Below are 47154 nucleotides of genomic sequence, written 5' to 3'. Positions count from 1 at the left end.
ATGCGGCCAACCCGCACCAACCCCCGAACCCCACCACCGGACCTAACAAAGCCCTACTAGAGGCCCACGTCCCGGCTGCGGATGTCGTCCAGCGACTCCCGGCGGACCAGGAGCCTGGCGATGCCCGCGTTCACGGCGGCCACCGGCGGGCGGCCGACCAGGTTGTATCCGGAGGCCATGGACAGCTGGTATGCGCCGGCCACCGGTACGGCCAGCAGGTCTCCGGGGCGTACGTCGTCGGGGAGTTCGACGTCGGAGGCGAGCACGTCGCCCGCCTCGCAGTGCCGGCCGACGACGGTCACCAGGGTGTTGGGGGCGGCGCTGGACCGGCCGATCAGGCGGGGCGCGTACCGCACGCCGTACAGCGCGGGCCGCGGGTTGTCGCTCATGCCGCCGTCGACGGCGACGAAGGTGTGGTCGCCGGTGCGCTTGACGGCGAGCACGTGATAGAGAGCAACGCCCGCCGGGCCCACGATGGCCCGGCCCGGCTCGATGATCAGCCGGGGCACGGCGAGTCCGGCCGCCGCGCACGACTCGGCCAGCTCGGTGCGCACCTTGCGGGCCAGCGTCGTCAGGTCGAGGGCCTCCTCGCCCGGTCGGTAGGCGATGCCGTGGCCGCCGCCCAGGTCGAGTTCGGGCAGCACCAGGCCATGCTGCCGGTGCAGGCTCGCCATCAGCCCGACGATCCGGCGGACGGCGGCGAGATACGGCTTGATGCTGGTGATCTGCGATCCCAAGTGGCAGTGCAGACCGGTGAGTTCGAGCTGCGGTTGGTCCAGGATGCGGGCGATGGCGTGCTGGGCGTAGCCGTCGCGGATGGACAGGCCGAACTTCTGGTCCTCGGTGCCGGTGCGGATCTTCTCGTGGCCGCCCGCAGTGATGCCGGGCACCACACGGACCATGACCTTCTGGTGGCCGTCGGGGCCGACGGCGGCGGCCAGCCGGGCGATCTCCGACGGGCTGTCGATCACGATCCGGCCCACGCCCAGCCGCAGCGCGCTCTCCAGGTCGCGCGGCGACTTCGCGTTGCCGTGCAGCACGATCTTCTCGGGCGGGAACCCGGTGGTCACCGCCAGCTCCAGCTCACCGGCCGAGCAGACGTCCAGGCCCAGGCCCTCCTCGTCCATCCAGTGGACCATGGCCCGGCACAGGAACGCCTTGGCCGCGTAGAGGACTTCGGCGTCGGGAAAGGCGTGCCGGTAGGTGCGGCAGCGCTCGCGGACCTCGCTCTCGTCGAGGACGTAGACCGGGGTGCCGAAGCGGTGCGCCACCTCGGCGAGGGACACGCCGCCCACGGCCAGGTCGCCCGGCCGGGGTTCGGTGGTGGAGGCGGGCCACACCGTCAGGTCGGCGGGTGTGGTGACGGTGGGTTCGTGCAGTGTCGTCATCGGGAACTCCCCCTCTCACGCGGCCCGCAGGGCCACGGCGGGCGCGACGCGCAGGACTGCTGCGACGGGCGACGGGGCCGGTGCCGAGAACTGGGGGTCGATCGTCAGGTTGGTGATGCCGAGCGGAGCGGTCAGCGCGCGCAGCGCGGGCTCGGCGAGACGGATCCAGGCCTGGTCGGGGCCGAGGGTCGCGGCCAGGTTGTGTGCGGAGGTGAAACCGACCGCCGTGCGGTCACCGAGGGGGGTGCGGAACAGCCGCGCCGCGTACCCCGCTGGTCCCGGCCGGACCGGTACGTACAGGGGCCCGGCCGGGGAGCGATGAGAAGGCTCCGGGTCTTCACCGCACAAGAGTTCTGTCATGGGATGCCTCCTGGAGGATCCGGGTGTGCGTCGACGGATCGACCGCACGAGTGGCTGATGTGCCCCGGCCGCGGGAAGGCGGGACCGGGGCTCGTCCTCGACGCTATGCCCGGCCCAACTGGTCACCCAGGCCTCATGACGGGATGCTGACGGCGTTCCGGGCAACGCTGACGTGCTGCTGACAGACCGGTCCCTTGACGCAGTCGGAGGCCATCAGAAGGACGCCAAGAAGTGCTCCGCGGACTGGTCGAGGCGCCCGTCCGGGAGTGTGATGGAAGAGGTCCTGTCTGCCAGGAGCCGCCCCGGGGGATGCCCGCGGGCACTAGCGAAGATCGGTGAAGTCATGTCCGATGACGACGGTCCCCAGGTCCCTCGTGTCGTGGTCGGCGTGAGCGGCTCGCTCGGGAGCGTGACGGCGCTGTACCGGGGCACCGCAGAGGCCCGGAGGCGCGGTGCCGAGCTCTGGCCCGTGCTGGCGTGGGAACCGCCCGGCGGGGAGCTTGCGGCGCGCCGCTCACCTGCCTCGGACCTGATGGTGGACGAGTGGCTGCGCCTGGCCCGGCGGCAACTGGCCGCGGTGCTCAATGACGTCTTCGGCGGCGGCGAGCCCGGCGTACCGCTGCACGCCCTCATCGTTCGTGGCACGCCCGGGCGCGCTCTCGTGGAGACCGCGTGCCGCGAGGACGACCTCCTGGTCGTCGGCGCGGGGCGACGCGGCTGGCACCGCGCCTTCTCCGGCTGGGTCACCCGCTACTGCCTCGCTCACGCCACCTGCCCGGTCCTCGCGGTGCCGCCCTCCCCACTGGAGTCCGAACTGGCGTCCGTGCACCGGCGCAACACCTGGCGGCTGCGGATGGATCCGCGGCATGTGCTGTAGCAGCACCGGCTTACGAGGTCATCGCCGCCGACAGGTCTGGTCGCTCCGGTCGGCGCCCTGGTGCCAGGGGCAGACTCAGTACCATCGTCAGTCCGCCGCCGGGAGTGTCCTCGGCGTTCAGCGTGCCGCCCATGGCCTCGGTGAAACCACGGGCCACCGCGAGACCCAGGCCCACGCCGGCGCCGCCCGGAGAGTCGCCGTGGCGCTGGAAGGGCTCGAAGATGCGGTCCTTGGCCTCGTCGGGGACGCCCGGCCCGCGGTCCACGACCCGCACCTCCACCCGGTCGGCGATGGAGCTCGCCTTGACCACGACGGGCGCGCCCCCGGGGCTGTACTTGACCGCGTTCTCGACGACGTTGGCCACGACGCGCTCCAGCAGCCCCTTGTCCACGTGGACCATGGGCAGCGTCTCGGGGACGTCCAGCTCCACGGTGCCGTCCGGCACACCACCCAGCGCCATCGGCACCACCTCGTCCAGGTCGGCCTCCCGGACGATGGGCGTGACCGTGCCCGTCTGGAGCCGGGACATGTCGAGCAGGTTGCCCACCAGATGGTCGAGCCGGTCGGCGCCCGCCTCGATCGCCTCCAGGAGTTCCGCCCGGTCCTCCTCCGACCAGACCACGTCGTGCGAACGCAGGGAGGAGACCGACGCCTTGATCCCGGCCAGGGGCGTACGGAGATCGTGGCTGACGGCGGCCAGCAGCGCGGTGCGGATGCGGTTGCCCTCGGCCAGTTCCTTGGCCTGGTCCGCCTCCTCCTGCAGTCGCCGGCGCTCCAGCACGACGGCCGCCTGGGCGGCGAACGCCGCGAGCACCCGCCGGTCGGAGGCCGGCAGCATCCGCCCCGACAGCGCGAGCGCCATGTGGTCCCCAACCGGTACGTCGACGTCCGCATCCTCGGGCGACTGGCAGGGCTGCAGCCCCACGCTGCCCGCGCACGTCCAGGGTGCCGTGTCCCCCTCGCGCTCCAGCAGGGCCACGGACTCCAGGCCGAAGGTCTCCCTGACCCGCTCGAGCAGCTCCTCCAGGCCGGTCTCCCCGCGCAGCACGTTGCCGGCGAGGAAGGAGAGGATCTCCGACTCGGCGCGCAGCCGGGCCGCCTGGTGGGTGCGCCGGGCCGCGAGGTCCACCACCGAGGCCACCGACACGGCGACCCCGACGAAGACCGCGATCGCGACGACGTTCTTCGGATCGGCGACGGTGAACGTGTGGATCGGCGGTGTGAAGAACCAGTTGAGCAGCAGAGAGCCCACCACGGCCGAGGCGAGCGCCGGCAGGAGTCCGCCGAGCAGGGCCGCTGCCACCGTCAGCGCCAGGAACAGCAGCATGTCGTTGGCCAGGCCGATCGCCGGGCTCATACCGGCCAGCACAAGGGTCAGCAGGGCGGGGCCGAGCACACCGACCAGCCAGCCCGCGACGATCCGCGACCGGCCGAGCCGCGCGCCCCGGGCCACCGGCAGTCCGCGCCCCTTCCCCACCTCGGCGTGCGTGATCAGGTGGACGTCGAGGTCGGGACCCGATTCCCGGGCGACCGTGGCGCCGACGCCGGGCCCGAAGACGTACTGCCAGGCCTTGCGCCGGGACACACCCAGCACGATCTGTGTCGCGTTCACCCCGCGCGCGAAGTCCAGCAGCGCGGCCGGGACGTCGTCACCGACGACGTGGTGGAAAGTGCCGCCGAGGTCCTCGACCAGGGCGCGCTGGACGGCCAGTTCCTTCGGCGAGGCGGCCGACAGTCCGTCGCTGCGGGCGATGTAGACCGCCAGCACCTCACCGCCGGCGCCCTTCTCCGCGAGCCGTACGGCCCGGCGGATCAGTGTCCGCCCCTCCGGACCGCCGGTCAGGCCCACCACGATCCGCTCGCGCGAGCCCCAGATCTTCGAGACCTGGTGTTCAGTGCGGTATTCGTTGAGGTACTCGTCGACCCGGTCGGCCACCCACAGCAGCGCCAGTTCACGCAGGGCGGTCAGATTGCCGGGGCGGAAGTAGTTGGACAGGGCCGCGTCGACCTTGTCCGACTGGTAGATGTTGCCGTGCGCCATACGGCGGCGCAGCGCCTGCGGCGACATGTCGACCAGCTCGATCTGGTCCGCCCGCCGCACCACCTCGTCGGGAACCGTCTCCTGCTGCCGTATGCCGGTGATCGACTCGACGACGTCGCCGAGTGACTCCAGATGCTGGATGTTGACGGTCGACACCACGTCGATCCCGGCCGCCAGCAGCTCCTCCACGTCCTGCCAGCGCTTGGCGTTGCGCGAGCCCGGGATGTTGGTGTGCGGCAGTTCGTCGACCAGGGCGACCTGCGGGTGGCGCGCGAGGACGGCGTCGACGTCCATCTCCGTGAACACGGAGCCGCGGTACTCGATTTCCTTGCGCGGCACCTGCTCCAGGCCGTGGAGCATCACTTCGGTGCGCGGCCGGTCGTGGTGCTCCACCAAGGCCACCACGCAGTCGGTGCCCCGCTCGATCCGGCGGTGGGCCTCGGACAGCATCGCGTAGGTCTTGCCCACGCCCGGTGCCGCGCCGAGGTAGATCCGAAGCCTGCCGCGTGCCATGTCATCCTTCGAAGCGGTAGCCCATGCCGGGCTCGGTGATCAGATACCTGGGGTGCGAGGGGTCCGACTCGAGTTTGCGGCGGAGCTGGGCCATGTAGACCCTCAGGTAATTGGTCTTGTTGCTCTGCGGTCCGCCCCAAACCTCACTGAGGAGGTGTTTCTGGGTGATGAGACGGCCCGGGTTGGTGACCAGGATCTCGAGCAGGTGCCACTCGGTTGGGGTGAGACGCACGTCGCGGCCGGAACGCACCACCTTCTTCGCGAGCAGGTCGATGGTGAAGTCGTCCGTCTCCACCAGGGTCGTCTCAGCGGACGGCGGCCCGTCCTCGGTACGGCGTACGGCGGCCCTGAGGCGGGCCATCAACTCGTCCATGCTGAACGGCTTGGTGATGTAGTCGTCGGCACCCGCGTCCAGCGCGGCGACCTTCTCGTCGGACGCCCGGCGCGCCGACAGCACCAGGATCGGTACCCGGGTCCAGCCACGCAGTGCCCTGATGACGTCGACCCCGTCCATGTCGGGCAGTCCGAGGTCGAGCATCACCACGTCCGGCTGACGCGCGGCCGCCAGCCGGAGGGCCGAGGCGCCGTCGGGCGCCGCGTCCACTCCGTACCGGCGTGCCTGCATGTTGATCACGAGTGCCCGTACGAGCTGTGGGTCGTCTTCCACGACCAGCACTCGGGTCATCAGTTGCCCTTGATCAGTTCCTTGAGCGCGATGTTGAGTTCGAGGACGTTCACACGAGGCTCGCCCATGAAGCCGAGCATGCGGCCCTGGGTGTGGTCCTTCACGAGCTTCTCCACCTGCCCGACGGGCAGCCCGTTCTTCTCGGCGACCCGGTGGACCTGGATCTCCGCGTACTGCGGGGAGATGCTCGGGTCCAGGCCGGAACCGGAGGAGGTCACCGCGTCGGCGGGCACCTGCGACACCTTGACGGTGTAGCCGGGCACCGAGTTGTCCTTGACGACGGCGGCCTGAGCGTCCTTCACCTGCTGGACGAGCACCTTGTTGTCGGCGGCGAGGTTGGTGGCGCCGGACAGCAGCAGCTTGTACTGGGTGTTCACGCTGTTGCTGCCGAGACCGTTGGCCGGGCGGCCCTGAAACCACTTCAGGTCGGGGTCCGGCGTCTCCTGCCCCTTCTTCAGTGGCAGGTTGTACGACTGGCCGATCAGGGACGACCCGACGACTCGGCCGTCCGACTTGATCTCGGAGCCGTTCGCCTTGTTGTTGAACAGCCCCTGGGCGATGCCGGTGACGACCAGCGGGTAGATGACGCCGGTCACCACGGTCAGCACGAGGAGGGCTCGCAGGCCCGCCCCGAGCAACCGGGCGGTGTTCGTGATGGAGTTGTTCATGGCGATCAGCCGATTCCGGGGATGAGGGAGATGATCATGTCGATGATCTTGATGCCGATGAAGGGGGCTATCAGGCCGCCGAGGCCGTAGATACCCAGGTTGCGACGGAGCATCTTGTCGGCGCTCACCGGCCTGTATTGCACGCCCCGCAGGGCGAGCGGCACCAGCACGATGATGATCAGCGCGTTGAAGACGACCGCGGACAGAATCGCGGAGTCCGGCGAGGACAGTGCCATGATGTTCAGCTTGTCCAGGCCCGGGTAGACCACGGCGAACATCGCCGGGATGATCGCGAAGTACTTCGCCACGTCGTTGGCGATGGAGAACGTCGTCAGCGCGCCACGGGTGATCAGCAACTGCTTGCCGATCTCCACGATCTCGATCAGCTTGGTCGGGTTGGAGTCGAGGTCGACCATGTTGCCGGCCTCCTTGGCGGCCGACGTGCCCGTGTTCATCGCCACGCCGACGTCAGCCTGTGCCAGCGCCGGGGCGTCGTTCGTGCCGTCACCGGTCATCGCGACGAGCTTGCCGCCGGCCTGCTCCCGCTTGATGAGGGCCATCTTGTCCTCGGGAGTGGCCTCGGCGAGGAAGTCGTCGACGCCCGCCTCCTCGGCGATCGCCTTGGCCGTCAGCGGGTTGTCGCCCGTGATCATGACGGTCTTGATGCCCATGCGGCGCAGCTCGTCGAACCGCTCCCGCATGCCGTCCTTGACGATGTCCTTGAGGTGGATGACACCGAGCACCCGGGCCCCGTGGGCGTCGTCGACGGCGACGAGCAGCGGGGTGCCGCCCGCGCCGGCGATCTGGTCGGTCAACTCCTGAGCGTCTTCGGCGACTTCGCCGCCACGGTCACGCACCCAGGCGATGACGGAAGCGGTCGCGCCCTTGCGGATGCTGCGCCCGTCCACGTCCACGCCCGACATCCGGGTCTGAGCGGTGAACCCGATCCACTCGGCCTGCGTCAGCTCGCCCTGGTGCCGCTCGCGCAGCCCGTACCTCTCCTTCGCCAGCACCACTACGGAACGGCCCTCGGGCGTCTCGTCGGACAGCGACGACAGCTGGGCGGCGTCCGCCACCTCGGCGCCGGTCACCCCCTGCACCGGCACGAATTCGGACGCACGGCGGTTGCCGAGCGTGATGGTGCCGGTCTTGTCGAGCAGCAGGGTGGAGACGTCACCGGCGGCCTCGACCGCACGGCCGGACATCGCCAGGACGTTGCGCTGGACCAGGCGGTCCATGCCCGCGATACCGATGGCGGACAGCAGCGCGCCGATCGTGGTCGGGATCAGGCAGACCAGCAGGGCCACCAGCACGACCATCGTCAGGTGCGTGCCCGCGTAGTCGGCGAACGGCGGGAGCGTAGCGCACGCCAGCAGGAAGACGATCGTCAGCGACGCCAGCAGGATGTTGAGCGCGATCTCGTTCGGTGTCTTCTGCCGTGCCGCGCCCTCGACGAGGTTGATCATCCGGTCGATGAAGGTCTCGCCCGGCTTTGTCGTGACCTTGATGACGATGCGGTCGGACAGGACCTTCGTACCGCCGGTGACCGCGGACCGGTCACCGCCGGACTCGCGGATCACCGGAGCCGACTCACCGGTGATCGCCGACTCGTCGACCGACGCGACGCCCTCGACGACGTCGCCGTCGCCGGGGATCACGTCGCCCGCCTCACAGACGACCAGGTCGCCGACGCGCAGCTCGGTGCCCGGCACCCGCTCCTCGCTTCTGCCGTCTTTGAGGAGCCGGCGCGCCACGGTGTCCGTCTTGGCCTTGCGCAGGGTGTCCGCCTGTGCCTTGCCGCGGCCCTCGGCGACCGCCTCCGCCAGGTTGGCGAAGATGACGGTCAGCCAGAGCCAGGCGCTGATCGCCCAGCCGAACCAGTCGCTGGGATCCGTGAAGGAGAACACCGTGGTCAGCACGGAGCCGATCCACACCACGAACATCACGGGGGACTTGATCATCACCCGCGGGTCGAGCTTGCGGAAGGCGTCCGGCAGCGACTTGACCAGCTGCTTGGGATCGAAGATTCCCGCGCCGACACGGCCCTCGGGGGACTTGTGACCGGTGGGTACGTCGCTGTGCGGCGCCCGGGTCGGAGTGGCTGTGGACATGGAGTCCTCTTGCTTCTGTATGCGAGTGGTCATCACGCCAGCCCCTCGGCCAGCGGCCCGAGCGCGAGCGCCGGGAAGTAGGTCAGACCGACGATGATCAGAATGGCGCCCACCAGCAGTCCGGTGAACATCGGCTTCTCCGTGCGCAGGGTGCCTGCGGTGACGGGCACCGGCTTCTGTTCGGCCAGCGAGCCGGCCAGCGCCAGGACGAACACCATCGGCAGGAAGCGCCCGAGCAGCATCGCGAGTCCGGTCATGGTGTTGAACCAGTCGGTGTTCGCGTTCAGGCCCGCGAAGGCCGAACCGTTGTTGTTCGCGGCGGACGTGAAGGCATAAAGGACTTCGGAGAAGCCGTGCGCCCCCGGGTTGAGCATCGAATTCGGTGGTGTGGGCAGCGCCATGGAGAGCGCGGAGAACACGAGCACCAGCGCCGGGGTGATCAGGATGTAGACGGCCGCCAGTTTGATCTCGCGGGAGCCGATCTTCTTGCCCAGGTACTCGGGCGTGCGGCCGACCATCAGACCGGCGATGAACACGGCGATGATCGCGATGATCAGCATGCCGTAGAGGCCGGAGCCGACGCCGCCGGGCGCGATCTCGCCGAGCATCATGCCGAGCATGGTGATGCCGCCGCCGAAGCCGGTGAACGACGAGTGGAAGGAGTCGACCGCGCCGGTCGAGGTGAGCGTCGTCGCCACCGCGAAGATCGACGAGCCGCCGACGCCGAAGCGGACCTCCTTGCCCTCCAGCGCACCGCCGGCGATCTGCAGGGCGCCTTCGTGGTGGGCGAACTCGGTCCACATCATCAGGGCGGTGAAGCCCAGCCAGATGGTGCCCATGGCCGCGAGGATCGCGTAGCCCTGCTTGACCGAGCCGACCATGATGCCGAAGGTGCGGGTCAGCGAGAACGGGATGACCAGGATCAGGAAGATCTCGACGAGGTTCGTGAACGGGGTGGGGTTCTCGAAGGGATGGGCACTGTTGGCGTTGAAGTAGCCGCCGCCGTTCGTGCCCAGCTCCTTGATGACCTCCTGCGAGGCGACCGCACCGCCGTTCCACTGCTGCGAGCCGCCCATGAACTGGCCGACCTCGTGGATGCCGGAGAAGTTCTGGATGGCGCCGCACGCGACCAGGACGATCGCCGCGACGAAGGCGATCGGAACCAGGATGCGGACCGTGCCGCGCACCAGGTCGGCCCAGAAGTTGCCCAGCTCGCCGGTGCGCGAGCGGGCGAAGCCGCGCACGAGAGCTATCGCGACCGCGATACCGACGGCGGCCGAGACGAAGTTCTGCACGGCCAGACCGGCGGTCTGCACGACGTGGCCCATGGCCTGCTCGCCGTAGTACGACTGCCAGTTGGTGTTGGCGACGAACGACGTGGCGGTGTTGAACGCCTGCGCCGGCTCGATCGCGGAGAATCCCAGCGAACCGGGCAGGACGCCCTGGAGCCGCTGCAGCAGGTAGAGGAAGAGGACGCCCACGACGGAGAAGCTGAGGACGCCGCGCAGGTAGGCGGGCCAGCGCATCTCCGTGTCGGGGTTGGCACCGATGCCCTTGTAGATCCACTTCTCGACACGCAAGTGCTTGTCGGAGGAGTAGACCTTGGCCATGTAGTTGCCGAGGGGGACGTAGACGATCGCCAGCGCCCCTACGAGGGCGAGCAGCTGGAGGATGCCTGCGAGTACGGGACCCATGGTCAGTCTCAGAACCTCTCCGGGAAGATCAGGGCGAGGACGAGATAGCCCAGCAGGGCGACGGCCACAACCAGGCCGACGATGTTCTCGGCGGTCACAGCTTCGTCACCCCCTTGGCGACGAGAGCCACCAGCGCGAAGACCGCGATCGTGGTGACGACGAAGGCCAGATCGGCCATCGTGAACTCCTGGGATGAGGTTCGAATCGGACGTGGACTGTTAGAGGAAACCCTGCTTCTGGCCGGATCCGACTCCCGTTGACGGCTCCCTTACGGCCGCGTTTACGCCTTTGACGGGACTCTTACGTCCGCCTGGCCGACCTGCAAGCAGGGGCCGCCATCCGGGGCCGGAATGCGTCAGGACAGCCGGAATCGCAGTCGGCAGATCACGGCGTCCGTCTCCCGCCGTACGGCGTGCGCGACGACGGCACCCCGCTGGTTCTGCAGCAGCCGCTGCCACAGCCGCTCGGGCTCCGTCTCCGGGATCAGGACGGTGACCCGGGTGGCCGGTTCCGCCGCGGCGACCTCACGGACGTACGCGGCGATGGGGCGGCCCAGGGTGCGACGGGCGCAGTTCAGCCGGATCAGCGGCACCCCGGGGTCCCATTCGGCCCAGGCGCGCTCCAGGGCGTGCAGGTGAGCCCGGTCCTCGGGGTCGGGGTGGCACACGGTGACCGCGCGGACCTCGTCGCCGAGCGAGGCGGCCGCGCTGAGGGCCTCGGAGGTGAGCCGGGAGATCGAGGACACGGGCACGATCACGACCGAGCGCTCCCGGTGCGGGGTCCCGGGCACACGGCCCAGGCCCAGGCGCTCGCCGATCCGTGCGTAGGCGCGGTGCACGGCGCGGAAGGCCGCCACGAGCAGCGGCAGGGCGACCACGATCAGCCAGGCGCCGTCCGCGAACTTGCTCGCCGTGACCACGACCGCCGAGACGCCGGTGAGGACGGCACCGAAGCCGTTGAGCAGCGCCTTGCCGCGCCATCCGGGGCCGCGCTGGAGGCGCCAGTGCCGGACCATGCCGACCTGGGCGATGGTGAACCCGATGAACACCCCGATGGCGAACAGCGGCACGAGGGTGTTGGTGTCGCCGCCGGAGAACACCAGCAGTGCTGCGGAGACGAGGGCCAGGGCGAGCACGCCGTGGCGGTGGACCTGGCGGTCGGCCTTCAGGGCGAAGACGTGCGGCAGGTAGTTGTCCCTGGCGAGCAGCTTCAGCAGCACGGGCAGGCCGCCGAAGGAGGTGTTCGCGGACAGCGCCAGCAGGATCATCGTGGCGAACTGGATGACGTAGAACGCGGCGTTGTGACCGAGCGAGGCGTCAGCGAGCTGGGCGAGGACGGTGACGCCCTCGACCGGCTGGAGATGGAAGCGGGAGATCAGTACCGACAGGCCGATCAGCATCACGCCGAGCACCGCACCGAGGGCGACCTCCGCGCGCTGGGCGCGTTTGACGCGCGGGACGCGGAAGGAAGGGACGGCGTTGGCGATGGCCTCGACACCGGTCAGTGCCGAGCACCCGGAGGCGAAAGCTTTCAGCAGGAGCAGAGCGCCCACGGTCGTGGCGTTGTCCGCGAGGACGGAGGAGTGCCCGGCCGCGGTCGCGGTACTCACCGGCGAGGACCGGAACAGGCCCACGACGATCAGCACGAAGACCGAGCCGACGAACACCGCGGTCGGCACGATGAAGACCTTCGCCGACTCCACGATGCCGCGCAGGTTGACCGCCGTGATCAGCGCGAGCACGGCCAGGCACAGCCACAGCCGCTCGTCGTACAGGGCCGGGAACGCGGAGGTCAGGGCGGCCACGCCGGCTGTGACGGCGACGGCGACGTTCAGGACGTAGTCCAGGACCAGGGAGGCGGCCGCCACCAGGCTGGTGCGGGCACCCAGGTGCGTCCTGGCGACGGCGTACGAACCGCCGCCGTCCGGGAAGGCCGCGATCACCTGCCGGTACGAGGCGACGAGCACCGCGAGCAGCGCGGCGATGGCCAGCGTGACGGGCAGCGTGAAGCCCAGGCCGTGCGCACCGGCGGCGGCCAGGACGAGGACGATCGCCTCGGGGCCGTAGGCCACCGACGCCATGGCGTCCAGCGACAGTGCGGCGAGACCGGTGACGGCGGTGAGGCGATGCCGTTCGCCGGTATCGGGCGGCTCGTCGCCGGCGGGGACGGCGCCCGGTTCGGCGGTCAGTACGGCCATGAGCGGGTGCTCCTTCATAACCACGGGGATGTACGTCCGCGCGCGGACGGGCCGCGCGCGGTGCACCAAGGTTGTGTCCCGCCGCGGACGGCTCCCGCCGCCCCTTGCGCGTTCTTCGCGCGAAGCCCGCCGACCCTGACGTGCCCTTGACGCCGTTGTGACGCGGATTACGCACCCGCACGCTGCCCAGGCGTCAAGAAAGGCCGCCCGCTCGTCAGAGTCGTGTCAAGGCACGCTGCCCCACACACGCCCGGCCTCTACCGTCTGCGCCATGGAGCACCCCGAGGACGCGCGACGCGACGTGCTGGACGCACAGCCATCGGAGAACACGGCTGTGGCCCACGACCGCCGCTGGGCCGGAAACCTGCACAGCGCGGTCCGCTGTGCGGCTGCGCTGCTCCTGACGCTGTTCCTCATCGACTGGGGTGCCGGCAGCCTCTCCTGGTGGCGCAGTGCCCTGTGGGTCACGCTCGCGTGGCTGCTGTTCGTGGTGCTCTTCCCGGCGCGGGTCCGCGCGGGTGAGGGCTGGCTGAGCTCCCGCCGCCTGCTGCGCACCCGCCGGGTCCGCACCGACCTGCTGGTGTCGGTGCGCTGCCTGGACGGCGTCGCCCAGCGGCTCGTCCTGCGCGACTCCTTCGGCGAGCGGGTCGAGATCGACCCCCAGGTCCTGGTGGACAACCCCGACCTCTGGTACCGCCTCGACGAGGACGCCCGGAAGTCGGAGTCGGCCGGGATCCTGCTGTGCGGGACGACGGCGCTGCACCGCGTGTCGGAACGCATCGACCGGGTGACCGCGCAGAACGTGTTCAGGGCGTCCGGGCTGGAGTAGCCGCGCGCCGGGACCGCTCAGCGGCGGAGCGCCGGTCCCGACGTGTCCAGGGCCGCCCCCGCGTGGTCGGCCAGCGTCACCGCGACCAGCCGGGCCTGGAGCGGGGGCACCGGTCCCGGGCCCGAGGTGAGCATGAAGCGGCCGAGGTAGTGCTCGTTGCCGTACGCCCTCAGTTCGATCTCGCCCTCGGGCCAGCCGGCAGTGTCCACGTCCCAGTTGCGGCGGCCGGTCGTGACACCGCCGTCCTGCTCCAGGCGCGGCGGTTGCCCGAGGAGCGTGCCGTACTCGAAGCGGCAGCCGCGCAGGCCGAGGAGTTCGGTCAGTTCGCGGCGGACGTGGTCGACCACGGTGTCGCCGGACCGGGCGGACTGGACGAGGTCGGCGGTGGCGTGGATGCGCGCGAGATAGCCCGCGTCCGTCACCGTGATCACCTCCAGCCGCCGGGCACGCATGGCGAGCTGGGACACGATCAGGCCGACCGCCAGCAGCAGGACGGCCGTCTCGACGTCGGCGGAGGCGGTGATGTCGAAGGTGTTGTACGGGCGGGTGAAGAAGAAGTCGAACCAGGCGGCCGCGGACAGGGCGGCGACGGCGCCCGCCGTACGGCTGCCCAGCGCGGCGACCGCGACGACCACCACGACGAGGACGAGGGCGGCGTTGGTGTGTGACAGGTGCGTGCGGAAGGGCACGAGGACGAGCGCGACCAGGAACGGGGCGAGGAGGCTCGCGACCAGGGCGACGCGTTCGCGCGGCGGCCGGACCGCCGGCCGCTGACGGCCCGCGGAACGGTAGGGGCTGCGGATGCCGGTCACGGTGCTCACGGGGCACCTCCTACGCTCTGCGCACCCTGCGGATGCGGCTGTGGTTCGGGTTCGGCCGCCTCGGCCAGGGGCAGCGAGACGACCATGGTCAGCCCGCCGCCGGGGGTGTCCTCGGGGGTGAGCGTGCCGGACATGGCCTCGGTCAGCCCGCGGGCGAGCGCGAGCCCCAGGCCGAGTCCGGTGGTGTTGTCGGTGTCGCCGAGCCGCTGGAAGGGCTCGAAGAGGCGGTCCCGGCCCGTCGCCGGCAGCCCGGGCCCCCGGTCCACGACACGGAGTTCCGCCCGCTCCGCCAGCACGCTCGCGGTGATCAGCACCTTGGTGCCGGGCGGGGTGTGGCGGTCCGCGTTGCCTGCCAGGTTGGCGATGACGCGCTCCAGCAGGGGCGGGTCCGCCAGCACGGCAGGCAGGTGCTCGAGGTCGCCGTGGACCTCGACCCCGGGAATGTCCGCGAGCGCCGCCGGGAGGACCTCCTCGAGTCCGGTGGGCCGCAGGTTCAGCGTCAGCGCGCCCGCCTCGAGGCGGCTGAGGTCGAGGAGGTTCTCCACCAGCCGGCTCAGTTTGGCCATGGACTCTTCGGCGGTGGTGAGCAGTTCCTCACGGTCCTCGGCCGAGAACTGGACCTCGCTGCTGCGCAGGGAGGTGACTGCGGCCCAGCCCGCGGCGAGCGGAGTGCGCAGGTCGTGTCCGACGGCTCGCAGCAGCGCGGTACGCATCCGGTCGGCGGCCCTGACCGGCTCCACCTCGGCGGCGGCCTCGGCGAGCCGGGCCCGCTCGACGGCGGAGCCCACGTGCGCGGCGAATGCGGCCAGCACCCGCCGCTCGGACGAGGACGGCGTACGGCCGCGCAGGACAAGGTGGTTGCCGGGCCCGGCGGGCACGACGGTCGTCCCCTGGCTGTCGCCGGCCCCTTCGCCGGCCCCATGGGCATCGGGCGGTTCGTGGACGAGTTCCGCGGAATCCATGCCGAAGGTCTCGCGGGTGCGCTCCAGCAGGGCCGGGATCGTCTGCCCACCGCGCACGATGCTGCCCGCCAGCGAGGACATGGTCTCCGCCTCGGCGGTGGCCCGGGCCGCGCGCCGCGACAGGCGCAGTGAGCGGTCGACCACGGCGGCGACCGTAGCAGCCACCACCGCGAACACCCCGAGCGCCAGCAGGGCGTTGGGATCGTTCAGCGTGAACTGCCCGATGGGCGGTATGAACCAGTAGTTGAGCAGCAGTGAGGCCGTGACCGACGCGATCACCGCGGACGTGACCCCGCCGATGCAGGCCACTCCGACCACGGTGAGCAGGAACAGCAGGGCCTCGCTGGTCAGATTCAGGGTGCCGCGCACCTGGGCCAGCACGAAGGTGAGCAGCACCGGCAGCACGAGCCCCGCGACCGGGCCCGCTATCAGGCGCCGGGTGGACAGGGTGCGCCGCCGGGACGGCAGCAGGGTGCCGCGCCCCGCCCGCTCGTGGGTGACCCGGTGGACGTCGATGTCCCCGGACAGCTCGGTGACGGTCTCTCCCGTGCCCGGCCCGGTGAGGAACCGCTCCAGACGGCCGCGGCGGCTCGTGCCGAGGACGAGCTGGGTGGCGTTCTCGGCCTGCGCGAAGTCCACGAGGGCGGTGGCCACGTCGTCGCCGACGACCGAGTGGTAGCTGCCGCCGAGGTCCTCCACGAGCCTGCGCTGCCGGGCCAGGGAGGCGTGCGAGACACCGGCGGCGAGCCCGTCGCTGCGCGCCACATGCACGGCGAGGAGATCGCCGCCCGCGGACCGGTCGGCGATGCGGGCGGCCCGCCGTACGAGCGTGTCGCCCTCCGGGCCGCCGGTCAGGGCGACCACCACCCGCTCCCGGGTCTCCCAGACGCCGCCGATGGCGTGCTCGGCCCGGTAGGTCTGGAGCGCCTCGTCGACGCGATCGGCCACCCACAGCAGCGCCAGCTGTCGCAGCGCGGTCAGATTGCCGGGGCGGAAGTAGTTGGCCAGGGCCGCGTCGACCTTCTCGGGGGCGTAGATGTTGCCGTGGGCCATGCGGCGGCGCAGGCCCTCGGGCGGGATGTCGACGAGTTCGATCTGCCGGGCCCGGCGGACGACCTCGTCCGGCACCGTTTCGTGCTGCGGCACCCCGGTGATCTTCTCGACGACGTCCCTGAGGGATTCCAGGTGCTGGATGTTGACCGCGGTGATGACGTCGATGCCGACGGCGAGGAGTTCCTCGATGTCCTGCCAGCGCTTGGGCCGGCGGCCGCCGCCGGGCACGTTGGTGTGCGCGAACTCGTCCACGATCGCGACCTGGGGGCGGCGGGCGAGGACGGCGTCGATGTCCATCTCCTCGAACTCCCCGCCGCGGTAGCCGCACCGCAGCCGGGGCACGACCTCCAGACCGTCGCACATTGCCTGGGTCCGCGGCCGGCCGTGGCACTCCACGAACCCGACCACCACATCGGCGCCGCGGGACGCACGCCGCCGTGCCTCGTCGAGCATGCGGTAGGTCTTGCCGACCCCTGGTGCCGCTCCGAGGTAGACCTTCAGTCGTCCGCGCGGTACGTCGTTCATCACCTCACAGACAAGCGCGCCCCGGGGGCCCCGGCAGCGGTCTTGACGCGTCCCTGGCGCCGCTGACGTGGAAGTTGACACCGCTTTGACGGGCCGCGGCCGGACAAGGTGAAGGCGGTGTGCCGGGAGGTCTGTTCGGCCGGGGAGCCATGGTGGCTCCCGATCGGGCCCCAGGGAGGCGGCATGCGCAGCGTCGGGACGGTTCTCGCACTCGTGGTGCCGGCCACGGTCGTGGCGATCTTCGCCCGCCGATGGCGGACGCCCGCGCCGTCCCTGCTGGTGGTCGCGGGCCGCGCCGTGGCGCTGCTGCCGGGTGCCCCGGAGATCGGGAGCTGTCGGAGCTGGAGGCCGCACCGGGCGTGGTCCTCGACCGGCTCCGCCGCGGTCTCGACGCGCGCCGGACGTTGCCCGCGACCGCCTGGCCGAGGGCAACGGCAACGACGCGCCCGTCCAGCCCGCCGACCTGGTCCACCGCCGACTGCGCGCGACCTGATGCCAGTGGAGACGGCCAGACTGCAACGGCTCTACGCCGAGCACGCGATCAGCGGCACCACCCGCAGATGCCTCCAGCGGTCCCTGGACCTGGAGGAGGCGAGACTCGCGGACGCGTGAGGCCGCGGGCTCAGCGGAACTCGGCCAACCGGGGGCGCAGACCGAGTCCGGTGAGCCCGGCGGCGAGCAGCAGCAGACCGCAGGTCCAGGGCAGTTGGCCGGTGAGGTCGGAGCGGCCGGCCGCGACCGACGACACGTAGTGGGCCCGGTTGATGCCGGTGACCTCGTCCAGAGCGGCCATCCACGCCCCGAAGTGCGCGTTGGAGGTCCCCGGCTCCCAGCCCATGCAGAACTCCGCGGCCTCCCGCTCCCTGCCCTCCGCGAGCAGAGCCCGGATCTTCCGGTCGTCCCGCTGGTACACGGCGTAGGCCTCCACCGTCCTCTCGGCGGCGGCCCGCTCGCCGTCGAAGGTGATGTTGTCGAGCTCGCGCCGGAACTCGCCGGTGAAGCGCAGGTCCCGGTGATCGGTGCGATAGGCGTCCCAGGTGGTGGCGAGTTCGGCGTCGTACGTCGAGAGCGTGGCCCCCTCGATGCCGTACAGCCGCTGGGACTTGGCGAGGAACGACGCCTCGTACCGGTCGCGGCGACCGGGGTCGAGGAGGTAGCGGCTCTCGTCGGCGTTGGCGTCGTAGGCGATGGCCCGCGCGCGCGAGAGCGCGACGACGGAGTCGAAGGCGTCGTGCCGGGCCACGCGCAGGTGCTCCGCGGAGGCGGACAGCACCTGCCCGCCCAGGATGACGGCGGTCAGCACGCAGACGGTGGCGGCCAGGACGCCGGGGTTGACGATCCGCCGGAAGCGCCAGGTCAGATACCACTGCAGAGCGCCGAGGACGACGAGGAGCAGCAGCCCAAGGACGAGGACGACGGTGAGCTGGGTGGCGAGGGTGGAGCGGGCGGAGGCGTACTCAGTGTCGAAGGCCGCGTTGTTGGAGGACACCAACTCCCGGGATGCGGGCAGGAGTCCGCTGTCCAGCAGGTCGGTGGCGGTGCGGTAGTCGGCGAGCGCGGCCTGCTTGCCGCCGCGGCGGCCGTCGTTCTCCAGGGCGCGGCCGATGAGTTCCTGGTATGCGGCGAAGTCGTCGTTGAGGGACTCCACGGTCTTCTCGTCGGCCCTGTCGCCCTGGGCGGCGACCGCGAGGGCACGCAGGTCGTGGCCGATCTCGCGGCGGGCGTCGGCGTAGAAGCCGACGGCCTTGCGGTACGGCGTCCACAGCCGTCCCTCGCCCGCGTCACCGCTGGACAGCAGGATGTTGGCCGCTTGCGCGTCCATGTCGTCCAGGGCCAACTCGAGGCCGGCGGCGCTGGTGGTGCGGGGTGCGTCGCGCTGGGACACGGCGTCCCAGGTGCTGTTGGTGGCGAGCCCGGCCGCGAGCAGCAGCACGGCCAGAGCGGCGGCGAGCAGGACCGTGGCCGCGCGCAGGAGGCGCAGTCGCGCGGGCACTGTGGCCCAGTAGCGGCGGCGCAGAGCGGCCCGCGCGGCCACGGTCTGTCGGCGGCGGGGCGACCCCGGCCCGTCCGTCCGCGGCTCCCCTCCCGGCCGCGGTGCGGGCCGGCCACCGGACGGGGCGGCCACTGGCCGTGGCCGCGCGCCGGCCTCCGTCCGAGGCTCGTGCGATGTACCGGCCGTGATGGTCACGGTCCCTCCCACTCACGCCACGGACGGTCGCCCGCCCCCCATGCCGACGAGTCTGCGACCGGATCCGGCCACACCCGTTCGGCCTTGACGCGCTTCTGACGGCTTCTCATGTGGGTTTGACACGACCTTGATGGCACCGGCGAACGGGCCGTACGAGAACCGCAAAGGTCCGTGCTGAGCAGGGAGGCCGGACCCCCGTCCGGGGATAGGTTCACGGTCGGCCGCCCGAAGAGGCCGCGGGCGTCAGCGGCCTCACGGCTGTGGAATCCCCTGTCCGACACGGATCGGGGGCGGCCGGGCGCACGGCGTCCGCGTCGTCGTCCCTCACCGGGCGAGCGTGCGCAGCCGTGCGGTGCCGGGCTCCGGCACCGCACGGTCCCCGCGGCCACCGTCACCCCTGTCACCCGAAGGTCTCCATGTTGCGCGCCGCTCCAGAGCAGGCCCAGCCGTCCCGTCCGCAGCGTCCCTCCCGGCCCGTGCCGGACAAGGGACCGAGACGCCGCACACCGAGCGGCCTCTTCGAACCCGCCCAGCTCGTCCTCTCGTTCCCCGACGCTCTGCGCAAGCTGCACCCGCGGACCCTGGTCAAGAACCCGGTCCTGTTCGTGGTGTCCGTCGGTGCGGCCCTGACCACCGTGTCCGCGCTGCTGCACCCCGCGGTCTTCACCTGGGTCATCAGCGTCTGGCTGTGGCTGACCGTGGTCTTCGCCAACCTGGCCGAGTCGGTCGCCGAGGGTCGCGGCAAGGCGCAGGCCGATTCCCTGCGCAGAGCCCGTACCGGCACGGTGGCGCTACGGCTCCTCGACTGGCGCTACGGCACGAACGTGCACACCGCCCGCACCGAGGCGGTCGCCGCCACCGAACTCAAGCCGCTGGACGTCGTGCTCGTGGAGGCGGGCGAGACGATCCCGGCGGACGGCGACGTCGTCGACGGCGTCGCGGCCGTGGACGAGTCGGCGGTCACCGGCGAGTCGGCGCCCGTGATCCGCGAGTCGGGCGGCGACCGCAGCGGCGTCACGGGCGGCACCAGGGTCCTGTCGGACCGGATCGTCGTCCGCGTCGGCGCACGTCCGGGGCACAGCTTCCTGGACCGGATGATCGCCCTCGTGGAGGGCGCGTCGCGGCAGAAGACGCCGAACGAGATCGCCCTGAACATCCTGCTCGCCTCGCTGACGATCATCTTCCTGCTGGTCGTCGTGACGCTCCAGCCGATGGCCGGGTACGCCGACGCGGCCCAGTCGACGACCGTGCTCGTCGCGCTGCTGGTCACGCTCATCCCGACGACGATCGGCGCCCTGCTGTCCGCGATCGGCATCGCGGGCATGGACCGGCTGGTGCAGCGCAACGTCCTCGCCATGTCGGGCCGGGCCGTCGAGGCCGCGGGCGACGTCAACACCCTGCTGCTCGACAAGACCGGCACCATCACCCTCGGCAACCGCGCCGCCGCCGCGTTCGTGCCGCTGCCCGGTGTCGACGAACCCCGGCTCGCGCAGGCGGCCCAGCTGTCCTCACTGGCCGACGCGACGCCCGAGGGCCGCTCCATCGTCGTGCTGGCCAAGCAGCGGTTCGGGCTGCGGGCGCCTGTGGAGGGCGAGCTGCCGAACGCCCGCTGGGTGCGGTTCAGCGCGCAGACCCGGATGAGCGGCGTCGACCTGCGCTGGGACGACGGCGCGGTGTGCGCGATCCGCAAGGGGGCCGCCCAGCAGGTGATCGAGTGGGTACAGATGTACGGCGGCCATGTCCCGCCCCAGGCGCGCATGTTCGCGGACACCGTGGCCGCGTCCGGCGGTACGCCGCTGCTGGTGGCTGTGCACGACGGGGACGGGCCGCGCGTGCTCGGCCTGGTCCATCTGAAGGACGTCGTCAAGGACGGCATCCGGGAACGCTTCGCGCAACTGCGCCGGATGGGCATCCGCACGGTCATGGTCATCGGCGACAACCCCGTCACCGCCCGGGCGATCGCCGAGGAGGCGGGCGTCGACGACTTCCTCGCCGAGGCCACTCCCGAGGACAAGCTCGCGCTCATCAAGCGCGAGCAGGCCGGCGGCAAGCTCGTCGCGATGACCGGTGACGGCACCAACGACGCTCCCGCGCTGGCACAGGCGGACGTCGGCGTGGCGATGAACACGGGCACATCGGCCGCCAAGGAGGCCGGCAACATGGTCGACCTCGAATCCAACCCGACCAAGCTCATCGAGATCATCGAGATAGGCAAGCAACTCCTCATCACCCGGGGGGCGTTGACCACCTTCTCCATCACGAACGATGTCGCCAAGTACTTCGCGATCCTCCCGGCGATGTTCGCCGGCGCCTACCCGGGACTCGACGTGATGCGCCTGCACAGTCCGACCTCCGCGATCGCCTCCGCGATCATCTTCAACGCGCTGATCATCGTGGCGCTGATCCCGCTCGCGCTGCGCGGCGTGCGCTACACCCCCTCCTCGGCGCACGACCTGCTGCGGCGCAATCTGCTCGTGTACGGAGTCGGCGGTCTGGTGCTGCCGTTCGTGGGCATCAAACTGATCGACCTGCTGATCTCCGGGGTGCCGGGTCTCGGCTGAACCTCGACAGCGGCCTGCCGTCCGTCAAGAGCGCGTATGCACACGTCAGAAGGCCGTCAGAGTACGGCACGTCCGCTTGTCCGGGGTGTGCGCAACGGCTTCCATGGGACCTGTGAACAGCGCCTGGCTCCTCTTCGACCGGCCGCCGAGTCCCGCTCGGCCGCTGCGTCGTCCGCCGCGCTGCCCGGAAGCGCCCGCGTCCCGCTGACGCGCCTTCGCCTTCCGTGACCCGCGAGGCGCCGTGACTCCGTCCGGCGTCCCTCTTCCTTCCCCTTCACCCGGCACGTCCGCCGCCCCCGCACGGGGCCGCGGCGCATGCCCGCAACCCCGGATGGGATCATGTCCGACTCCAGCCTTTCGTCCTGCACCGTCCTGGTCACCGGAGCAACCACCGGCATCGGCCACGAGACGGCGCGGCAACTCGCCGAACGCGGTGCCACCGTGCTGCTGCACGGCCGTACCGCCGAGGAGGCGCTGGCCGCCGCCGACCGGCTCGTCGCCACCGCCGGCATCGACGGCGGCCGACTGTGCACGTACGCCGCCGCCGACCGGCTCGTCGCCACCGCCGGCATCGACGGCGGCCGACTGTGCACGTACGCCGCCGACTTCACGCACCTCGACGAGGTCGAGAGCCTCGCGCACAAGGTGGTCGCCGAGCACCCGCACCTGGACGTGCTCGTGAACAACGCCGGCATGGCCGCGCCGGAGCGGCACACCGTCACGGCGGACGGCAACGAGATCGCCTTCCAGGTCAACTTCCTCGCCCACTACCTGCTCACCTGCCTGCTCGAGCCGGCGCTGACCAGCGATCCGGGCGGCCGGGTGGTCAACGTGTCCTCCTCGCTGCACCGCACCGCGTCCATCCAGTGGTCCGACCCGAACCGGGCCCGCCGCTACTCCCGGCTCGCCGCGTACGCCCAGGCACAACTGGCCCTCACGGTGTTCGCGGCCGACCCGCGTGTCACGGCCGTCTCGGTGCACCCGGGTGTCTGCGACACGGCGCTGCTCTCGCTCTACGCGCACGAGGGCGTCTCGCCCGCCGAGGGCGCCACCCACGTGGTCCGGCTGTGCGACCCGGCCGTCGAGATCGTCAACGGCGCCTACTACGACCGCGCCGAGCGCGTCGGCCCGGCCCCGGCGGCGACCGAGGACCGCACGGTCAAGCGCCTCAACAAGGTGTCGTAGGTCATGACGCTCGGTGTCCGGTTCCGAGACATCCGACCGACGCCACCCCTACAGCCCAAGCCCCTGCTTTCGCCTCATCACGCCCGCTTCTTGATGCGCTGCCATCGCCTGTCCGGCCATTCTTAACGGAAGCTTGACGTCTATGGACCCTCGATCCGTGGGCCTATACGTCACGCTCTGTTTAACCTGGTGCGGCCGTCCGCGTGATGGCCGGGAACATACTGAGCCGCACAAGGAGCAGGCCGATGGCCACGACCGAACACCACCCGCCTCCCAGTCGCCTGCGCGCGTGGATGCTGGAAGGTCTGTCCGACATGGGCAAGGCCGGCGGTCGTCAGGGGCCACACGCCGAGCCGCAGCCGGCGCACGAGGGCCAGCGCTGGTGGCGGGTGATGTGCCTGACCGGCGTGGACTACTTCTCGACCCTCGGCTACCAGCCCGGCATCGCCGCCCTGGCGGCCGGTCTGCTGTCGCCGATCGCGACCATCGTGCTGGTCATAGTCACCCTGGCGGGCGCCCTGCCCGTCTATCGTCGGGTGGCCGAGGAGAGCCCGCACGGCCAGGGCTCCATCGCCATGCTGGAGCGGCTGCTGTCCTTCTGGCAGGGCAAGCTGTTCGTGCTGACGCTCCTCGGCTTCGCCGCCACCGACTTCCTGATCACGATCACCCTGTCGGCCGCCGACGCCTCCACCCACCTGGTGGAGAACCCGCATCTGACCGGCGTCCTGCACGGCCACCAGATGGAGATCACCCTGTTCCTGATCGCCCTGCTCGGCGCGGTGTTCCTCAAGGGCTTCCTGGAGGCCATCGGCGTCGCAGCCACCCTGGTCGGCATCTACCTCGGACTGAACGTCGTCGTGGTCGTGAGCGGCCTGTGGCACGTGCTCACCGCCGAGCACGTGGTCACGGACTGGACCTCCGCCCTGACCACGGAACACGGCAACATCTTCGTCATGATCGGCTTGGCCCTGATCGTCTTCCCCAAGCTCGCGCTCGGCCTCTCCGGCTTCGAGACCGGCGTAGCCGTCATGCCGCACGTCGAGGGCGATCCGGGTGACACCGAGGAGAAGCCGACCGGCCGGATCCGCGACGCCAAGAAGCTGCTGACCACTGCGGCCCTCATCATGAGCGGCTTCCTGATCACCACCAGCTTCATCACCACGCTGCTCATCCCGGAGAACGAGTTCAAGTCCGGCGGCCAGGCCAACGGCCGCGCGCTCGCATACCTCGCGCACGAGTACCTGGGCAACGCCTTCGGCACCGTCTACGACGTCTCGACCATCGCGATCCTGTGGTTCGCCGGCGCGTCCGCGATGGCGGGGCTGCTCAGCCTGATGCCGCGCTATCTGCCCCGCTACGGCATGGCCCCGCACTGGGCCCGCGCGGTGCGCCCCATGGTCATCGTTTTCACCCTGATCGCCTTCCTGGTCACCTGGATCTTCGACGCCAACGTCGACGCCCAGGGCGGTGCGTACGCAACCGGTGTCCTGGTCCTGATCAGCTCGGCGGCGATCGCAGTGACCATCGCCGCGCGCAAGGCCGGACAGCGCCACTGGTCCATCGCGTTCGCGGTGATCTCGGCGGTGTTCCTGTACACGACCGTCGTGAACGTCATCGAGCGACCCGACGGTGTGAAGATCGGTGCCTGCTTCATCGCGGGCATCATCCTGGTCTCGCTGCTGTCCCGGCTGGCGCGGGCCTTCGAGCTCCGCGTGACCAGCGTGTCGCTCGACCCGATGGCGGAACGTTTCGTCCGTGACATGGCCAGTCGCAAGATGCGCTTCATCGCCAACGAGCCCGACCGCAGGGACAAGGCCGAGTACCGCGACAAGGTCGAGCAGATCCGGCGGGACAACGAAATGCCGGAACAGGAGGACTTCATCTTCGTCGAGGTCACGGTCACCGACCCCTCCGAGTTCGAGGCGAGCCTGACCGTGCGTGGCGAGGTCATGCACAACCGCTACCGCGTCCTGACCCTGGAGTCCGCCTCCATCCCGAACGCCCTGGCGGCGTTGCTCCTCCACGTCCGCGACGAGACGGGCTGCACCCCGCACATCTACTTCGAATGGACCGAGGGCGGCCCGTTCGCCAATTTCCTGCGCTTCTTCCTGTTCGGTCAGGGCGAGGTGGCCCCGGTGACCCGAGAGGTCCTGCGCGAGGCGGAACCGGACCCCGCCCGGCGCCCGCGCGTCCACACGGGCTGAACCTCCGACGAGCGATCGGGCCGACGGGGCGAAGGGGATGCCCGAGCTGCGAGGGCGACCGGCACCGCACGGGCGGCAGCGCGAGAGCACCCCGGCACCGTTACGGCGTTGCACCCCACAGGCGGTGCTCAGGGAGTCGGGGGCTTACCTGACGAACCCCCGCCGTGCCGGGCGTGCCACCACCCGGCCGTAGCTCAGCCGCCCGCCCACCTCCACCCGCAGGACTGCCGGTGTCCCCGGATCACCGGCCGGCCGCGCCTTGATCTTGGCATAGCCGATGACCAGCGAGTCGGTGTCCACGACGACGCCCGGCCGGGTCACCAGACGCAGCGTGCCTCCGCGCATGTCCAGGTCGATGCGCAGGGTGTCGTGGGTGATCACGGCGCGGGTGAAATCGAGCGTCACATCGCCCCAGGCCGAGTCGATCTCCATGCGTCGCGGCACCACCCAGCCCTCGCCGCGCACGGCGGAGCCGCCCTGCTGCTCGATGCGGGCGACGTCCTTGACCCGGGTCGGCCCGGCCGTCGCGGGAAGGTCCGCCGTCAGCGCGCCCAGCTCCGCCTGCGTGCGCGCCGAAAGCGCGGCCTCCACGCGCTCGTCGAGTTCAGCGGCGGACAGCCTGCCGTCCCCCGCGGCGGCGGTCAGGACATCCACCACGTGGTCCCGGTCCGCATGGGAGGCCCTCAGCTCGGGCGACGCACCCGGAGGCACGAGTTCAGCCGACATACCCTCACTCCGATCGGTCTCCACAGCCACGGCCACACATTAACGCTATATCGCGTTATACCCAACGGTCGGCCCCATGTCCACGGTTCCCGCCACCGGCCCTATCGTGACCGGCATGCAGTCCTACACGATCGGCCAGGCGGCGCGGCTGCTCGGCGTGAGCCCGGACACCGCCCGCCGCTGGGCCGACGCCGGCCGGGTGACCACCCATCGCGACGAGGCCGGGCGGCGTCTCATCGACGGCCGGGACCTCGCCGCGTTCTCGGTGGAGCTGGCCAGGTCCGGGACAGGCGACGAGGACGCGCCGTACACCTCGGTCCGCAACGCGTTCCCCGGGATCGTCACCGCGATCAAGCTCGGTGACGTCGCCGCCCAGGTGGAGATCCAGGCGGGCCCGCATCGGCTGGTCTCGCTGCTGACGCGGGAGGCCGTCGAGGAACTCGGCCTGGAGGTCGGCATGGAGGCCACCGCCCGCGTGAAGTCGACGAACGTGCACATCGACCGCGTCTGAGCGGTGGCCCCGCCGCTCAGGACCTGACCGAGTAGGAGTGCGCCCCGGTCCCGGCGAGCGCGCCGCCGTCCACGATCAGGTACTCGTCACGGACCGGCCGCCGCGCGAACCACGACTCCAGGATCTCCCGCGTACCGGCCGCGTACCGCGCCTGCGCCGACAGCGACGAGCCGGAGATGTGCGGGGTCATGCCGTGGTGCGGCATCGTCCGCCAGGGGTGGTCGGCCGGGGCGGGCTGCGGGTACCACACGTCACCCCCGTACCCCGCCAACTGCCCACTGCGCAGCGCCCGGTCGACGGCGTCCCGGTCGACGATCCGGGCCCGCGCGGTGTTGATGAGATAGGCGCCGCGCTTCATCGTGCCGAACAGTTCGTCCCCGAACAGCCCCTCCGTCTCCGCATGCAGGGGAGCGTTGACGGTCACGACGTCGCAGAACGGCACCAGCTCCGCCGCGCTCTCGTGGAAGGTCAGCCCCAGCTCCTCCTCCACCTCGCGCGGCAGCCGGTACCGGTCGGTGTAGTGCAGCTTCACATCGAACGGCGCGAGCCGCCGCAGCACCGCGAGCCCGATCCGCCCGGCGGCCACCGTGCCGACCTGCATGCCCTCCAGGTCGTACGAACGGGCCACGCAGTCAGCGATGTTCCAGCCGCCGTCGAGGACGACCCGGTGCGAGGGCAGGTAGTTTCGCACCAGTGAGAGGATCGTCATCACCACGTGCTCGGCGACGCTGATGCTGTTGCAGTACGTCACCTCGGCGACCGTCACGCCATGCGCGATGGCGGCGTCGAGGTCGACGTGGTCGGAGCCGATGCCGGCGGTGACGGCGAGCTTGAGATTCTTGGCGGCTGCGATGCGGTCCGCCGTCAGGTAGGCGGGCCAGAACGGCTGGGAGACGACGATGTCCGCGTCCACCAGCTCACGGTCGAAGACGGACCCGTCGCTGTCCTTGTCGGAGGTGACGACGAGGGTGTGCCCGGCCTTCTCCAGGAAGGACCGCAGACCGAGTTCACCGGAGACGCTGCCCAGCAGATGGCCCGGAGCGAAGTCGATCGCCTCGGGTGTGGGCGTGGTCTGGCCGCCCGGGTAGTGGTCGATGACGGGGAGGTCGTCACGGGCGTACGCGGTCGGGTATCCGTCGGTCGGGTCGTCGTACAGGACGCAGAGCACCTTGGCCATGGTCGCGGCTCCTCAACTGCCTTGTGGGAAGGTGCGTTTCACGATCCTCGCGGGCGAACGCCCAGGTCAAAGCGAATCTGGTTATGCCGGGATAGCCCGCGGCTATCAGCCGTGGCCGTCCAGGTAGGTGCGCAGCAGGTCGTCCAGCGCGTCCCGCACCCCGGCCTCCCGCGCCACCGTCACCAGCGCCTCGGCGAGCACCGGCCGGGGTTCGCTGCGGGCCACGACCAGCCCGATCCGCGGCCCGTGCGCCGGTCCCGTCAACGGCACCACCCGCATCCCCTCCGGTACTCCGAACATGTGCAGCCACGCGTGCGAGATCACGCTGGACCAACGCCCGCCGGACAGATGCGCGTACAGCCCGGCCACGCTGTCCGACTCGATCGCCGCCTCGGCCGTGGCGCCGTCGGCCGCGAAGCACTCGTCGACGATGCGGCGGTTGCGCATCCGCGGGCTCAGCAGGCACAGCGGCAGGGCGGCGGCCTGAGCCTCGCCATGGACGCGCCGGCGAGCGGACCGTCGACGGGGGTGAGCAGGACGTACCGCTCCTCGTACAGCGGAAAGGGCCGCACGTGCCGCAGCGCGTCGTCGTCCAGGTACGTCATCGCCGCGCCGAGCTCGAACTCGGTGAGCCCGTGGGTGATGTCGGCCGACGACAGCGACTCGAGGGCGACCCGGGCGCGTGGATGCCGGTCGCAGAACGGGGTGGTGAGCAGCGAGGCGGCGGGCAGCGCGGTGGGCACGACCCCCAGTCGCAGCGTGCCGCTGAGCCCGCCGCGCAGTGCCGACAGCTCCTGGCGCAGCCCGTCCCGCTCGGCGAGGATCCGGTGTGCCCACGCCAGCACCATCTCGCCCTCCGGCGTCAGCCCCTCGTACCGTCTGCCGCGCCGCACGATCGGCACGTCCAGCTCGTGTTCGAGGCGGCGTATCGCGGCCGACAGCGAGGGCTGCGAGACGTAGCAGACGGCCGCCGCCCGCGCGAAGTGGCGCTCCCGGGCGAGGGCGACGAGGTACTCCAGCTGACGCAACAGCATGCATGGCCTCCGCGGACCACAGGACGGTTCGACCGGCCCGCACCGAGGACCGCCGCACGCCTCACGCGGTCGCCGCCGCCTCCGGCTGCCGGTAACGGTAGGCGCCGTCCACCCGGATCGCGTTGATGCCGCTGATGTGCCGGGCCCCGCAGCGGTCCTGCGGGAGCACGAGCTGGGGTCCGGCCCGGTCGAGCGCGGTGTCGTCGATGCTGACGGCGAGCAGGACAGGGGCATGGGCGAAGTCCGGGTCGATCTCGGCCCAGGACAGCAGGACATGGTGCCCGTCCGTCCCCGCGAGGGCGATGAGGAAGCGCAGCCGGTCCTTGCGCCGGGCCGGGTCGAAGCGGGGTCCCGCCTCGGCCAGGACGTCGTACAGGCGCGGACCGGCGAACGTGTGGTGCTGGATTCCACTGGTGGCGCACTCGAAGGCGACCTTCACCTGGTGCTGGGGCCAGCCGAGCAGATCCGGCACGGTCAGACGGGCCGGTCGGGCCAGGTCGCCGGTCAGAGCGACTTCCGCGAGCGTCACGTGCCACCACCTCCCGGATGACGGTACCCGGAGGAGGGCACCGTACAAACGCACATGCATACCCAAGTCGGCCATTGACCCAGCTCATGCGATGTGAAAGAAGACTTCTACCTAGCAGATGCGGCAGTATCATCATCACCACACGGTCCCAGCCCGGCCGTGGAAGGGCGCGACAGTGTTTCCCGAAGACTCAGAGGAGTAGATCCGTGATGACCCGTTCCGCGCGCCGGACCCGACGAACGCTGCAGGTGGCCGGTGCCGGAGTCGCCGCCCTGCTGGCCCTGAGCGCCTGCTCCTCCTCCGACGATTCGTCCTCGTCGGGGTCCTCGGGCACGTCCGACGCCTCGTCCTCCGCGTCACCGAAGCTGTCCGGAACCGTCACCGTCTTCGCCGCCGCGTCGCTCAAGGAGAGCTTCACGGCGCTGGGCAAGGAGTTCGAGAAGGAGCACCCGGGCACCAAGGTCACCTTCAACTTCGGCGGCAGCGACACCCTTGCCGCGAGCATCACCGGCGGCGCCCCGGCCGACGTCTTCGCCGCCGCGAGCCCCAAGACGATGGCGATCGTCACGGACAAGGGCGACGCGTCCGGCACGCCCGCCACCTTCGTCCGCAACCAGCTCGAGATCGCCACCCTGCCCGGCAACCCGGACAAGGTCGCCTCTCTGAAGGACCTCACCAAGTCCGGTCTGAAGGTCATCCTGTGCGACAAGACCGTGCCGTGCGGCGCCGCCGCGCAGAAGGCCCTGGAGGCGAGCGGACTGAAGCTCACCCCGGTGTCGTACGAGCAGGACGTCAAGTCCGCCCTCAACAAGGTGGTCCTGAAGGAGGCCGACGCCGCGGTCGTCTACAAGACCGATGTGAAGGCGGCGGGTGGCAAGGTGGAGGGCGTGGAGTTCCCCGAGTCGGCCAAGGCCATCAATGACTACCCGATCGCCCTGCTGAAGGACGCTCCGAACGCGGCGGCGGCCAAGGAGTTCATCGCGCTGGTCCAGTCCGCCGAAGGGCAGCAGGCCCTGAGCGAGGCCGGGTTCCTCAAGCCGTGACGACGCTCGACAAGTCCGGTGCCGCGGCCGACACCCTCACGGGCGGCCCGCGGCGCCGGCGCGGCCGGAGGACGGTACCGCTCCCCCTCCTGCTCCCCGGTGTTCTGGCGCTGGCCTTCCTGCTCCTCCCACTGATCGCCCTGCTCCTGAGGGCCCCCTGGAGCAGCCTGCCCGATCAGCTGACCAGCACCGAGGTGTGGCAGGCCCTCCAGCTGTCCCTCGTCACCGCGACCGCCGCGACCGCCGTCAGCCTGGTCCTGGGCGTCCCCCTGGCCTGGTTGCTGGCGCGCACGGAGTTCCCGGGGCGCGGTCTCGTGCGCGCCCTGGTGACCCTGCCGCTGGTCCTGCCGCCGGTGGTGGGCGGTGTGGCGCTCCTGCTGGCCCTCGGCCGCAACGGCGTGGTCGGCAAGCTGCTGGACTCCTGGTTCGGGATCACGCTGCCCTTCACCACGGCGGGCGTCGTGATCGCCGAGGCGTTCGTGGCGATGCCGTTCCTCGTCATCAGCGTCGAGGGCACCCTGCGCGCGGCCGACCCCCGCTTCGAGGAGGCGGCCACCACCCTGGGCGCCTCCCGCTTCACCGCGTTCCGCCGGGTCACGCTCCCACTCATCGCCCCCGGCATCGCGGCGGGCGCGGTACTGGCCTGGGCCCGCGCACTGGGCGAGTTCGGCGCGACGATCACCTTCGCCGGCAACTTCCCCGGCCGCACCCAGACCATGCCCCTCGCGGTGTACCTGGCCCTGCAGAACGACCCCGAAGCGGCGATCTCCCTCAGCCTGGTCCTGCTGGCCGTCTCCATCGCGGTCCTGGCGGGTCTGCGGGATCGATGGATGACGGCGTCGTGACGGCGGTCGGCACGCGGCGACGGACATGCGCGGAGCAGCCCGCGCCGGTCATGACATCAGTCGGTACGACACGACGGGCACGCGAGACGAGGCGCGCGACTGGCCGCCGTACACGCGGGAGTGGGCCGGTCACTCGGCCTGCGGTGTGCCGGCGCAGGGTCGCCGACGCCCGGATACCGCGCCCGACGGCCGCTCACAACGCCGCAACCGGAACCGCACGAGCCGCCGCGACCGTACGACGCCCCCACCTCTCCCCACGCGCCGCCTCGTCCCACCCCGCCCGGCAACAGACCCGCCGCGCCACCCACCGCCGTACGATCGCCGGTGCGACCGCGTCCGCCCCCGGGGCCCCGGCACTCTCCACCTCACCCCACACTCCCCCGCCCACCTCCTGGATGTGCGCCCCATGACCCACACCGACGACACCACCGCCGGCCTCGCCGCCGCAGGCGACCGCGCGCGGGGTGACGGGCTGGACGCCCGGCTCGTCGTCGACCGCGGGGTGTTCCGGCTCGACATCGCGCTGCGCGCGGCGCCCGGTGACGTCGTGGCGTTGCTGGGTCCCAACGGCGCAGGAAAAACCACGGCGTTGCGCGCGCTCGCCGGGCTCGTCCCGCTCACCGGAGGTCATCTACGGCTGGACGGCGCCTCGTTGGATCGCACTCCGCCTGAATCCCGGCCCGTCGGCGTCGTCTTCCAGGACTATCTGCTCTTTCCGCATCTGTCCGCACTGGACAACGTGGCCTTCGGGCCGCGCTGCCACGGCGCGAGCAAGGCGGAGGCCCGCGCCCTGGCAGCGGCGTGGCTGGCGCGGATGGGTCTCGCCGAGCACGCGGGCGCCAAGCCCCGCCGCCTCTCCGGCGGTCAGGCCCAGCGCGTCGCCCTGGCCCGCGCCCTGGCCACGAGCCCCCGGCTGCTGCTCCTGGACGAGCCCCTGGCCGCCCTCGACGCCCGCACCCGCCTCGACGTGCGGGCCCAACTACGGCGTCATCTGGCCGAGTTCGAGGCGGTGGCCGTGCTGGTGACGCACGATCCGCTGGACGCCATGGTGCTCGCCGACCGGCTGGTCGTGGTCGAGGACGGCCGGGTCGTCCAGGAGGGCGGCCCGTCCGAGATCGCCCGGCATCCGCGCACGGACTACATCGCGCAACTGGTGGGCCTGAACCTGTACCGGGGCCGCGCCGAGGGCCACACGGTCGCGCTGGACGCCGGCCCCGCCATCACCACGACCGAAGAACTCTCCGGCCCGGCGTTCGTGGCGTTCCCGCCGGGTGCCGTCACCCTCTACCGGGACCGGCCCACCGGGTCGAGTGCCCGCAACCTCTGGCGCTGCGAGGTGGCGGGGATGGAGACCCACGGCGACCAGATCCGTGCGGACCTCACCGGCGAACTCCCCCTCGCCGCCGACCTGACCACGGTCGCCGCCGCCGAACTCGACCTGCATCCGGGCGCAGCGGTCTGGGCAACGGTCAAGGCGACGCAGACCCACGCATACCCGGCATAAGACTCGCAGAGGCCTACCGTTGATGCTCATGACCCTGAGCATCCGCAATCAACTCCCCGGCACCGTCACCACCGTCACCCCGGGTGAGGTGATGGCCACCGTCGGGATCCGGCTCACCGGCGGGCAACTCCTGACCGCGGCGATCACCCAGGAAGCCGTGACCGACCTCGGTCTCGCCCCCGGCGCCGCCGTGCGGGCCCTGGTGAAGTCGACCGAGGTCGCGCTAGCCACCGGCCCGGTGGAGGGCCTGTCGATCCGCAACCAGATTCCGGGCACCGTCACCGACATCGCGACCGGTGGGGCGATGGCCGCGGTGAAACTGGCCGTCGACGGCGGCGCGCTGACCGCCGCCGTGACCAAGGACGCCGTCGACGACCTCGCCCTGACGACCGGCTCGACGGCCGTCGCCCTGATCAAGTCGACCGAGGTCTCCGTCGCCAAGGCCTGACGCACACGAGGGCTCCCGCCCGGCGACCGGGTGGGAGCCCTCGCTGAGTGCTTGGATCAGTCCTCGTACGCGTCCAGCGGCGGGCAGGAGCAGACCAGGTTGCGGTCGCCGAAGGCCTGGTCGATACGGCGCACCGGCGGCCAGTACTTGTCGGCGGCCGAGACACCGGCCGGGAAGACGGCTTCCTCACGGCTGTAGGCGTGCGCCCACTCCCCGCCCAGCGCGGCCGCGGTGTGCGGGGCGCCCCGCAGCGGGTTGTCGTCCGCGGGCCACTCACCCGAGCCGACCTTCTCTGTCTCCGCGCGGATGGCGATCATCGCCTCGCAGAACCGGTCCAGTTCGGTCAGGTCCTCGGACTCGGTCGGCTCGATCATCAGCGTGCCGGCCACCGGGAAGGACATCGTCGGTGCGTGGAAGCCGTAGTCGATCAGCCGCTTGGCGATGTCGTCCACGGTCACGCCGGTCGCCTTGGTCAGCGGGCGCAGGTCGATGATGCACTCGTGCGCGACCAGCCCGCCGGGGCCGGTGTAGAGCACGGGGAAGTGCGGCTCGAGGCGCTTGGCGATGTAGTTCGCGGAGAGCACGGCCACCTGTGTGGCGCGCTTGAGGCCCTCGCCGCCCATGAGCCGGACGTACGCCCACGAGATCGGCAGGATGCCGGCCGAGCCCCACGGCGCGGCCGAGATCGGGCCGATGCCCGTCTCCGGACCGGCCGACGGCTGCAGCGGGTGGTTCGGCAGGTACGGCGCGAGGTGTGCGCGCACACCGACCGGGCCGACGCCCGGACCGCCGCCGCCGTGCGGGATGCAGAACGTCTTGTGCAGGTTCAGGTGCGAGACGTCGCCGCCGAAGTGGCCGGGCTTGGCGAGGCCGACCAGGGCGTTGAGGTTGGCGCCGTCGACGTAGACCTGGCCGCCGGCCTCGTGGACCTGGGCACAGATGTCTGCGACGTGCTCCTCGAACACACCGTGCGTCGACGGGTACGTGATCATCAGCACGGCCAGCTCGTCGCGGTGCTGCTCGATCTTCGCCCGCAGGTCCTCGACGTCGACCTCCCCGTCCTCGGCGGTCTTCACGACGACGACCTTCATGCCGGCCATGACGGCGCTGGCCGCGTTGGTGCCGTGCGCGGAGGACGGGATGAGGCAGACGGTGCGCTGCTCGTCGCCGTTGGCGCGGTGGTAGCCGCGGACGGCCAGCAGACCGGCCAGCTCGCCCTGCGAACCGGCGTTGGGCTGCAGCGACACCTTGTCGTACCCGGTGACCTCCGCGAGCCGCTCCTCCAGTTCCTGGATGAGCGTGAGGTAGCCCTGCGCCTGCTCCGCGGGCACGAAGGGGTGCAGCTGCCCGAACTCGGGCCAGGTGACCGGCTCCATCTCGGTGGTCGCGTTGAGCTTCATGGTGCAGGAGCCCAGCGGGATCATGCCGCGGTCGAGCGCGTAGTCGCGGTCGGCCAGCTTGCGCAGGTAGCGCAGCATCGCGGTCTCGGAGCGGTGCTGGTGGAAGACCGGGTGCGTGAGGAAGCCGGAGGTGCGCAGCCGTGCGGCCGGCAGCGTGTCCTCGGCGGCGGCGTCGAGCGCCTCGATGTCTCCCTCGACCCCGAACGCGGTCCATACGGCGCCGAGCTGTGCGCGCGTGGTGGTCTCGTCGCAGGCGATCGACACGGTGTCGGCGTCGACGAGGCGCAGGTTGACCCCGTTGTCGCGCGCGGTGGCCACGATGTCGGCGGCCCGGCCCGCGGCCCTTACGGTCAAGGTGTCGAAGTAGGCGCCGTGGACGACCTCGGCCCCGCCCGCGGTGAGCCCGGCGGCGATGATCGTGGCGTAGCGGTGGGTGCGCCGCGCGATCGACTTCAGGCCCTCGGGGCCGTGGTAGACGGCGTACATGCCCGCCATCACCGCGAGGAGCACCTGCGCGGTACAGATGTTACTGGTCGCCTTCTCGCGGCGGATGTGCTGCTCACGCGTCTGGAGGGCGAGGCGGTACGCCTTGTGCCCGTCGGCGTCCACGGACACGCCCACGAGGCGGCCGGGCAGGCTGCGCGCGAACTTCTCGTGGACGGCCATGTAGCCGGCGTGCGGCCCGCCGAAGCCCATCGGCACGCCGAAGCGCTGCGTGGTGCCGACGGCGATGTCGGCGCCCAGCTCGCCGGGCGAGGTCAGCAGGGTGAGCGCGAGCAGGTCGGCGGCGACGGTGACGAGCGCGCCGAGCTCGTGCGCCTGGTCGACGACCGGCTTGATGTCACGTACGGCGCCGGAGGCACCCGGGTACTGGATCAGCACGCCGTTGATCTCACGCGCGGCTATGTCGGCCGGGATGCCGTCGCTCAGGTCGGCGACGACGACCTCGACGCCGGCCGGCTCGGCGCGGGTCTCGATGACCGCGATGGTCTGCGGCAGCGCGTCCGCGTCGACCAGGAAGAGGCCCTTCTTGTTCTTGCCCATGCGCCGGGACAGCGCCACGGCTTCGGCGGCCGCGGTGCCCTCGTCCAGGAGGGAGGCGCCCGAGGTCGGCAGCCCGGTGAGGTCGGCGACCATGGTCTGGAAGTTCAGCAGAGCTTCGAGGCGGCCCTGGGAGATCTCCGGCTGGTACGGCGTGTAGGCCGTGTACCAGGCCGGGTTCTCCATGACGTTGCGCAGGATGACGGGCGGCGTGAAGGTGCCGTAGTACCCGAGACCGATCATCGAGCCGAGGACCTGGTTGCGGTCCGCGAGGGAGCGCAGTTCGGCCAGCACCTCGGCCTCGGTGCGCGCGTCCGGCAGGTCCAGCGCGTCGGCGTTCTTGATCACATCCGGCACCGCGGCAGCGGTCAGCTCGTCGAGGGAGCCGTAACCCACCTGCGCGAGCATCTTGGCCCGCGCCTCCTGGTCGGGCCCGATGTGGCGCTGCTCGAAGGGGATGCCCTGTTCGAGCTCGGAGAGCGGAATGCGAGGGGCGGTCATGGCGGCGGCCTCCTGGTCTGACGCGACCTTCGAGGGGCACCCCGGCGCGGGTACCCCGACGGCCTCCCCCTCTGTCATCTCAACCTGAGAGCTTCACCGGATGCCCGAAGGCTCCGGCTTTCACCGTCGGTGAGAGCGGAAGCCGTCGACACCCGCTCTGCTTTCCAGAGTGACCTCGTCCGTGCGGTACGTGGGCCTGAGAGATTCCGGGGAGGATTTGCTCCTTCGGCGCCTCCGGTGATCTCCGGAGGACTCTCCCGCACGGGGTCAGCAGCCGCTTGCCAGAGTACCAGCGAGGCCGAACGCCGGGGCTTCGAGTGGCCGCGTTCGCGAATGTGCTCTTTTGTAGTGCTTACGGATGATTTGCGACCAAGAGGAGGGCCCGTGCAGACCGACATCGATCCGCGCAACCTGATCGGCCGCAAGGCGTTCGACCGCAATGGCACCAAGATCGGCACGATCGACGAGGTGTACCTCGACGATGCGACGGGCGTGCCGGAGTGGGCGGCCATACGCACCGGTCTCTTCTCGCGCGACGCCTTCGTCCCCCTCGAGCCGAGCGAGCTGATCGAGGGCACCTTGCGCATCCCCTTCGAACGCGCCCTCATCAAGGACGCTCCCGATTTCGGCGTGGGCCGCCACCTCTCACCGGAACAGGAACTCCAGCTCTACCACCACTACGGCCTGGACGTGGCCCCGGCCCCCAAGGTTCCCGACCACGACTTCGGCAAGCTGGCGGGCACGGACGAAACCTGACCCCGATGGACCCCCCGCCCGGCCGGTAGCGCTGCCCTCGCCCACGGACGCTCTCCGACTTCCCTCAGCGCTACGGCCAAGGCCCAGAACTCGTCAGAAACACACCATCCAGCTGATCCGCTCACGAATCCGACACCGCGCACACCCGCGCGACTCCCACACCCTGCATCGCTTCGGGCCCCCAGCGGGCTGCCGGCTTCGCGCGCTCCTTGAACCCGCTCACACCTTGCACCGCCCCGCATACCCCTCGGGTCCCGCCCACGGCTCGTCGTGTCCATGCACCCCCGAATCCCCCAACGGCCCACCCGCCCCGCACACCCCCGGATCCCACTCGCGACTCGCGCCGCGCACCGTTCACGGACCCAGTCAACCGGTCTCGGTCCAGACCCCCTACGGGCGCCGCCCGGACTCCCCCGTCGCACGCCCGCGTCTGGCCACCGGTGCCTTCCGTCTCACTCCACATCACCCGCCGCGGCGCCCACACCGTTCGCGGCACCCTCAAGGCGCACGTCAGCCGCCCTCTCGCCGCCAGCCTCTCCCGCCGGAACCAGCGGCAGCGGATCCGCGCGTTCCAAGTCGGGGTCGTCGACGCGGAACGTCCGAACCCGGCCCGGCTCCGAGTCGGGTGTCTCGAAGCGCACGGTGACCCGGCCCAGCCCGCTGCCCTGCACCCAGCCATGCCCGTACTCCGTGTGGCGCACGTCGTGCCCCGAGGGCCAGTGCCGCTCGGCAGGCGTCTCCTCGGCCACGGGCTCCGCCACCGTCTCCTCCGCCGCCGGGTCGGCCCGCACCCCCGCCGCCTGGGCGAACAGGTCCTCCTGCGTGTAGTCGGCCAGGCCGGACACGCCCACCCCGAGCAGCCGCACCCCACCCGTGGTGTCCACAGAGTCCAGCAGACGCGAGGCGGCCTCCCGCACCACCGCCGGATCGTCCGTCGGCCCCCGCAGCGTCTCCGACCGGGTCAGGGTCGAGAAGTCGTACCGCCGCACCTTGAGCACGATGGTCCGGCCCGACAGCCCGGCCCCGCGCAGCCGCCGCACGCACCGGTCGGCCAGCCGCTGCACCTCGAGACCGACCCGGATCCGGTCGTGGATGTCCACGTCGTACGTGTCCTCGACCGACACCGACTTGGTCTCCCGCTCGGCCACCACGGGCCGCTCGTCCTGCGCCAGCGCCATGGCGTAGAGGGCGTGTCCATGGGCCTTTCCGACCAGCCGTACCAACTCGTCCTCCCCCGCCTCGGCCAGTTCGTCGACTGTGGTGATCCCGGCGCGCCGCAGATGGTCCCCGGTCGCCGGTCCCACCCCCGGCAGGGTCCGCACCGACATCGGGCCGAGCAGCGCCCGCTCCGTGCCCGGCTCGATCAGCACCAGCCCGTCGGGCTTGGCCTCCTCGGAGGCGATCTTCGCGAGCATCTTGGAGGCGGCGAGCCCCACCGACCCCGTGAGCCCCGTGGCAGCCCGTATGTCCGCGCGCAGCTTCACCCCGGCCAGCCGCGCCGACGGCTCGTCCCAGGCCGTTCCCCCGGCCTCCAGGTCCACGAATGCCTCGTCCAGGCTCAGCGGCTCCACCAGCGGCGACAGCTCCCGCAGCAGCGCCATCACCTGCTCGCTGATCGACCGGTAGAGACCGAAGCGCGGCACGAGATACGCGGCGTTCGGAGCCAGCCTGCGCGCCTGCGCCATGGGCATCGCCGAGTGGACTCCGAAGACCCGTGCCTCGTACGACGCGGTGGCGACCACCCCGCGCGGCCCGAGCCCGCCCACGACGACGGCCTTCCCGCGCAGGCTCGGCTTGGACGCCTGCTCCACCGAGGCGAAGAAGGCATCCATGTCGAGATGCAGGATCGTGGGCGCGTTTCTCACATCTCCGATGCTGCACCACACCACTGACAATGCCCCGGCACAGGGCCGGGGCACGACCATGGGTCCTGCGGGACCGTCCCCTCAGACGGCTCGGTTGCGCCGCCGCGCCAGCTCGTCCGCCGGGTTGTGGCCGACGAGTGTCTCACCGGTGTCGATCCGCTCTCCGTGCAGCTGGGAGAGGGCGCTCTCCACGTCCCGCCACACCACGCCCACGGCGATCCCGAAGATGCCCTGGCCGCCCTGGAGCAGGGCGTGGACCTCGTCGGGAGAGGTGCACTCGTAGACGGTGGCGCCGTCACTCATGAGCGTCATGCGCTCAAGGTCGCGGAAACCGCGTTCCCTGAGGTGCTGGACAGCGGTGCGGATGTTCTGCAGCGAGACCCCGGTGTCCAGGAACCGCTTCACGATCTTCAGGACGACGACGTCACGAAAGCTGTACAGCCGCTGCGTGCCCGACCCGTAGGCGGGCCGTACACTCGGCTCCACGAGCCGCGTACGGGCCCAGTAGTCCAACTGTCGATAGGTGATGCCGGCGGCCGCACAGGCCGTCGGACCGCGGTAACCGATCTCCTCGGACGCCATGGACGCCGCCCCTCCGCCGCTCGGCACGGCCGTCGGCCGTTGCGGGGCGTGATCAGCCGCGCTTCCGTGAAGCTGGTACGGACCGCGCTCCCCGAAACCGCGTCCGGGGGCACCCCCAGCCGTACCGTCGCCGCTGCTGCTCACGCCGACCTCCGTCCTTGACCTGCCTTCTCGACGGTAGGCAGTCACCAGGGGTGCGTCAACGATCGCCACACTCGGCACGCCGAGTGATAATCACCCTAGGAGTGGTTTTCCGTGCCCCACCGCGGGGAAAGGCTAGCCGAATGCGCTCGCGGGGAGGCGTAGGACGCTCTCAATGGCCCCTGGCAATTGCCCGGCGTCGGCGTGCGCCGGGTCCGGGGTGACTCGGAGCGGACCATGGATCCGCCGGGCCGACCGGCCGTCTCACTGGCTGCTGGTCCCGAAGTCCTCGGGCGAGATCTGGTCGAGGAACTCCCGGAACTTCTCCACCTCGTCCTCCTGCTCGTCCGGAATCGCGATGCCGGCGTCGTCGAGCACCGTGTCGCTGCCGTAGATCGGCGTTCCGGTGCGCAGGGCCAGCGCTATGGCGTCGGACGGGCGCGCACTCACCTCGACGCCGCTGGCGAAGACCAGTTCCGCGTAGAAGACGCCCTCACGCAGGTCCGTGATGCGCACTTCGCTGAGCTCCTGGCCGACGGCTTCCAGCACGTCCTTGAAAAGGTCGTGGGTCAGCGGTCGCGCGGGCGCCATCCCCTGCTGGGCAAAGGCGATCGCCGTCGCCTCCCCCGGACCGATCCAGATGGGGAGGTACCGGTCGCCGCCCACTTCACGCAGGAGCACGATCGGTTGGTTGGAGGGCATTTCCACCCGGACACCTACGACATCGAGCTCGTTCACACAGCAACCCTAGGCCGTGCCCGGGACGTTTGGGTAGTCGGGCAGGGAACGGGCGCCGGATCCGGCGCCCGGGACGCCCGCGCCACTCATGGCAGATGCACGCCGAGCGCGGTCTTCACGAGGGCGGCGTGCAGTCTGACGGTGAGCGCAGCCAGCTCCTCCGCACGCTCCTGGGCATGGGCCCTGGTCTGCGGATTGCGGTGGCGCTTGAGGGGGGCAACCACCTGGTCGACGAGCCCTGCCTCGCGGTCGGCGGCGGCCTTCATCACCCGGAGATGGCGCGGCTCGATCCCGAACCGCCCCAGCTCGGCGACGAGCGAGGCCACGGTGACCACCTCCGCGTCGTAGGCCCCGTCCTCCAGCGGAGCGATGAGCCCGTAGGACTCCCATTCCCGCAGGTCGCTCTCCTCGATCTCCGCAGCCGCCAACAGCTCGTGCCGCCCGATCCTGGCCGCCGCGGGCGCCTCGGGCGGCTCCGTGAGCGCCCGTCCTTCCCGCTGGCGCCCCACGAGCGGCAACTGGACGGCCTCACCGCGCTCCAGGGCGTCCAGGTACTCCCGGATGACCTTGAGCGGCAGATAATGGTCCCGCTGCATCCTGAGCACATGCGCCAGGCGCTCGACGTCCCCGGCACTGAACTTGCGGTACCCCGAAGGAGTCCGCTGCGGCTCGATGAGGCCCTCCGACTCCAGGAAGCGGATCTTGGAGATGGTCACCTCGGGGAACTCGTCTCGCAGCACGTTGAGCACCGTGCCGATGCTCATCAGCTCGCCGTCCATGGCGGCGGGGCCGTGTCCGGCACCGCCGCTCGGTGTTCGCAGCATGGACCTTCCCCGGGGTCCTCCCACGGACGGAGTCCGAGGGAGGTCAGATGCCCTGCCGGCTCGCGTAGAACACCAGCCGGTACTTGCCGATCTGCACCTCGTCACCGTTCGACAGAGCGACCTGGTCGATCCGCTCGCGGTTGACGTACGTGCCGTTCAGACTGCCCACGTCGGCCACCGTGAAGGAACCGTCCGGAGAGCGCCGGAACTCCACATGGCGACGCGAGACCGTCACGTCGTCGAGGAAGATGTCGCTCTGCGGATGGCGGCCGGCCGTGGTCAGCTCACCGTCCAGCAGGAATCGGCTGCCGGAATTGGGACCGCGACGCACCACCAGGAGCGCGGAGCCGACCGGCAGCGCGTCGACGGCCGCCTGCGCCTCGGGCGAGAGCGTGGGCACCTGGGTCTGACCGGTGACCTCCGCATCGTAGGCCTCGAGACCGGAGATGGAGATGGTGGACGTCGTCTCGGACGCACGCTCCGGGCTCGCGCCGGCACGCAGCGGCGCACCGCAGTTGGAACAGAAGCGGGCGTTCTGCGCGTTGCGGTTACCGCACCTCGTACACACCAGGACCGACATGGACGGATCCTCCTGCCACGGCTGCCCCGCCGGGGCATTGGACGCGTACGGGTCGGGGGCAAACCCTCCACCCGCACTTGAGGTTGGCGGTTGCCCGAAACCTATGCCGCCGGGCTGGGCAGGGTCAACAGACGGCGCGCCCTGGCCTCCGGAAATGTCACCGCCCGGACCAGCCACCTGGTCGCGGAACAGCGGGCGCCGGCCTTCGTCGGGCTGTGCGCGATGACGAGCGGTCGCGTTGTCGCTGCCCTCTCGCGCGCTCTTGCCGAACAACTTCGCAAACAACTTCACGGGCGATTCCCCTTGACCGAAACAGACCCGCCCGTGGGGCAGGACGAACCCTGATTGCATACACCGGCCGACCCGGACATCTTCACAACGTCCGTATCCACCAGACAGTTTCCACCACGCACCTCCCGTTCGGTGCGCCGACCCCCCGCAACCTCATGCCCCTGCCGGACGTCCCCCATGCACCGCCGGTTCACTGCGAGGACGACCGAGCGTAGTCAGGCCGCTTCGCCGCTCGCAAGGCGTCGACGACGATCTTGGTGGAGCGCTCCACGGTCACGGTGGCCTGCTCCTTCTCAAGAGTCTGCACCACGCCTCCGGGAATGTTGAGCGCCGGTTCGAGGTCCTGCGGCTTGCCGATGACCTTGAAACGATAAGGGGCGTTGATCTTGTTCCCGTCCACGCTCACCGTCTTGCCCGAGTCGGTCAGATAGGTGCCCGCGACGACCCGTACCCCGTTCACCTCGATCGCCTCCGCGCCGGCCGCGCGCAGCTCCTGGATCGCGTCGAGCAGCATGTCCGCCTGGACCGTCCCCTTCGTGTCGTCGATCGTCATCGTGATGCCGGGACCCTCGGCGGCCACGGTGCCCGCCAGAATGCCGAGTTGCCGCTCCTTCTCGGCCGTCTGCTTGCGCGCCTCCGACGCCTGGTCGGAGCTGCTCTGCAGTTCCTGACGCTGCTTCTCGAGTCCCGTCTTCTCGTCCTCAAGACGCTGAGTACGGTCGTCGAGTTCATCCAGGATGCGAACGAGATCTTCCTGACGCGCGCCGCGCAGCGCGCTGTCGCTGTCGCTGTTCGACGCCACCTGCACGGCGAGGCCGAAGCCGAGGCCGAACAGCAGCACGGCGACGATGAGTTGGGCCCGGCTGACGCGCGGCGGCCACAGACCCTTGACCAGCCGCTGGCGACCGGTCAGCGCCGACTCCGGCGCCTCCTGGGCAGCCTGGCCGTGTTCGGGGACCGACGCGGGCACCTCTTCGGGCAGTTCCCTGCGCAGCCTGTTCTCCGGCTGCTCGTCCTGGTTGCTCATCGGTCTCACGCCCGGAACACGTGCCGCCGGATCGCCGCGGCGTTGGAGAAGATACGGATACCGAGGACGACCACCACACCGGTGGACAGCTGCGCACCGACGCCCAACTTGTCGCCCAGGAAAACGATCAGGGCGGCCACGACGACGTTCGACAGGAACGACACCACGAAGACCTTGTCGTCGAAGATGCCGTCGAGCATGGCCCGAAGGCCGCCGAAGACGGCGTCGAGCGCCGCGACGACGGCGATCGGCAGATAAGGCTCGACGACCGCCGGAACCTCAGGCCGGACCAACAGGCCGGCCACGACTCCCACGACGAGGCCCAGTACGGCGATCACGATGTGCCCTTCTCAGTGCTCGGCTGTGCGGTACGTACGATCACACTCGGTGCGGCGGGCAGCCGGAGGTCACTCTCCGTGGAGATACCGGTCCGGATCCCGAAGTTCTCTTCCAGGGCGTTCAGATACAGCCCGTCGGCGCTGTTCTGGAACCTGTTGCTCAGCCGTTTCCCGTCCCCCACCGCCAGCACCGTGTAGGGCGGCACCAGCGGCTTGTTGTCGACCAGTATCGCGTCACCCGCGGCCCTGATCGCGGACAGGGCGGTCAGTCGCCGCCCGTTGATGGAGACGGCCTCGGCACCGGAGGCCCACAGTCCGTTCACGACGCGTTGCATGTCGCGGTCGCGCACCCGGCCGGTGTCGGAGAAGCCGGAGGTCTCGCGGGGGTTGGTGCCGTCGCCGCCTGTGCTGGCTTCCTTGGCGTCGTTCACGACCAGCTTCACACCGGGGCCGTGCACCGCCGTGGCGCCGGACAGCACGCCCACCAGATCCGCCTGCGCGCTGCCGCCGCTCGTCCGCAGTGCCGCCCGCTGACGGGCACTGACGTCGTCGCGCAGCTCGTCCACCGTGCCCTCGAGCTTGTCCGCCGCCGCAGTCTCCTGGTCGATGCGGTCGATCAGCTCCTGGCGCTCCTTGGCGACGACGGGCGCGGCCACGCGTGCCTGTGCCGCACCAACGGTCACGACGAGCGCGGCGAGGACCAGACCGGCCGCGAGACCGAGCTTGGCCCTGAGAGTCTTCGGCATGCCGCCCTCGCCCCAGTTCTCCTTCCGGGCGGCGGCCTCGGCGTACCCGTCGTCGAGGCTGTGGTCCATGACGTTGGTGATCAACGACATGGAGGCGTCCGGACGCGGAGGCCGCGCGGGTGTGCTCCGAACGGGGGGTTGCTGCGGCATGCCGCACATCGTCGCATGTCGCGACCAGTACCTCCGAATGGCCCCACCGGCGTGCCGGACAGGCCCCCTTGGGGACACTTGTCCGGCACGCACGCGTGCAGACCGTTTTACCGCCCGGCGCTGTCCACGATCGCCGACCACTCGTCGAGAAGGGCCTGCGCAGAGGCATCGTCGGGGCCCTCGGCCCACAGATGGGTGACCGCCTCGGCCGGGTCGGGCAGCACCATCACCCAGCGTCCGTCGGCCTCCACGACCCGCACACCGTCCGTGGTGTCGACGGAGCGCTCTCCGGCCGCCTCGACGACACGCCGCATCACCAGACCCTTGACAGCCCACGGGGTCGCCAGGTCCCGCTTGAGGACGTGCGCCCGCGGGATCCGGGCGTCGATCTGGCTGAGAGTGAGCTGGGTGCGCGCCACCAGTCCGATCAGCCGGACGAAGGCCGCCGTACCGTCGTAGACGCCGCTGAACTCCGGGACGATGAACCCGCCCTTGCCGTCACCGCCGAAAATGGTCCCTTCCTCGCGCCCCACGCGCGTGAGGTCGTCGGGAGAGGTCGTGGTCCATTCGACCTGGGTGCCGTGGTACGCGGCCACCTGCTCGGCGATCCTGGTCGTGGTCACCGGCAGCGCCACGCGCCCGCTGCGCCGCTCTGCGGCCACCAGGTCGAGCATCACGAGCAGCGCCCGGTCGTCCTCGATGATGCGGCCCCTCTCGTCGACCAGGGACAGCCGCTCGCCCACAGGGTCGAACCGGACACCGAACGCGGCCCTGGAGGACGCCACGATCTCGCCGAGCCGCACCAGCCCCGACCGCCGCACATCGGCGGTCTCCGTGGGCCGCGCCTCGTCCAGACCGGGGTTGATGGTCAGCGAGTCGACCCCGAGCTTGCCGAGCAGGCTCGGCAGGACGAGCCCGGCACTGCCGTTGGAGGCGTCCACGACGACCTTGAGGCCCGACTCGGCGACCCCCGTCGTGTCGACGTTCCGCAGCAACGACCCGGTGTACGAGTCGAACACACTGGCCGGGAAGTACAGGTCGCCGATCTCGCCGGGGAACGCACGCCGGTACTCCTGCCGCGCGAATATCCGGTCCAGCTTCCGCTGGCCGCCCTGGGAGAGGTCGGCGCCCTGTCCGTCGAAGAACATGATGTCGACGGAGTCCGGCACACCCGGCGAGGTCCGGATCATGATGCCGCCGGCGCTGCCGCGCGCGGTCTGCTGCCGGGCCACGGGCAGCGGGACGTTCTCCAGATCCCGTACGTCGATGGCGCTGGCCTGAAGAGCCGAGATGACCGCCCGCTTGAGCGCCCGGGCGCCGCGGGAGTGGTCGCGGGCCGTGGTGACAGTGGATCCCTTCTTGAGCGTGGTCGCGTACGCGCCGGCCAGCCGCACGGCCAGTTCGGGCGTGATCTCCACGTTCAGGATCCCGGACACCCCGCGGGCGCCGAACAGGTGGGCCTGGCCCCGGGATTCCCAGATGACCGAGGTGTTGACGAAGGCGCCGGCCTCGATCGTCTTGAAGGGATAGACGCGTACGTTGCCCTGAACGATCGATTCTTCACCGATCAGGCATTCGTCACCGATGACCGCGCCGTCCTCGATCCGGGCCGCCCGCATGATGTCGGTGTTCTTTCCGACGACACAGCCCCGCAGATTGCTGTGCTGCCCGACGTACACGTTGTCGTGCACGACGGCCCTGTGCAGGAACGCGCCACTCTTCACGACCACGTTGGATCCGACGACGGTGTGCTCGCGAATTTCGGCGCCCGCCTCGACCTTGGCGTAGTCGCCGATGTAGAGGGGACCGCGGAGCACGGCATCGGGATGCACTTCCGCACCCTCGGCCACCCACACACCGGGCGAGATTTCGAAGCCGTCGAGTTCGACGTCGACCTTGCCTTCGAGCACATCCGCCTGCGCCTTCACGTACGACTCGTGCGTGCCGACGTCCTCCCAATACCCCTCGGCTACATAGCCGTAGACCGGCTTGCCCTCCTTCATCAACTGCGGGAAGACATCACCGGACCAGTCGACGGGAACGTCCGGCTCGACATAGCTGAACACTTCGGGCTCCATGACATAGATGCCCGTGTTCACCGTGTCGGAGAAGACCTGCCCCCAGGTCGGCTTCTCGAGGAAGCGCTCGACCTTTCCTTCTTCGTCGACGATGGTTATGCCGAACTCCAGCGGATTGGGCACTCGCGTCAGACACACGGTGACGAGCGCGCCCTTTTCCTTGTGGAAATTGATCAGCTCGGTGAGGTCGAAGTCGGTCAGTGCATCACCGGAGATGACCAGGAAAGCATCGTCCTTCAACGCCGCTTCGGCGTTCTTGACGCTTCCGGCGGTACCGAGTGGCTTCTCCTCATTGGCATAGGTGAGCTCCATTCCGAGCTCCTCGCCATCACCGAAGTAGTTCTTGACGAGCGAGGCCAGGAACTGCACGGTTACAACGGTCTCGGTGAGCCCATGCCTTTTGAGCAGCCTCAGCACATGCTCCATGATGGGGCGGTTCGCCACAGGCAGGAGCGGCTTGGGCATGCTCGAGGTCATTGGGCGAAGGCGAGTGCCTTCGCCACCGGCCATCACGACGGCCTTCATGTCGGAAGCGTCCTCCTCCAAGAGACGACGGTCTAGCCGACTTCACCCGTCAAGATTGTCCCGCACTTTTCCGTCGAGGGCCATCGAGCCACTACGTCCGGACAATCGCCGAGCTCAATCGGACATGGCGTCCGCACGGACCAGACGGCGGACTTGCACCACGTAGAGCACTCCTGCCCACCAGTAGAGCGTTGTACCCCACCCTGCGAACGCCCATCCGAAAATAGCAGCGAGTGACGAGATCCATCCACTTCCGTCACTGAGCAACAGCAGCGGAAACGCGTACATGAGATTGAAGGTCGCGGCCTTCCCCAGGAAGTTCACCTGCGGCGGCGGATAGCCGTGCCGCCTGAGGATGCCCACCATGACCAGCAGAACCAGTTCGCGCGCCAGCAGTACGGCGGTCAACCACAGGGGCAGGATCTCGCGCCAGGTGAGCCCGACCAACGTCGAAAGAATGTAGAGCCGGTCAGCGGCCGGGTCGAGAAGCCGGCCGAGGCTGCTGATCTGGTTCCAGCGGCGCGCGAGTTTGCCGTCCAGGTAGTCACTGATTCCACTCAGCGCGAGCACCAGGAGAGCCCAACCGTCGCTCTTGGGACCGCCGAACTCCGGCCTGAGGATGAGCCACAGGAAGACGGGTACGCCGACGAGCCGCGCCATGCTGAGGATGTTGGGGATGGTGAGGACCCGGTCCGTCTGGACACGGGTCTCCTGGACCTCCACCCGGGGGCCTCCTGTGGGAAACGAACCAACGATGCCCCCTGACCTTACCTCAACGCAAAAAAGCTCTGGCTCCTGGGCTGTATGCCCAAGAGCCAGAGCTTCAAAGGGAGTTCGGCGGTGTCCTACTCTCCCACAGGGTCCCCCCTGCAGTACCATCGGCGCTGTAAGG

38 protein-coding genes, 1 pseudogene and 1 riboswitch are annotated in these 47154 nt (G+C 70.5%); of the genes and pseudogenes, 12 read left to right on the top strand and 27 right to left on the bottom strand.

What is annotated here, in order from left to right; translation table 11 throughout:
* Positions 1 to 56: 56 nt before the first annotated feature.
* Positions 57 to 1388 carry a diaminopimelate decarboxylase gene (gene lysA, locus IEZ19_RS39455; protein WP_189316212.1) on the bottom strand — a complete coding sequence of 444 codons (1332 nt, stop codon included), beginning with the start codon at positions 1386 to 1388 and terminating at the stop codon, positions 57 to 59.
* A gap of 15 nt (positions 1389 to 1403) precedes the next feature.
* Positions 1404 to 1748, bottom strand: a complete 345-nt coding sequence (locus tag IEZ19_RS39450; RefSeq protein ID WP_189316211.1) for an SAV_915 family protein — start codon at positions 1746 to 1748, stop codon at positions 1404 to 1406.
* Positions 1749 to 2091: 343 nt separating this feature from the next.
* Between IEZ19_RS39450 and IEZ19_RS39445 the strand changes: the two genes are divergently transcribed.
* Positions 2092 to 2625: a universal stress protein gene (locus IEZ19_RS39445; RefSeq protein WP_189316210.1), complete on the top strand. Its 534-nt coding sequence runs from the start codon at positions 2092 to 2094 to the stop codon at positions 2623 to 2625.
* 10 nt (positions 2626 to 2635) lie between these two features.
* Here the strand turns inward: IEZ19_RS39445 and IEZ19_RS39440 are convergent, their stop codons facing one another.
* The 7 genes from IEZ19_RS39440 to IEZ19_RS39410 all read right to left on the bottom strand — a co-directional run bounded on the left by IEZ19_RS39440 (position 2636) and on the right by IEZ19_RS39410 (position 12534).
* A complete protein-coding gene (locus tag IEZ19_RS39440; protein ID WP_189316209.1) occupies positions 2636 to 5179 on the bottom strand; it encodes a sensor histidine kinase in 2544 nt (847 codons plus the stop codon).
* A gap of 1 nt (position 5180) precedes the next feature.
* Positions 5181 to 5864: a response regulator gene (locus IEZ19_RS39435; RefSeq protein ID WP_189316208.1), complete on the bottom strand. Its 684-nt coding sequence runs from the start codon at positions 5862 to 5864 to the stop codon at positions 5181 to 5183.
* Complete coding sequence (locus tag IEZ19_RS39430; RefSeq protein WP_189316207.1) at positions 5864 to 6532, bottom strand: potassium-transporting ATPase subunit C; 669 nt, start codon at positions 6530 to 6532, stop codon at positions 5864 to 5866. Before IEZ19_RS39430 ends, IEZ19_RS39435 begins: the two co-directional genes overlap by 1 nt.
* Positions 6533 to 6537: 5 nt before the next feature.
* Positions 6538 to 8643 (bottom strand): potassium-transporting ATPase subunit KdpB, encoded by a 2106-nt coding sequence (gene kdpB, locus IEZ19_RS39425; protein WP_373297125.1) that lies wholly within the window; start codon positions 8641 to 8643, stop codon positions 6538 to 6540.
* A gap of 32 nt (positions 8644 to 8675) precedes the next feature.
* Entirely contained in the window at positions 8676 to 10337 is a 1662-nt protein-coding gene (gene kdpA / locus IEZ19_RS39420; protein ID WP_189316205.1) for a potassium-transporting ATPase subunit KdpA, read from the bottom strand.
* 8 nt (positions 10338 to 10345) lie between these two features.
* On the bottom strand, positions 10346 to 10435 hold the full coding sequence (gene kdpF / locus IEZ19_RS39415; protein WP_016434100.1) for a K(+)-transporting ATPase subunit F: 90 nt from the start codon (positions 10433 to 10435) through the stop codon (positions 10346 to 10348).
* A 257-nt stretch (positions 10436 to 10692) separates the two neighbouring features.
* Positions 10693 to 12534 (bottom strand): APC family permease, encoded by a 1842-nt coding sequence (locus tag IEZ19_RS39410; protein WP_189316204.1) that lies wholly within the window; start codon positions 12532 to 12534, stop codon positions 10693 to 10695.
* A gap of 271 nt (positions 12535 to 12805) precedes the next feature.
* Between IEZ19_RS39410 and IEZ19_RS39405 the strand changes: the two genes are divergently transcribed.
* Positions 12806 to 13363, top strand: a complete 558-nt coding sequence (locus IEZ19_RS39405; protein WP_229841334.1) for a hypothetical protein — start codon at positions 12806 to 12808, stop codon at positions 13361 to 13363.
* Positions 13364 to 13380: 17 nt separating this feature from the next.
* Here the strand turns inward: IEZ19_RS39405 and IEZ19_RS39400 are convergent, their stop codons facing one another.
* Entirely contained in the window at positions 13381 to 14184 is an 804-nt protein-coding gene (locus tag IEZ19_RS39400) for a DUF4118 domain-containing protein (RefSeq protein ID WP_308429057.1), read from the bottom strand.
* The gene (locus IEZ19_RS39395; protein WP_189316203.1) at positions 14181 to 16724 is read right to left on the bottom strand and encodes an ATP-binding protein; all 2544 of its coding nucleotides are present in this window, start codon (positions 16722 to 16724) and stop codon (positions 14181 to 14183) included. Before IEZ19_RS39395 ends, IEZ19_RS39400 begins: the two co-directional genes overlap by 4 nt.
* A 183-nt stretch (positions 16725 to 16907) precedes the next feature.
* Between IEZ19_RS39395 and IEZ19_RS39390 the strand changes: the two genes are divergently transcribed.
* Entirely contained in the window at positions 16908 to 17336 is a 429-nt protein-coding gene (locus IEZ19_RS39390; RefSeq protein ID WP_229841333.1) for a hypothetical protein, read from the top strand.
* Positions 17337 to 17346: 10 nt separating this feature from the next.
* Here the strand turns inward: IEZ19_RS39390 and IEZ19_RS39385 are convergent, their stop codons facing one another.
* Positions 17347 to 18759: a GlnX family signal transduction membrane protein gene (locus IEZ19_RS39385; RefSeq protein WP_189316202.1), complete on the bottom strand. Its 1413-nt coding sequence runs from the start codon at positions 18757 to 18759 to the stop codon at positions 17347 to 17349.
* 569 nt (positions 18760 to 19328) lie between these two features.
* Here IEZ19_RS39385 and kdpB (IEZ19_RS39380) point away from each other — a divergent pair.
* From kdpB (IEZ19_RS39380) to IEZ19_RS39370, 3 genes are all read left to right on the top strand, one after another.
* Entirely contained in the window at positions 19329 to 21473 is a 2145-nt protein-coding gene (kdpB, locus tag IEZ19_RS39380; RefSeq protein WP_189316201.1) for a potassium-transporting ATPase subunit KdpB, read from the top strand.
* Between the two features lie 339 nt (positions 21474 to 21812).
* Positions 21813 to 22658, top strand: coding sequence for an SDR family NAD(P)-dependent oxidoreductase (locus tag IEZ19_RS39375; RefSeq protein ID WP_189316200.1), 846 nt, complete (start codon positions 21813 to 21815; stop codon positions 22656 to 22658).
* Between the two features lie 245 nt (positions 22659 to 22903).
* A complete protein-coding gene (locus IEZ19_RS39370; protein ID WP_189316199.1) occupies positions 22904 to 24862 on the top strand; it encodes an APC family permease in 1959 nt (652 codons plus the stop codon).
* 144 nt (positions 24863 to 25006) lie between these two features.
* On the opposite strand, the gene IEZ19_RS39365 is transcribed toward IEZ19_RS39370, so the two are convergent.
* Positions 25007 to 25588 (bottom strand): DUF1707 SHOCT-like domain-containing protein, encoded by a 582-nt coding sequence (locus IEZ19_RS39365; RefSeq protein ID WP_189316198.1) that lies wholly within the window; start codon positions 25586 to 25588, stop codon positions 25007 to 25009.
* Positions 25589 to 25703: 115 nt separating this feature from the next.
* On the opposite strand from IEZ19_RS39365, the gene IEZ19_RS39360 reads away from it, so the two are divergent.
* On the top strand, positions 25704 to 26099 hold the full coding sequence (locus IEZ19_RS39360; RefSeq protein ID WP_189316197.1) for a TOBE domain-containing protein: 396 nt from the start codon (positions 25704 to 25706) through the stop codon (positions 26097 to 26099).
* A 16-nt stretch (positions 26100 to 26115) separates the two neighbouring features.
* Here IEZ19_RS39360 and IEZ19_RS39355 read toward each other — a convergent pair whose 3' ends face one another.
* The 3 genes and pseudogenes from IEZ19_RS39355 to IEZ19_RS39345 form a co-directional block, all read right to left on the bottom strand.
* Complete coding sequence (locus IEZ19_RS39355; RefSeq protein ID WP_189316196.1) at positions 26116 to 27276, bottom strand: NAD-dependent formate dehydrogenase; 1161 nt, start codon at positions 27274 to 27276, stop codon at positions 26116 to 26118.
* A 105-nt stretch (positions 27277 to 27381) separates the two neighbouring features.
* A pseudogene (locus IEZ19_RS39350) lies at positions 27382 to 28310 on the bottom strand (LysR family transcriptional regulator).
* 61 nt (positions 28311 to 28371) lie between these two features.
* On the bottom strand, positions 28372 to 28839 hold the full coding sequence (locus tag IEZ19_RS39345) for a molybdopterin-dependent oxidoreductase (protein ID WP_229841331.1): 468 nt from the start codon (positions 28837 to 28839) through the stop codon (positions 28372 to 28374).
* Positions 28840 to 29048: 209 nt separating this feature from the next.
* Between IEZ19_RS39345 and modA the strand changes: the two genes are divergently transcribed.
* The 4 genes from modA (at position 29049) to IEZ19_RS39325 (ending at position 32679) form a co-directional block, all read left to right on the top strand.
* Positions 29049 to 29882 (top strand): molybdate ABC transporter substrate-binding protein, encoded by an 834-nt coding sequence (gene modA, locus IEZ19_RS39340; protein ID WP_189316195.1) that lies wholly within the window; start codon positions 29049 to 29051, stop codon positions 29880 to 29882.
* Positions 29879 to 30727 carry a molybdate ABC transporter permease subunit gene (gene modB, locus IEZ19_RS39335; protein ID WP_189316194.1) on the top strand — a complete coding sequence of 283 codons (849 nt, stop codon included), beginning with the start codon at positions 29879 to 29881 and terminating at the stop codon, positions 30725 to 30727. Before modA ends, modB begins: the two co-directional genes overlap by 4 nt.
* 406 nt (positions 30728 to 31133) lie before the next feature.
* Positions 31134 to 32231, top strand: coding sequence for an ABC transporter ATP-binding protein (locus IEZ19_RS39330; protein WP_189316193.1), 1098 nt, complete (start codon positions 31134 to 31136; stop codon positions 32229 to 32231).
* Between the two features lie 28 nt (positions 32232 to 32259).
* A complete protein-coding gene (locus IEZ19_RS39325) occupies positions 32260 to 32679 on the top strand; it encodes a TOBE domain-containing protein (RefSeq protein ID WP_189316192.1) in 420 nt (139 codons plus the stop codon).
* Positions 32680 to 32735: 56 nt separating this feature from the next.
* Here the strand turns inward: IEZ19_RS39325 and gcvP are convergent, their stop codons facing one another.
* Entirely contained in the window at positions 32736 to 35621 is a 2886-nt protein-coding gene (gene gcvP, locus IEZ19_RS39320) for an aminomethyl-transferring glycine dehydrogenase (protein ID WP_189316191.1), read from the bottom strand.
* Between the two features lie 174 nt (positions 35622 to 35795).
* Positions 35796 to 35891: riboswitch (glycine riboswitch) on the bottom strand.
* A gap of 114 nt (positions 35892 to 36005) precedes the next feature.
* On the opposite strand from gcvP, the gene IEZ19_RS39315 reads away from it, so the two are divergent.
* Entirely contained in the window at positions 36006 to 36377 is a 372-nt protein-coding gene (locus IEZ19_RS39315; protein ID WP_189316190.1) for a PRC-barrel domain-containing protein, read from the top strand.
* A gap of 452 nt (positions 36378 to 36829) precedes the next feature.
* Here the strand turns inward: IEZ19_RS39315 and IEZ19_RS39310 are convergent, their stop codons facing one another.
* The 10 genes from IEZ19_RS39310 to clsA all read right to left on the bottom strand — a co-directional run bounded on the left by IEZ19_RS39310 (position 36830) and on the right by clsA (position 46985).
* Positions 36830 to 38242, bottom strand: a complete 1413-nt coding sequence (locus tag IEZ19_RS39310) for a DNA polymerase IV (RefSeq protein WP_229841329.1) — start codon at positions 38240 to 38242, stop codon at positions 36830 to 36832.
* 81 nt (positions 38243 to 38323) lie between these two features.
* A complete protein-coding gene (locus IEZ19_RS39305) occupies positions 38324 to 38968 on the bottom strand; it encodes a MerR family transcriptional regulator (protein ID WP_189316189.1) in 645 nt (214 codons plus the stop codon).
* A 261-nt stretch (positions 38969 to 39229) separates the two neighbouring features.
* Positions 39230 to 39703 (bottom strand): bifunctional nuclease family protein, encoded by a 474-nt coding sequence (locus tag IEZ19_RS39300; protein WP_189316188.1) that lies wholly within the window; start codon positions 39701 to 39703, stop codon positions 39230 to 39232.
* Between the two features lie 86 nt (positions 39704 to 39789).
* On the bottom strand, positions 39790 to 40527 hold the full coding sequence (ftsR, locus tag IEZ19_RS39295) for a transcriptional regulator FtsR (RefSeq protein ID WP_189316187.1): 738 nt from the start codon (positions 40525 to 40527) through the stop codon (positions 39790 to 39792).
* A gap of 43 nt (positions 40528 to 40570) precedes the next feature.
* Complete coding sequence (locus IEZ19_RS39290) at positions 40571 to 41458, bottom strand: zinc-ribbon and FHA domain-containing protein (RefSeq protein ID WP_189316186.1); 888 nt, start codon at positions 41456 to 41458, stop codon at positions 40571 to 40573.
* A 130-nt stretch (positions 41459 to 41588) separates the two neighbouring features.
* Complete coding sequence (locus IEZ19_RS39285) at positions 41589 to 42425, bottom strand: DUF881 domain-containing protein (RefSeq protein ID WP_189316185.1); 837 nt, start codon at positions 42423 to 42425, stop codon at positions 41589 to 41591.
* A gap of 5 nt (positions 42426 to 42430) precedes the next feature.
* Entirely contained in the window at positions 42431 to 42763 is a 333-nt protein-coding gene (locus IEZ19_RS39280; RefSeq protein WP_003988855.1) for a small basic family protein, read from the bottom strand.
* Positions 42760 to 43599: a DUF881 domain-containing protein gene (locus IEZ19_RS39275; protein WP_229841327.1), complete on the bottom strand. Its 840-nt coding sequence runs from the start codon at positions 43597 to 43599 to the stop codon at positions 42760 to 42762. Before IEZ19_RS39275 ends, IEZ19_RS39280 begins: the two co-directional genes overlap by 4 nt.
* A 167-nt stretch (positions 43600 to 43766) precedes the next feature.
* Positions 43767 to 46262 carry a mannose-1-phosphate guanyltransferase gene (locus tag IEZ19_RS39270; RefSeq protein ID WP_189316213.1) on the bottom strand — a complete coding sequence of 832 codons (2496 nt, stop codon included), beginning with the start codon at positions 46260 to 46262 and terminating at the stop codon, positions 43767 to 43769.
* Between the two features lie 114 nt (positions 46263 to 46376).
* Positions 46377 to 46985, bottom strand: coding sequence for a cardiolipin synthase ClsA (clsA, locus tag IEZ19_RS39265; protein ID WP_189316183.1), 609 nt, complete (start codon positions 46983 to 46985; stop codon positions 46377 to 46379).
* Positions 46986 to 47154 lie beyond the last annotated feature (169 nt).

Source organism: Streptomyces brasiliensis (assembly GCF_014647875.1).
Classification (GTDB): Bacteria; Actinomycetota; Actinomycetes; order Streptomycetales; family Streptomycetaceae; genus Streptomyces; species Streptomyces brasiliensis.
This window is presented reverse-complemented; position numbering and strand designations above follow the sequence as displayed.

What these genes read in the sequence shown, in the direction of transcription:
- lysA (WP_189316212.1), bottom strand. Translation starts at nt 1,388, where the DNA reads ATGACGACACTGCACGAACCCACCGTCACCACACCCGCCGACCTGACG.
- IEZ19_RS39450 (WP_189316211.1), bottom strand. Translation starts at nt 1,748, where the DNA reads ATGACAGAACTCTTGTGCGGTGAAGACCCGGAGCCTTCTCATCGCTCC.
- IEZ19_RS39445 (WP_189316210.1), top strand. Translation starts at nt 2,092, where the DNA reads ATGTCCGATGACGACGGTCCCCAGGTCCCTCGTGTCGTGGTCGGCGTG.
- IEZ19_RS39440 (WP_189316209.1), bottom strand. Translation starts at nt 5,179, where the DNA reads ATGGCACGCGGCAGGCTTCGGATCTACCTCGGCGCGGCACCGGGCGTG.
- IEZ19_RS39435 (WP_189316208.1), bottom strand. Translation starts at nt 5,864, where the DNA reads ATGACCCGAGTGCTGGTCGTGGAAGACGACCCACAGCTCGTACGGGCA.
- IEZ19_RS39430 (WP_189316207.1), bottom strand. Translation starts at nt 6,532, where the DNA reads ATGAACAACTCCATCACGAACACCGCCCGGTTGCTCGGGGCGGGCCTG.
- kdpB (WP_373297125.1), bottom strand. Translation starts at nt 8,643, where the DNA reads ATGTCCACAGCCACTCCGACCCGGGCGCCGCACAGCGACGTACCCACC.
- kdpA (WP_189316205.1), bottom strand. Translation starts at nt 10,337, where the DNA reads ATGGGTCCCGTACTCGCAGGCATCCTCCAGCTGCTCGCCCTCGTAGGG.
- IEZ19_RS39410 (WP_189316204.1), bottom strand. Translation starts at nt 12,534, where the DNA reads ATGGCCGTACTGACCGCCGAACCGGGCGCCGTCCCCGCCGGCGACGAG.
- IEZ19_RS39405 (WP_229841334.1), top strand. Translation starts at nt 12,806, where the DNA reads ATGGAGCACCCCGAGGACGCGCGACGCGACGTGCTGGACGCACAGCCA.
- IEZ19_RS39395 (WP_189316203.1), bottom strand. Translation starts at nt 16,724, where the DNA reads ATGAACGACGTACCGCGCGGACGACTGAAGGTCTACCTCGGAGCGGCA.
- IEZ19_RS39390 (WP_229841333.1), top strand. Translation starts at nt 16,908, where the DNA reads ATGCGCAGCGTCGGGACGGTTCTCGCACTCGTGGTGCCGGCCACGGTC.
- kdpB (WP_189316201.1), top strand. Translation starts at nt 19,329, where the DNA reads ATGTTGCGCGCCGCTCCAGAGCAGGCCCAGCCGTCCCGTCCGCAGCGT.
- IEZ19_RS39375 (WP_189316200.1), top strand. Translation starts at nt 21,813, where the DNA reads ATGTCCGACTCCAGCCTTTCGTCCTGCACCGTCCTGGTCACCGGAGCA.
- IEZ19_RS39370 (WP_189316199.1), top strand. Translation starts at nt 22,904, where the DNA reads ATGGCCACGACCGAACACCACCCGCCTCCCAGTCGCCTGCGCGCGTGG.
- IEZ19_RS39365 (WP_189316198.1), bottom strand. Translation starts at nt 25,588, where the DNA reads ATGTCGGCTGAACTCGTGCCTCCGGGTGCGTCGCCCGAGCTGAGGGCC.
- IEZ19_RS39360 (WP_189316197.1), top strand. Translation starts at nt 25,704, where the DNA reads ATGCAGTCCTACACGATCGGCCAGGCGGCGCGGCTGCTCGGCGTGAGC.
- IEZ19_RS39355 (WP_189316196.1), bottom strand. Translation starts at nt 27,276, where the DNA reads ATGGCCAAGGTGCTCTGCGTCCTGTACGACGACCCGACCGACGGATAC.
- modA (WP_189316195.1), top strand. Translation starts at nt 29,049, where the DNA reads ATGACCCGTTCCGCGCGCCGGACCCGACGAACGCTGCAGGTGGCCGGT.
- IEZ19_RS39330 (WP_189316193.1), top strand. Translation starts at nt 31,134, where the DNA reads ATGACCCACACCGACGACACCACCGCCGGCCTCGCCGCCGCAGGCGAC.
- IEZ19_RS39325 (WP_189316192.1), top strand. Translation starts at nt 32,260, where the DNA reads ATGACCCTGAGCATCCGCAATCAACTCCCCGGCACCGTCACCACCGTC.
- gcvP (WP_189316191.1), bottom strand. Translation starts at nt 35,621, where the DNA reads ATGACCGCCCCTCGCATTCCGCTCTCCGAGCTCGAACAGGGCATCCCC.
- ftsR (WP_189316187.1), bottom strand. Translation starts at nt 40,527, where the DNA reads ATGCTGCGAACACCGAGCGGCGGTGCCGGACACGGCCCCGCCGCCATG.
- IEZ19_RS39290 (WP_189316186.1), bottom strand. Translation starts at nt 41,458, where the DNA reads ATGCAATCAGGGTTCGTCCTGCCCCACGGGCGGGTCTGTTTCGGTCAA.
- IEZ19_RS39285 (WP_189316185.1), bottom strand. Translation starts at nt 42,425, where the DNA reads ATGAGCAACCAGGACGAGCAGCCGGAGAACAGGCTGCGCAGGGAACTG.
- IEZ19_RS39275 (WP_229841327.1), bottom strand. Translation starts at nt 43,599, where the DNA reads ATGTCGTTGATCACCAACGTCATGGACCACAGCCTCGACGACGGGTAC.
- IEZ19_RS39270 (WP_189316213.1), bottom strand. Translation starts at nt 46,262, where the DNA reads ATGAAGGCCGTCGTGATGGCCGGTGGCGAAGGCACTCGCCTTCGCCCA.